Origin of the sequence: Lysinibacillus sp. CNPSo 3705, assembly GCF_028674935.1 — a bacterium.
Taxonomy (GTDB): Bacteria; Bacillota; Bacilli; order Bacillales_A; family Planococcaceae; genus Lysinibacillus.
Window position 1 is genome coordinate 1 of the sequence record NZ_JAQZSD010000020.1, and the last position, 57,671, is coordinate 57,671.

Genomic DNA, 57,671 nt, shown 5'->3' on the forward strand with positions numbered 1-57,671 from the left:
ATATTATAGAACCTTATTAAAAAATAAAGATACTATTCTTAATATGTAAAAAAATTTGTAATTATATAATTCATTATTTTATAATTTTATGTCCTCAAGAATGAAGGCCCCTATAATTCACTATGATTGAAGAAATTATAGAACCAACAAAAAAGAGCTTTGTGGTTTCCCACAAAACTCTTTTTATTTTAACTAAAAATTAGTTATTATTTAATAGGTTCAACTTTAATGCTAGCAGAAGGATTTACTTCTTTGTCAGTAAGTTTAGATTTTATAGAAGAACCATTATTTAACTTGATACCAGTAATTGTAGTACCGGCCACAATTTCATTTTCAAGTTCTACTACAACTGATGTATTAGATACGCTTACTACTTTAACTGTAGCAGTCGAACCTGTAGTAACTTGTAAAAGATCACCAGATTTTACGTTAACTGCTGCTGAGAATGTAAACGTAATTTGTTGTTTTACTGCATCAGCATCTTTTTTACCATTAGCAGTTCTTTCAGGTGCGTTACCTACTTTATAAGTAAAGCTATCAGTATCTTTACCTGTTAATGTAATTTCTTTGTTAGCTAGATCTTTAACAGAAGCTTTTACACCTTTAACAGCAGTATCTTCATTAATTTTAGCTACTAAATCTTCTACTGATTTATATAAATCTTTATCTGTTCCGAATGCATTAGCACTATACTTGTAAGTTTTACCATTGATTGTAACATCTTCGCGATCAACGATAACGGAAGCAGTTGCAGCTGTTGTAGTAACTGAACCTTCTGCTTTTTTAGTGATTTGAGCATCAGTTAATTTTAATGCAGATGTAGTGTTTACTTCACCTGATGCACTTGATTCTTTATAGATTCGGATAGATTTCTTACCATCTTTATCTTCAGTGTATGTTACTTGTACACCAGTATTATAAGCTTTGATAATATCTACAAATGTAGATACACCATGAATTTCAGTGCCGTATAAATTGAAGAATTTAACATCCTTTAATTCAATTGGGTCTTTACCTTTAATTACGATATATTTATCGTTGATTTCAACTACATCACCAGTACTTTGATTACCAACATCTGATAATGAAGTGAATGTTGCAGTTGCTTCTTTTGAAGTGAATGCATAGTCTTTGTTATCAGTGTTAAGTGCAATACCGTTTGCAGTAACTTTTACTGACGTAGATTTTCCATCAACTGCTACTACTTTTAATTCAGGATTTGTGCCTTCATAAGTTACAGTAAGGTTACGGTTTGGTGAAACAATTTCATTTCCAACTTTCACATCATTAGCACCTGTGTTAAAGATTGTGTAAGTAACTTTTTTGATGCTAGTATTAGGCATTTTCTTGTTACTTTGGTTCACTAATTCAGCACGGAATGTAGCGATTTCGTTACCTTTGAACTCTTTTACAGCTTTATCATTAGCATTGTATGCTTTAATTGATGCACCATCAAGGTATGCATTTTGGAAGTAAGAGATTGGAGCAGTGGCTGTTGGCTCACCTTCATCTAGTCTACCTTGTTTAGCATTTGAAGTATTAATATCAATCCAAGCTACTGGAGTTGCATAATCGTTTTCTTTGTCAGAACCAATAACAAATTTTGCTTCACCTTTATCATTTGTTTTAACAGAGATTTGCTTCGCATTATTTTTACCATCAGCAGCTGTGTTTGGATAGTAAGTTTGTTTATCATCTTCATCAACTTCGATGAATTTAGCATCAGTATTTGTGCTAATTACACGGTCTAAATCTTCGTTGAACGCTACGTTCACGATTTCGTTTTTAGCTAATTTACCGTCTTTATCTTTAACAATGACTTTGTATTCACGGCCATTTTCTTTATAACGAGCTGCTACTTCGCCACCTTCACGAGTCATTTCGATAGTGTATTTAGCTTGTAGTGCACCGAAAGTTACTTTAGAAGCTGTTGTTTGTAAAGCAGATGCTTTGTAAACTTCAGCTTTTTCACCAGTTGCAGTATTAGGAGCAAATACTACTGGAGTTACAGCTGTGTTTGCACCTGAAACCGTGAATGTAGCTTCACCTTTAGAGTCAGTTGTGATTTTAGCAGCAGCTAAACCTGTATTGTTGCTTAATTGTAATGCAGCAACACCGTTAACAGTTGCGTTCTTTACTTTATCAGATGTAACATTCATGTTTTCAAGGAAACCTACATTGAATGTTTTGTTTGATTCTGGTAGACCAGTTTTAGGGTTTTTGTAAGTAACTTTGTAAGTTTTGTCAGCACCGTTGTTGATTGTATCACCAGTAGTTACTTCTTGAACTGATAGGATAGTGTCAACACCCCAGAATACATAACCAAGTGCGAATTTAGAACGGTCACCAGTTGCATAAGCAGTTACTTCATCAGTACCGTCTTTGTAACGAGTGTAAGAGTAAGATGCTACACCGTTTTCATCAGTTACTGCTTCACCAGTTAATGTTGGTGTAACGCCGTCGTTGTTGTTACCTGGTACGTAGAAAGTTACAGGGATACCAGCTTTAGATTGACCTTCAGCTACAGTAACTTGTGCTTTTACAGTTACTTGTTGGCCAAGCTTACCTTGGAATGCAGGAGCTACTAACTCAACTTTAGTTGGGTTTACAGCTGAGATACCTTTGAATTTACCGATTTCATCGCCAGCAAGAGATACTGTGTACTCTTTGTCAGCTGTTTGTGGTGCAGTAGTTAAAACAACAACTTTTTTGTTAGTTTGTTTTACAGCTGCATTTTTAACTTCTAGATCTTTGATTTCGAAGTTTAGAGCTTGTACGTTTTCAACTTCTTGGTCAAATGTGATTTCAACAGTTGTGCTGTTGATTGCTTTTACAGCAGCTTTTGCAGGAGCTGTAACTTCAAGTTTCATTGTACGATCTAAGAATGAAGCGAATTGAGCACGAGTAATTGTGTCATTTGGTTTGAATGCTTTACCTGGTAGTGTAGCTGCTTTTGTTAACTCAGCATACTCTAAAGCAGTGATTGCTTCACGTTGTTCAGTATTAAGACCGCCTAAGTCAGAGATTTCGCTAGTGAATTTAGCATCTTTGTACTCTTTAACTAGATCTACTTCTTTGATTTCTTTGATAGCACGAACTAAAACGATTGCCATTTGTTGACGTGCCATGTTTTGTGAGTAGTTTAAGTTGCCGTTTGCACCATTAAATGCGCCTGCTTCTTTAGCAAGTGCAGCATATTGCACTAATTCTTTATCGGCATTTGTTACTGGTAGATCGTTGAAGCGTTGTTTTGTATTCCAATCAGTTGGAATTTCATAACCTTCAGTTTCTAACCAGCGACCTAATAATTTAACCACTTGACCACGAGAAACAAATTGGTCTGGTTTGAATGTGCCATCTGGATATCCTTTGATGATACCAGCATCTACAAGATTGCTGATTGCATCTTTGTGCGAGTTAGTGTCTGTTACATCTGTGAAACTTGCTGCAGAAGCCACTGGTACGATAGCTGATGCTACTAATGTAGCTGTAGCAGCTGTTGCTACGAATTTTTTGTATTTCTTTGGTTGGTTAGCCATAGAAAAATTTCCTCCTCTAAGTTCATAAAATATGTCTCTACTACAAATACATAGAAATGCAGTAAATAAACAACTACACATAAAAGTATAGTTGCATACCTAAAAGTTGTCAATCATATTTTGGGAAAGTTTCTAATTCATTTCCGGAAAAACATGGTCATACAACTCTCTTTTACCATTGTCATCTATTTAAGCTGATTTTTCAAGTATTATTACACATCTTTTCCAACAATAATTTGGTACACAAACCTTATATGTTCAATGTTTTTACATTAATAAACAATTTTAGGTACGCAACCCATTTTAGTTATTATTAAAATTGGTAATTCTTTTTGCTTCTATGGAAAATGTAAGAGAGCAAAAAAGAAGACGCTTCGATATTGTTCTGTGGGATTTTCGGATAATGCATCTATGTTTTAAGTGCAGAATTATATTTCTAGACACGAAAAAAGCTCAAGCATATAAATGCTTGAGCTTTTTTCGCTTGGGCTACCAACCGTTGTTTCCTTGCAGGGAATTCTATTTATTTCATAGAGGAAATTCCTATACAAATACAGTCTAACACTTTCAATTTAAAACGACAATACCAATTTTTAAAAATTATTACCGTTTCTGCCTTGCCACTTCCAATAAAAATAATGGCAGTGCAATTTGACGCTTGATACGCTTAGGTTCTTTCATTAATCGATAAAACCATTCAAGGCCAAATTTTTGGAAAATCTCTGGTGCACGTTTAACTGTACCCGCCAGCACATCGAATGATCCACCTACGCCTTGATAAATAGTTGGATGTAATTGATCGCGATTTGCATTAATCCAGTTTTCTTGCTTTGGACTGCCCATCGCTACAAAGAGTAGATCGGGCTGCGCTTCATTAATGCGATCAAGTACCTTCTGTTCGTCCTTTTCATAGCCGTCCTGTGTGCCGACTATTTTAATAGAAGGAAATAATGATTCTAGTTTTGCTTTGGCCGCATCTGCAACACCTGGTTTTCCTCCGTAAAGGAAAATAGGCTTGCCACGCTTTGCCGCTTCCTCGCAAAGCTTCATCATCATATCGACGCCTGTAACACGTTCACGAATTTGCCCTTTTTGAATTTTGGAAGCAAGAATAACACCGATGCCATCTGGAATTTGAAATTCCGCTTCGTTAAGCAGCTTCTTTAGAGCAGGGTCTTCTTTTGCCTTGATAATCTTTTCTGGATTGATGGCAACAACGAGCGCTTTTTGTTTTGTTTCAATACGCTCGAATGCCATCTCCATTAATTCATCGTAGCCTTCCGTATTGACATTGATGCCAAGTACTGTTTCTTTCATCGGTTTTTCGCATCTCCTAAAAGGTGGAACTGGAAGCCTGCTTCTTCCCATTTATCGCGTTTTAAGCAGTTTTTTGTATCAAAGACGATTTTTGATTTCGCTGTAATTTCTGCAGCGTCTAATGCTTTGAATTCATTATGATCCGTTAGGACAACGATGATATCTGCATCTTTTGTCGCTTCTTCTAAGCTTTGTGTTTGTGTAGCATGTTTGTTTTCTTTAATGTGTGGATCATATGAAATAACGTCTAATCCAAGATTTTGTAACTCGTCAATAACGATTGTAGATGGACTTTCACGCATGTCATCTACGTTACCTTTGAAGGCTAGTCCAAGAACAGCTACTTTGCCACCAGCAATTTTGTTTTGATTTAAGATTGCTTGTGTTTTTTGTGCTGTAAAGCTTGGCATACTATCATTTGTATTACGAGATAGGTGAATAATTTGGGCTGTCTCGCCACCTAGCTCAACTAGGAACCAAGGGTCAACCGCGATACAGTGACCACCTACACCAGGACCTGGGAAGTGAACATTTACACGTGGGTGATAGTTCGCAAATTTAATCGCTTCCCAAATGTTTACGTCTAACTTCTCCGCTAATTTTGCAAGCTCATTGGCGAACGCAATGTTTACATCACGATAAGTATTTTCCATTACTTTTACTAACTCAGCTGTAGTGGCATCTGTAAGGTGGATTGTACCATTCACAAATGTTTGATAAAGCTCTTTTGTCATTTGTGCAGACTTGTCATCAATCCCACCAACGATACGATCGTTGTTCACTAATTCTTCAAAAATACGACCAGGAATAACACGCTCTGGTGAATGTGCTACAAATAAATCTACACCAAATTCAAGATTTGCTTTGATTAACTCTGGTAGCATAATATGCTCTACAGTTTTCGGTGGTACTGTCGATTCAAGAATGACAAGGTCACCTTTTTTCAAAAATGGCACGATCGAAGCCGTAGCTTGACGCACATATTCTAAATTTGCTGTATTATCAGGATTAATTGGCGACGGAACAGCAACGATGAATACGTCCGCTTCCTGTGGTGTCGTTGACGCCGTTAAGAAACCTTCATCTACTGCTTTGTTCAAGCGCTCCTGTAATCCATTTTCTTCAATATGAAGTTTTTTCTCTTGAATACTTTTTACTGCTGCCGGGTTTACATCCACCCCATGTACTTTTATGCCGTGGTTGGCAAACATTACAGCCGTTGGTAAACCGATGTAGCCAAGTCCAACGACACAAATTGATTTAGTCATTCTCTATTCTTCCTTCCGTTTCAAAAACGAGTAGTCATTGTTATATGTTCTATAAATGCGTGATGCATTTTGTTCTGCATTATAGTATACATCTTTCCACTGAAAGTGTGAATCAATTTGTTACTTTGAAGCTGTTTTCTGTGTCCGATTAGCAAAAGTTTTGTCGGTTTGTGGCGCTTTTGGCACGTTTATCAGCGATTTTTTGAGTTTTATCAGCGATTATATTAGTTTTATCAGCGATGTTCAGGGGTTTATCAGCGATTATGCTGGTCTTATCAGCGATTTTCAGGAGTTTATCAGCGATTCATCTATAAACCAGACAATTTGTAACTCGAGTATTTATTAGATCCGCTTCGTGGTAATTGTAATTTTTGTAATAGACGTTTTGCTATATGCTCGCTTCCAATCATCAAAAAATCACGACATTCACGATTCGTTATCGTTTCGCCAATAAGCATATAATAGTCTTTTAGTGCCTGAATATGAGCATCGCGACACCGATGTTGACACATCTGGCAATGCCAACCTATTTTCAATTTCTCCATCCCAAACTCCTCACAGTTTTCACAATAAACACCACGCCGCAAAGCAGAGGCATCAATTTGATAGTATTGGCAAAGCGGAAATGGTGTCCTGTTCCGCAAATGTGACAAGATAAGGGTTTTGATTGCTATCATTGTTGCTGTCTCTTTGTTTTTCCCTAAATGTTGATGCAGAAATATTGGTAGCTCTTTTGCCATTAAAATCGGCAATCTTCCATCCTCTCGATGAATATTTACATTATTAAATGGGAAGACAACAGCCCCATAAATGGGTATAGAAATATGTTGGGTGTCTAAGAAATGTTTCATACCTTGAATATATTGTTCAAGTTGAATTTCAGGATGCGTAAAAACATGAACCTCACCCGATTCCGATGTACGAATGAGCTGGCGTGGGTCACTTTTAAAATGTACAGTTCCTCGAATATTTTTAATTTCTAATAGAATAATAGCGTTGGGGACAATGAGTAAAATATCAATTTGCATGGGAAAAACAGAGGGAAGTATAACATTGTGGAAAATGTGGCAATCGTTGAGCAGTGCTATTTGCTGTAGTTCCTTCATAACATATTGCTCACCAAAATCGCCTGCTTCTTTAATTTTAAGTTCCTGCTGAAGACTTTGATATTGTGGATGCGTGGGCTGCAACCGAGTCACAAGGGCTTGGAGTCCTTTTGTCAATGGAGATGGTGCAAAGGGTTTTACTAGCAATCTATTCTCTCCTTTTCTATTTGAATTTTAATTGGTTTATCAGCTAGTTTAGGATTCTTTCAGCGATTATAGCATGTCTATCAGCTGTTTTCACTTTTTATCAGCGATGTTCTCTTCTTTATCAGCGATTGTTTCATTCTTATCAGCGATATTCCCTTCTTTATCAGCGATTGTTTCATTCTTATCAGCGATGCTCTATTCTTTATCGATTACTTCGCTTTTATCGGCCATGCTCTTATCAGCGGTCCTCGCTTTTTTATCATCGATTTCTCACTTTTATCAACGGCTCCCACTTCTCTTTCAGCGATGGTCACCTTCTTATCATCGATCCTCTCTTTTTTATCAGCGATGATCCCTTTTCTATCATCGATCCTCTCTTCTTTATCAGCTTCCACTAAAAAAGGAATCTCCTTTAGTATCGGGGATTCCTTGTTGTTCCGCTTTCGAGTAGCTTTAGAATCGATTGTGCTTGTTGCATGTGCATTGCTAGTACATATTGGCTTGCTTGCATTAGGATTTGTGCTTTTACCATGTTCATCATTTCTTTTGCGATATCGGCATCGCGGATGCGGGATTCGGCATCTTGTAGGTTTTCTGCTGTGTTTACGTTTGCGTTATAGGCGTGCTCTAGGCGATTTTGGTAGGCGCCTAGTCTTGAGCGCTCGCTTGATACACGTTTTAAGGCCTCGTCCATTGTGGAAATCGTTTTGTTGGCGTCGTCTCGAGTTGCGATGGATGTCTTATCGTCCAAGCCAAGTGCTCCAGCACCCATATTGCCAATAAACAGCTCGATACTTTGGCCTGCGTTGGCACCTGCTTGAATTTTAATACCGTTTGTAGCATAATCCCCATTTAGTAATGTCTTTGTGTTAAATTCAGTGTCTTTCGAGATGCGTTGAATTTCTTTTTTTAGCTCCTGAAATTCCATATCAAGGTTCTCCCGATCACTATCTGTTAAAGTATCATTGCTCGCCTGAACTGCGAGCTCACGCATGCGTTGAATCATATCATGTACTTCATTTAGTGCACCCTCAGCTGTTTGGACGAGTGATATACCATCCTGAATATTTTTCGCTGCCATGTTCAAGCCACGTATTTGCGCACGCATTTTTTCGGAAATCGCAAGTCCCGCTGGATCATCCGCAGCACTATTAATGCGGTAGCCTGAAGAAATTCGAAGCATTGCCTTGTTCATTGCACCGTAGTGTTTATTCATATTATTTAAAATTGACAACCCCGTTGCTGACCATTTTCCAAGCATTATTTCACCACCCCTATTGTTGTTTATATCGGTCTATGTGAGATTCTTTTAAGTTTATTTTGGTAATGTATACTAATTTAATAGGTTCTATACATCAATAACTTTTAGTTCATTTTCATATTTTAGACTTTAGACCCAGCAATATATAAAAGCACCCGCTTTTCACATATGAAAAGTAGGTGCTTAATTGAAATACCGTGTATTCAATTTTCGAAACCTCCGAGTTGATGGTTCTTTTGTTGTAGAAGTTCAAAAAAGAGATCTTTATTATGATCTAGTAAAGCCTGATCTATTAAATTATCAATGTTTTGCTGCTCCAATTCTGTAATGAGCTGATCTACTTCGCCAACAGTCAATGAAGATACAAGTGGTAACTGAGGCTTTGGAGTAGCACTTTCAAGAATCGGTGCTAGATGCTCATGAACATTTGTAATTAATAATAATTGATATAATGGCAGCCGGATAAAACGATTCCCTTTCTGGAAAACAAATACCTCGGATATATTTTCAATTTGTTGTGTATTCAAGTTAATAATCATCTCTTTACCTTCAATAGGAATGAAATGGAAAATCTCATTCTCTTTTAAAATAGAGAAATATTGATAAGCAAACACTAGACGTAGTTTATCTCCAGTGATTTTTGTATAAAATGGCTTCATATATTGAACTTGCATCATCCTTATCCCTCCCTATTTATCTGATTATTCAGATTTTAACACAAATAAATTATCTTGTTAACTATCTTCTCCTCGATTTTTTTATTTCAAATCATTCAGCTTATCATGTACGCATTTTAATCGTATAATGGAAGGACAGTCTTTTTTTCTTATATTTACACATGCCCACTAGCTATACATTTTGAAAGGAGTGAGGTTATGGCATTGTCTATTGCCCAATTAGCTAAGGAACACCAAGAATTTATCCTTACCAAATTACAGGAAGCTGAACAGGCGTTACATCCTTCCTCTACTGAAGACGAAGAGCTAGTGCGTCGTGCTGTTTTTTCAGTGCGAAATAAATCAGTTGTCTTTGAACGTTTTAATGGAGCAAGTTCTACATTATATGCAAGCGTACAGGATGTCAGACCTGCTACTGTAGAAATTGATTTCGCTAAAGAGGAGCTGCACTGTAACTGTCCTCAGCTGAAATGGTGTAGACATCAGGTTGGCTCATTGCTTGCTCTTTATCAGTATTTTGATTCGGTGCAAAATTGGTCAAGTGCATGGCGCGCTCAAAAATCAGTGCAATTAAAATCATTAGCAGATGAACGAAGTCCAGAAAGCTGGAGATTGATGGTCGATGAAGTCATGAAACGTTTATTGCCACCTGGGCGAATTTTAGAAGGGTATGGCCTTTCAGCTATACGAACAGATGCATTGGAGCGACTTCAACGGCATATGCCTTTCGAGCGTGAGTGGCAGCCACTTTATAAGCTTTTTATGGAGCTATCGATCTTTAATACAATATGGCGTCATTTAAATGAAACAAAAGGACATTCTTTGGATTCTCCTTATATGAAATATTTTATTGATCAAAGTGTCCAATCATTCGAAAGTACATTGACGGAGCTAACGGGACGATCACGACTTTTTGCCACTGATCCATTTTATGATGCGATTCAGGAGTTAGTTCGGGAATTTTTATTGGAACGACAAGGATTATTTGCTGATCGACTACAAATATATATGCTACTTTGGGCAGTGCTTTTTTATGAAAAGCCTCGTCGTGAACAGGAATTAGCACTTATAAATAATCTTGGAAATCCTTCGCCTGAGATATCCTTGCAGTCATTGAAACTGCTATTTTATGTGCTGCTACAAAAAGAAAGTTTATTACAGGAAAGTATTGCACATATTGATGGACAACATATGCAAGACCTATTTGAGCTGGCTACTTTTGCAAAACGTGCTGGCGAATCACATGCACAGTCCATTATTTTACGTGCGATGCTACCATTTACCGAAGTCTTTTTACAGCAAACAGTGCCAGTTGTAAAACGTGCTCAATATGTAAGGCAATTTCAGCTTTTATACGAAGACATTCAGCTTACGGAAGAACAGGAAGTTACATTATATAGTGCATTTGGTGTTTATGGGCTTCAACCGTTTTCGTTCCTTCTTATTAAAAAAGAACGTTATCGTGAATGGGCAGCCCTCCATCAGTTAAATCTCTCCTCCCTTTCTTATTTAGAAATGTGTGGATTAAAAGATGTACTTCAGGTTGCGCCTGCAACAGTATTGCCCTTATATCATCTATATGCCATGGCTGAAATTACACAAAAATCACGTATGAACTATAAGCAGGCTGTACGAATCTGGAAAAGTATGCGCAGTGCCGCAAAGCGTGCTGGTAAAACTGCTTATTTTGAGACCTATATGCAAACAATTCGCGCAGAGTATAAACGACTTCGTGCATTACAAGAAGAAATTGAGAAAGGAAACTTAGTATGATGACTATAAATGCTCCTTCCCCGTTTTCAAAAAAGCAACAGCTTCGTATTCATGCAGCACAGGAAGGATATTTTACGTTACAGGGATATACTGCTGACGGTGTAGCAATAGAAGCAGACTCACTCATTTCTTCATTATTTTTTAACTATGAAGCGAATGTCTATGGTTTATTAACCAATCGCTCAGAACGTACGATTGAAGTTTCAACCTCTGAGCTCCTTGATATTTTTTCACGGCGCTATCTGCATCCTTTTATTGACTGGCAAGGTACGGATACAGCAAGTCAGGTATGGCTAGAAAAAGTGTCTGCTTTACAAACGTATTGGCAAGAGCCCTCGCTCTGGTCACACGCAGTGATTGCAGATGATTTTTCTACACTAACATTCCCTATAGAAGGTGAAGATACAGCTTTATTAGAAACGGCAGTGCAGCAAAAACTAGCTCAAGCAGGTCTAATACTGTCTGATTTACCAAAGCTAATGCCATTTTTCTTGCGTGGTGGTTGGCCACTAGAGCAGGAACGACAGGCAGGTGCAGTTACTGTCTCCCTACGCTTAGGTGAGCCTGAGGAAGATTCAGATGTTTGGCTTTTAGAAACCGTACTAAGTACGCCTACAGCCAAAAACTACTGGACGCCAGCTATGCGAAAGCAGTCACTACCAATTGCTGATGCTCTACCGACGAAATGGCAAATGTATGCTGATGCTATTGAACAGCAACAAGGACAAATTGTAGATCTTCTTTCTATTGAAGATTTACGTAGCGATATTTTCATCCGTATTATGCTTGACGATTTACAAGTTCGAACATTTTTACGTGAAGATTTAGCAAGATTACAAGCACTCGGCTTTGATGTTGTACTACCGGCTTGGCTAAAGGATTTAAAACAGTCAAAAATGCGTGTTCGCGTAAGTACTGGCAATGTAGCGACAAAGAAGGTTGCTGGACTAGATGATATTTTAACGTTCAAATGGCAGTTTTCTATGAATGGACAGTCCATTTCACCTGAGCAATTTAAAAAGCTTGTAGATGAGAAACGCGAATTCATTCGTATTGGTACAGAATGGTTCCGAGTCAATGCGAACTGGATGCAAGAAATGCGTGCATTGATGGAGCAAGCAGAAGATGAAAGCTGGACCGTTCGTGAATTGCTATTCCGCGAGCTACCAGAGGATTTATCCTTACCTCTTGAAGAAGAGGATGCCGATGATGCAATGAGAGATGACCCGATTTTTGCATTTGAATTGCAAAAATCACTTAAATCCTATATGGAGCAGCTTCAGGAGAAAAAAGGACTCCCTACTGTCCAGGTTCCTACATCTTTGCAGGCAGAATTACGTCCTTATCAGCATGAGGGCTTTGAATGGCTTGTCTTTATGCGAGAACAAGGCTTTGGTGCATGCCTAGCTGATGATATGGGTCTTGGTAAAACGGTTCAGCTTATTTCGTATTTACTTCATCTTTATGAAACAACTGAGGATACAAAACCGTCCATCATTATTTGCCCTACGTCTGTGCTAGGCAACTGGCAAAAGGAACTTGCTCGTTTTGCTCCTTCCTTGAGTGTGCATACGCATTATCAGGCGAATCGAGCAAAGGAGGCCGCTTTTAAAGAGCTAGTAGGAAGAGAAAAACCACATGTGATTTTATCTACCTATGGCACGGTATCACAGGATGCTGAGTTTTTACAGGAAGTAGAATGGGCAACCGTTGTGCTAGACGAGGCTCAAAATATTAAAAATATGCAAACGCTACAATCAAGGGCTATTCGTAAATTACAAGGGACGCATCATATTGCTTTAACGGGTACGCCAGTAGAAAATCGTTTGTCGGAGCTATGGGCAATTTTTGACTTTATCCATAAGGGCTATTTAGGTAGCTTCGGTCGCTTTAATGAAGAATTTATTTTACCGATAGAACGAGATGAGTCGGAGTCACATAAACAGAAGTTACGTGCAAAAATTCAAGCATTTTTACTTCGTCGTACAAAGCGTGACCCACACTTACAGCTTAACTTACCAGATAAACAAGAGTCTCATGAATACTGCCCATTAACAACTGAGCAAGCATCTCTATACGAAGGATATATATTAGAGACGCTCGATCAGCTGGAGCAATTAACAGGCTTTCAAAAGAAGGGACGCGTCTTAAAGATGCTCAGTAAGTTAAAGCAATTATGTAATCATCCTGCCTTGTATTTAAAAGAACCTTTCGAGGATGCCGAATCAATGCTTAATCGTTCTACAAAATTAGAACGTATCGTGCAAATGGCTACAGAAATCGTGGACAATGGCGAGCAGTGCCTCATTTTCACACAATATATTGGAATGGGGCAATTACTACAGCATTGTTTTAGTGAACTATATAATATTGATGCACCTTTCTTAACAGGTGCAATGCCTAAGCAGCAGCGTGACCGCTTAGTAGAAACTTTCCAGGCAGGAGATTTTCCCATATTTATCCTTTCCTTAAAAGCGGGTGGAACAGGGCTTAATTTAACAGCTGCAAATCATGTATTACATGCAGATCGCTGGTGGAATCCTGCCGTTGAAAATCAAGCGACAGACCGTGCATATCGAATTGGTCAAACACAATTTGTACAAGTGCATAAGTTTGTTACTATTGGTACTATCGAAGAGAAAATTGATAAAATGCTAGCCCAAAAATCTGCACTATCAGAAGAACTAATTCAATCAAGCCAGTGGTTAACTGAATTAGCAGATGACGAACTTCGGGATTTAATGAAACTCGATTTTTAAAGATGTGAGATGCGCCAAGAGCACAACGTTCTTGGCGCTCTTTTATTTCAGTGGATCTTCTGTTACTTCTTCCCCTACTTACTTCATATATATATTTAGTTGTGTGTAATATGCTCATTGCTGTGCGGTCTTCAGCAATGAACTTCGTTATGAAATGTAGACATCATCATCCTTTCTAAATTGATTACGGCGCAAGAATAGAAGGAGAATGGCGGATCAGACAATTGTCCCTTGCCCCGTATGTAACAATTAAAGCTCTATATTGCTGGCAATTGTACTTCTGCCTCAGGTAGCACAAAATCCTTTAAGCCTTCCTGCTCATCTGGTGGCTTTGGAGGCACAATTGCCCCGTCGCTATCCCTTGGCTTAAGCCGATAAAATCGGACATCTTCTACGACTACTTCTGTTATAAAAACCTTTGTGCTTTCTTCATTTAAAAATGATCTTGATTGAATTCGACCATTCACTCCAATTAATGAGCCTTTTCCGCAATATTTGACGATATGCTCTGCAAGCCTTCCCCATACTGTACAGAGAATAAAGTCAGCATCCACTTCCCCACGACTGTTTTTGTAATTGCGATTAATGGCTACAGTAAAATGTGCTTGCACTCGATTTCCAGATAAGTGTCGTAACACTGGATCCTTTGTTAACCTTCCGACCAGTCCGACTTGGTTCATTGATTCACCTCCTTTGCTTTTGATTGCTCTCATCTTACAAAAATTCATCCAACATTGGCAAAAGTCGATTTTTATCATTTCCCTTAGTTTTTAATCATAAATTGGATATATTGAGCTTTTTACTTTTCATGTAATGCAAGATTTTTTGGGCAGAATGCTTTTCGCTCTAAAAGCAAATGCTAATTGTTGAAATATGCAATTTCGCTGTTTTTGCAGAATGTATCATCAGTGATGCCTCGGCATAATCGCAGTAAACATTTGCGGCTGTCGCTTCGATTTCGTATAGATATACAATGTGTTCGGAATCGGCTGTGTGCTTTGGCGTGACGAAAACGCAGAGTTAACGTCGGCCATTTCGGTAATGCCACGTGAGCTCCTCTATTTCAGCGGATGTTGAAAAGTAACTTAATACCGCTTCACCTCATCCCTTATAGAGATGGGATACATCTGTACCTGTCCGGAATGAAGTAAAACAGAGCTAATTGAATATGTTATACTAAAAAGGATGACCGACTTAGGAGGATTTTACATAATGAAAACATTTAAGATGCTTTCCTTTGACCTTGTCACAAAAGACGGCATGCAACCTTTCCCTTTAGTCGATGGTATTATTATTAACCAGGAGAATAGCCATCAATCTTGGATTCTCGAGCTGTTTATGGACCGGCAATATCGTGCTATTTTCGATGAACTTTTAGCTAATGCTACTGTCTTTAATGTACGTGCTGTTATTTCATTTCCAGATAATGAGCCTGCTCCTTTCCAGGTTGTCGTACATACAGTTCAAGAAATCGGCGAGCACATCTCTGTCCTTTTAAAAGGGACACTAAAGACAAAACGCTCGAAATATGCTGAGCAATTACTAGCCGAATTACTAGTTGAGGGAGTTACGTTAGATAAGCTATTGGACCGCTTCTCACACGGTATGAAAGAACGACCAAAACTCAAAAATGATTGATCTCGATTTAACGATGCATTATTTGCATCGTTATTTTTTTATTGGACAGTTAGAGATTTTAAGGTACAATACGATGTAAAATTTATAGGAGGTAACTACACTTGACTATTGCTGTTAGGGAAAAGCCATTAAAATTATCGTGGCTTGAGGCTTTAAAGAGGCGGTTATTCGAAGAGGACCCTGATTTTAGCTATTATAATGAGCAATTTCGAAGATTCGATGCTGGCTTTGCTGGTGAAAGGAGGGTTGACCGTGAATGGCTTGAATTAGTATGTCCCTATACTTTTTTAGTGTTACATAATTTAATTCTGATGAATTCTGCTCAGCATTCACATCAACTCGATACGCTTTTCATTTGCAGTAATTTTGTGCTAGTTGTTGAAATAAAAAATATTACCGGACGTCTTGATTTTGACGACATTACACATCAATGTATTCGAACGAAGCCAGATGGAACTGTCGAAGGATTTCCCAATGCAATTACTCAGATCCAGCGACATATGCAATTTCTTAAAGTTATTTCCAAAAACTATTCTCTCCCCATTGAGGGTGCGGTTATCATCGCCAACCCCACTGCGATTATTGCCAGTCATCCAAATACAATTCCGATTTTCCATGTTTCAGGACTTCAAAAACATCTTCATTCCCTTTTTAAAAAATATACACAACCCATTTTAAGCGATGAACAGTTAACTCAAATAGCTCAACAACTCCTTTGCAGACATCAGCCACCGAAAATTACGGCTTTTATTGATTCCTCAAGATATCGCCAAGGTGTACTTTGTCCGCAATGCCAATACAAATCTCAAATGCACTATGCTCGCGGGATTTGGAAATGTTCGTACTGTCAATTTGCAAGCGAAGAAATTTTTGCTGAAGCATTACAAGATTATCGATACTTAGTTGGATCAACAATCACCAATAAACAGTTACGTGAATTTTTCAGTATTCATTCCAGTGATGCTGCAAATCGTTTACTTAGAAAATTTCAATTTCCCTATACAGGTTCTTATAAAAATCGTGTTTACCAATTACCCGAAAATTTAGTGGAATATATGAAGCCATTTTTCCGCTCTTCCTGAGGATATTTAATGGGTTGGTTCGTTACCTTCGCGAGGGGGATTCACTCACTTCGCGGGTATTTACCTCTCTTCCGCGAGTATTTACTTCTCTTCCGCGGGTATTTACCTCTCTTCCGCGGGTATTCACTCTCTCTTCGCGGTGTTCACTTCTCTTCCGCGGGTATTCACTTCTCTTCGCAAGTATTCACTTCTCCCCCGCAAATATTGTGGATATTGCCCTCTTCCATTCGTGTATTTTCTCCCACACAAAATGAAAAAAAGAGTGTTCCATTGGATGGAAACACTCTTTTTTATATTATCGCGTTACTTTTTCTTCAACGACCTTTTCTTTAACAACACCGTTTGCATTTGGTACATTGTTATAGCCATTTGTACTATTTAAATCAGCATTTGTACCTGGTGTTGTTGTACCTGGTACTGTTGTTGTACCTGGTGTTGTTGTACCTGGAGTTGTAGTTCTTGGACCAGTAGTACCTGGTGTTGTAGCTTCAGGTAGAACAGTGTTACGGTGAACACCATTAACGTCACGATTGTAAACGTCATTTCTTTCTTCTACTTTCTCAACACCTCGGCGAACGTCGTGTTTAACATTCTCCACTGGTCTTGTTTCAACAGCTCTGTTTCCCCAGTTACAACCTCCAAGGAATAAAGCAGCAAGAATAATTGCCAAAAATGACATTCTCCACATAGAAAAATCCTCCTTTCTCGATGCTATGTCAACAAATACAATGTGTGTGTATTTGTGATCCTACATAGATTGCCCGGGAAAGGAGGGAACTATCCGATTTTTTTACAAACTATTTTTGTTTTTCTTTTAACAGTTGTTCAACGTATGCTGCTTCTGCTTTACAGTTGTAGCTATAATTTGTACCTAGCTCTTTTTGCATGGCATCGATTGTTTCAATTTGCTTCGCTGTTGGTTCTTCATTTAAAATTTTTGCAATTACTTCATCAATTTTTTGCGCCATCTCTTCATGGAATTCAGTACTCATCAAAACATCTGCTGGGATTTTTTCGATCCATGCGGCATTTTCTTGAAAATAAGTTTGCCAGCTAGCAATAAAGTCTTCCATAGAAAAACGCTCTTCTTTCCAATCAATACTTGCTAAGTATGATTCAAAAGATGTTGAAATCGAACGCGTAATGCTAATTTTAACACCTGAAGACAATTCCTTATACATCAATATAATCCTCCTACGTTTTAAAAACAAAACTAAAATTACATGTATTTCAATTTACAATCACATATACGCCATTGCATTTTTATAAAACATTTCAATAATCGTGATATTTTTATCTGCATTCACGTCACTAAAAGTACTGAATGTCATAAACTATTAAAAAGATTAACAATAAAGACATTATTCGACATCATTATTTTATATCTTTTAGCCTATAATTGCAAATTAAGCCTGTTTTGGCTGTTCTGGCCCAATAGCAAATAAAATATCCGCTTCACATACTAGTTCCCCATCGACTGTAGCCACACCATGACCTTTGCCCATTGCTCCACGTAGTTTCACGAACTCTACTTCTAATCGTAGTTGATCTCCCGGTACTACTTGACGCTTGAAACGACAATTATCAATACCTGTCAAGAAAGCTAGACGACCTTTGAATTCATCTGCATTTAATAATGCTACACCACCAACTTGTGCTAGCGCCTCTACAATTAAAACCCCAGGCATTACTGGATAGCCAGGGAAATGCCCATTAAAAAAGTCTTCGTTCATAGAGACATTTTTTAAACCAACTGCACGCTTGCCTTCTTCTAATTCAACGATACGATCAACGAATAAAAAAGGATAACGATGCGGTAAAATTGCTTGAATTTGTTCTGCAGTTAACATTTTCTTTTCCCCCTTAATAATAATTTCACCTTGGCGCAATGCGTTGAATAGAATCCGTGACATCCGCCGGAGGCTACATCTTTATTCATTAGGTGTTGGACATCTAATGTATGAAGATATTTTATGTAAACACAAAGTATGGTAAAGAATAATTTTATTCTTTACCATTCATAATATCAAATATATGCTGCCATGTTTCTGGTTTAAAAACGTCCATGGCTTTACCTTGTCCAATTACACTATAGCCAAACATTGCACCTACAACTGCGGCAATAACAACTAAGATGATAATAAGTACAACGCGAAGCCAAATCGGAATCAGCCGTATTTGCACCCAGCGAACCTCTCGTTGCTCTCCATTTGAGCGGTGTTCCTTCTCTTCTGGTGGCGTATCGGTTTCTTTTGTTTGCATAGAACCTCGACTTGAATCGTTTGTCATAGATTGTACTCCTCTTCATTACTTACTAAACAGTAATAACGGATTTACTATCGAATACCATTAATGAGCCCAAGCATTTGGTCAGCTAAAGTTACCGCTCTCGCATTAAATTGATAAGAACGCTGTGTCTGAATTAAATCCGTCATTTCTTTTGAAAGATTTACATTCGACATTTCCAGCGAACCGTTCTGCATGCCAATTTGCTGACGATTTGCTCCTCGTAATTCAGTGACAACTTCAGCTTGTGTATATCCAAGCTGAGCTAGGTTATTCGGCAATCCAACATAGGCGCCAGAAACCTTCTCCATTAGCTGTGGCTTTTGGAACTCTGTCACTGCTACATCAGTACGAATAACATCTCCATTAGGATATGATGCCTCTAATACGCCCCCATCACGAATCGCAAAACTTTTTACATTATCCGGTAATGTAATAGCTTGTCCTGTTGAGTTTGCCAATGGATATCCATCTGCAGTTACAACCATTACTGTTCCATTATTTAATGGTGATAAATAAAAGTCACCTTGACGAGTATACACTGTTTTTGTGCCATTTTCACCATCTGGCATTAAAATATTGAAATATTGCTTTGGTTTTGTAAAGGCTAAATCAAGGTCACGATTTGTTGTTTGTAGAGAGCCTTGCTTTTGATTTGATTGAATTTGTCCAAGCATAGCACCTGATCCATAACGGATGCCAACAGGTGATTGTCGGTCAGCTCGGTCTAGCTTGTCATTATTATATTGCTGATAAAGCAATTCATTAAATGTAGCTTCCTGTGATTTATAGCCGAGAGTGCTGCTATTGGCAATGTTATTACTTATAGTATCTAGTCTATTTTGTAATTGCCCCATTGTATTTGTTGCAGTCATCATTGTACGTAACATGTTCAAACGCCTCCAGTTTGCCTATTATACTTTCCCGATTTCATTTGCAGCCTTTTCCATACTCCGATCGTAAGCCTGTAACACTTTTTGGTTAGCTTCGAAAGCGCGATATGCTGTCATTAAATCAGTCATTGTACGACTAGAGTCTACGTTTGAGCCCTCTAGATAATTTTGACGCAGTGTAAAGGCTACACCATTGGCACCGTAAGCTGTCGGTAAGTTTTCACCATTTTCTGTTCGAATTAAACCATTATCCTGCTTACGTAGCATGTTCGGATTCGCTGAAAATGATACTCCAACACGAGCTACTTGCTGATTATTAACATAAATTGCCCCGTTCTCATCTAGACGAAAATCATCATTCGGTAGCTGGATGCGTTGACCTCTATCTGATAGCACATACAGTCCCTGTGGATTTACTAAATAGCCTTGGCCATCTAATGTAAAATTCCCGTTGCGTGTATATGCTTCGCCCCCATCTGGATGTGCTAAACGGAAGAATATAGATCCAGAAGTGCCGTCTTCATTTTGCGGTAAGTTTCCATCGATCAAAGCCATATCTGTCGTGAAATCAGTGCTATAGATTTGGCCTTGTATGTAATTTGGTAATGTTTCTTGCATATAAATTCCTGTATTTAATGCGCCAACTTGGCTCATATATTGAGAGCCTGCTTGCTGGTTAGCAGGTGCATTCGTTTTTCCTACACTTGACATGAGCATGTCAGGAAATGAGCGGATTGTTGATTGGTCTGCTTTAAATCCAGGTGTATTTGCATTTGATAAATTGTTGGTAAGTAATTCTGTTCGTCTTTGTTGTGCAATCATACCAGTTGCAACTGTATAAAACCCTTTAAACAAAGGAATCACCTCATTAAATTTTTATAAGGATGCGGGTACTCGATCAATGTTTTCAAGCATAATGCCTGTACCAATTGCTACACAATCCATAGGTTGATCTGCAATGAACACAGGTACTTTTAGCTCTTCGATTAATAGCTGGTCCATACCATGTAATAATGCACCACCGCCAGTAATAATAACCCCACGATCAATTATATCTGCTGATAGCTCTGGTGGTGTTTTTTCTAATACATTTTTTGCAGATTGAACAATCATCGCAACCGATTCATGTAATGCACGTTCAATCTCCTCTGAGTGAATCGTTATTGTACGTGGTAGACCTGTCACCATATCTCGACCACGAATGTCCATCGAATCATTTCGGCTACCTTTAAAGACTGTACCAATTGTAATTTTTATAGCTTCTGCAGTACGTTCACCTATTAGCAATTTATATTCTTTTTTAATATATTGTAAAATATCATTATCAAAAATATCTCCTGCCACTTTAATGGATTCACTCGTTACAATATCACCCATTGATAGGACTGCAATATCAGTAGTCCCGCCGCCAATATCAACTACCATATTGCCGCTAGGTTGGAATATGTCCATACCTGCTCCAATAGCTGCAACTTTTGGTTCTTCTTCTAGGTATACTTTTTTGCCACCTGATTTTTCTGCAGCTTCACGAATCGCTTTTTGTTCAACACTAGTAATGTTTGTTGGACAGCAAATTAAAATACGTGGCTTAGCTAAAAATCCTTTGACGTTTAATTTGTTGATGAAATGTTTTAGCATCGCTTCTGTAACATCAAAATCTGCAATGACACCATCTCGTAGTGGACGAATTGCCGTAATATTACCCGGTGTACGCCCTACCATTTGGCGAGCCTCTTCTCCCACCGCTAACACTTTATTTGTTTTTTTATCAATCGCCACAACTGATGGTTCATTTAAGACGATTCCTTTGCCTTTAACGTGAATTAATACGTTCGCAGTTCCTAAGTCAATGCCTATATCTTTCGAAAACATTTTATAATTTCTCCTTCCCGCCATTTCCAACTACATAACGTTCATTTTTATCTGTTTATCTAGAATATTTTATCATATCCGACTGGTAATTACACCTAATTTTAGTTAACCGAACTGCATTCTTTCAATTATATGAACACTTCTTGAAAAGAAGAAATCGTTTCAGCACTTTTTTGACTCATCGCCAATCATGCAATTGTTTTCCGTTCCGACTGGGCGCTTTGTTGTTGCTGACGCTTCGTTACACTACGCTTTCGCACAGTTAAAACATTTGTTGCTGTCGCTTCGTTACACTACGCTTTCGCACAGTTAAAACATTTGTTACTGTCGCTTCGTTACACTCGCTTTCGCACAGTTAAAACATTTGTTGCTGTCGCTTCGTTACACTCGCTTTCGCACAGTTAAAACATTTGTTGCTGTCGCTTCGTTACACTCGCTTTCGCACAGTTAAAACATTTTTGTTGCTGCCGCTTCGTTACACTGCGCTTTCCACAATATTTATCCCAATTTGCTAAGTCGATTTTGTAAGGAAGCTTGTCCTTTGCATCAAAAAAAGAACGAATCAATCTTGACTCGTTCTTTCCTTCCACTTGTTTTTCGTTGCCTCTCCTCCACGAATATGACGTACGGCCTTATGGTAGGCGAGTATTTCCTTTACTTGCTCAGCTAATCCTTCATGAATTGTTGGCAGTCGCTCTGTTAAATCTTTGTGCACCGTACTTTTTGAATAACCTGTCATTTTCGCGAGGACACGCACAGTTTCACGCGTCTCAATCAATAATTCACCGAGGCGTATGCAGCGCTTCCGAATGTGCTCGTGCACGTTCTTCGTCCTTTCCACACAATTTCACAAATGGCATCAGATGCACGTCTGCGCATTTCTTCACCTTATGTGAGGACAAAGCTATTCAGAACACGTTTTACATTTTCACGATAAAATACCGATTTTTTATGCATTTTTTAGTATTCATTTCTTTCAATGTAAAATTATCATTTACTATAGTTAAAATCTACGAATTCTCCTATCATCAATTATGCTACTGCTGAAAAATGACTTAAACTAGCAGAAGCCTCCCACCTATAAAGGTGAGAGACTTCAATTAAAAGGCTAGTAATTTTTTCGGATTCACATATTTTCCGTTTTCTAGTACTTCAAAATGCAAGTTAACGCCAGCTGTTTGGTTCCACTCATTGTCAGTCGCTTTTCCAAGTAATTGACCTTGTGTTACCTCATCGCCTTCCTTGACAGCAATGTCTTTTACAGAGCTATAATGTGTTTCCTTACCATCTGCATGCTCAATAACAATTTTATTGCCTGTAAATGCATCAAGTTTTACTTGTTTTACTTTACCACTTAGAGCAGCAAGTACTTCAAATTCTTCACCATTCATAGCAAGAGTAATACCGGAAGATGTCGTAAATGTTTGATTAAATACCATTAGTGCTTTTTCACGCGACTCTGCATTAGCTTCTACTTCATAAAACTCTTGTGAAACTTGCATCTTACTAAGATTCGCTTCTTTGAACGGGTACTTCATTGTTTCTGTTTTTGCATTTGTTTCAACTACAGGACCTGAATCTACTTCAGCTACGTTTGGTGACGGAGCTTCTTCTACTTTGGATACAAGACTATTGTAACCAAGTAGCAAACCTGCTAGCATTAGAGCACCACCAGCGTAAACTGCTGGCCAAAACCATGGTTTCTTCTGTAATTGAACTTTTTCATCTTGATTTTGAGAAGTTTTACTATTTTTATCCTCTCTCATTTTCATCACCTCTAGTGGCAGTGTGAACAACTAGAAGTTATTTTAAACATGCATCTATCTTTTTTATTTCAATATCTTGATAATAATAGTGTAAAATTTCGTCAGCAGTTTTCCCATCGCTTGCCATAGCCTCTGCTCCATATTGACTCATTCCTACCCCATGCCCGTATCCTTTCGTGCTTACTTGCACTTTTCCAGCTGCAGAATTATAGGCAATTTTAAAATCCGTTGATGGTATTTCTAAAAGTGTTCGCACTTCTCGTCCTGACCACACATTCTTACCTAACTGCATGCGCTCAACACGTCCTGACTCATTTACAAATAACTGTACACGGTTGAAGTCACTTACCTGCCATTTCACAGGCCACAGTGCATTCCATTCAGCTAATGTCCATTCTTTCATCGCTGAAAACTTTGGGGATGATAAATCAGATTTACTCTTAACACTTTGTAAATAAGGGACATCATTACCACTAAAATCGTAGGCGCTTTCTGTTTTTCCATTGCTCGTAGAATGAAACATTGCCGTAATTAATTCATTATTATATAGAAGAACCTGTCCTTTCGTTTCATTAATAGCCTCGACAATTTTCTTTTCATTCCCCGGGAAATTGCTAGTCCAATTCTCTTTTCTTTGCTCCTTATTGTAAAAAACTTGTCTAGCAACAGTAGGAGCGATAGCTATTTTACCGTAATTTGTCGATTTCAACGCGTAAGTCCGTGCTGCAATAGCTTGTGCCTTTAAAGCTTCTTTTTTAAATGAAACAGGCATTTCTGCAGCTACCACACCAGTTACGTAAGTTTCTAAAGGGATTTTCTCCTGTTGTCCCTCCACTTCTATGAATATTTCACAAGCTTGCTCTGTTGTTGCAGGCGAATCCTTAACCTTAAGTCTCTCACCAAATGCCACAGGAAGCATATATAATGCTCCAATCAAACAAATTATGCCTATACTCATTATCCATTTTTTCATAAGGAATAATATGCTAGAATTCTTCAAAATATGTGACCGTTGGTGAAGGGAACTTCAATATAGGATGGTAAACAGACTGAGGGCCGTATGTATAAAGGATGCTGAAAAGAACGTATTTCCATTATATAAGACGATGTATTAAAACGTATGCCATGCTATTAGTTGATTGGAGTGGAGGCTGAGCGGCTCCTTTGGAATTAGCAATAGAGGAACGAAGGCTAAAAGCATTACATCCTGTGATAACGCCTTCGTGACCAACATTGTGTTGGCCCGAGACTCTGCAGCGCAGCGGATGTTTTCTGTATCGAAAGCGTAGTGTTAACGTAGCTACAGCACCAAAAGCAGCTCATCGGACGCCCCTAGGAAGCTCTGCTCTGTGCAAAAGCGAAGCGACAGCAACAAATGTTTTTACTGTGCGAAAGCGCAGTGTAACGAAGCGTCAGCAACAAATGTATTACCTGTGCGAAAGCGTAGTGAAACGAAGCGACAGCAACAACAAAGCGCCCAGCCGGAACGGAAATCAACCTCACGTTATGAGGATAACCAATTATAAAACTCTCCCCAGCTTGGATTAAACTAAAAAGAAAAAACCCTCTGCGCGTAAGCAAAGGGTTTATAAATTGATTTATTTTGTTGGTAATTCAACTGTTGCTTTCTCTTTAACGATAACTTCCTCAACTGGTACACGTTCAATTTGTGCGCCAAGTGTAGCCAGCTTGCCATGGAAATCGACATAACCGCGATCTAAATGATGAAGCTTTGTCACTCTAGTCACACCTTCAGATACAAGACCTGCTAAAATTAGTGCAGCCGCAGCTCGTAAATCAGTAGCCATTACTTCAGCACCCTGAAGATTTACAGGCCCTTCAATAAACACAGAACGTCCTTCTATTTTAGCACCGGCATTCATGCGACGGAACTCCTCAACATGCATAAAACGATTTTCAAATACCGTTTCCGTAATAATACTCGTACCTTCAGCAGTTAACATTAAGGCCATCATTTGAGATTGCATATCTGTCGGGAAGCCTGGATGTGGCATAGTTTTAATATCAACAGCTTTTAATGTTTTAGGAGCACGTACACGTATTCCTTCATCAAGCTCAGTTATTTCTACACCCATTTCACGCATCTTTGCAATTAATGCTGTCATATGTTCAGGAACAGCATTTTCAATCGTTACATCACCTTTTGTAATTGCTGCTGCAACCATAAATGTGCCAGCTTCAATACGGTCAGGAATAATATGATGTTCTGTTCCATATAATGTATCGACTCCTTCGATACGAATCGTATTCGTACCTGCACCGATGACACGACCACCCATACTATTAATGAAGTTTGCAAGATCAACAATTTCAGGTTCTTTTGCAGCATTTTCAATTACAGTTGTTCCTTGAGCTAAGGCTGCAGCTGTCATAATATTTTCAGTTGCCCCAACGCTAGGGAAGTCCAAATACACATTTGCGCCTTTTAAACGGCCATCCGCCTTCGCCTCTACATATCCATGACCAAATGAAATTTTTGCTCCCATAGCCTCAAAGCCCTTTAAATGTAACTCAATTGGACGTGAACCGATTGCACAGCCCCCTGGTAAAGCTACACGAGCATAGCCGTTTCGAGCAAGTAAGGAACCCATCACTAAAATTGATGCACGCATTTTACTGACAAATTCAAATTGGGCTTCACTAGAAAGTTCTTTTGTTGTATCTATATATACTGTATTATCCTCAGGTATATATGTAACTGCCGCATTTAGACTTTTAAGTACTTCATTTATAGTAAAGACATCTGCTAAGTTAGGGACTTCTTTAATTACATTTTCTCCTTTAGAAGCAAGTAAAGCCGCTGCTAGGATTGGTAACACCGCATTTTTTGCGCCCTCTACGCGCACTTTTCCCTGTAGCTTTTGGCCGCCAGTCACTATTATTTTTTCCACCCTATGTCCCTCCGAATTCAATCTATTAATCTATCAAAATTTTCTTTTATAAAGAAGTATAATGTCATAATCAGTAAACAAACAACTCTATAGTACAACTTTTCTTAAGCTCGTTCAAGCTTCCAAATCACTATTTTACGTCATTTATTGATATTTTGCTATTTATTTATTGTACGCATGATTTTTTTTTTTGTGAATGACCAATAACACGGAAGAAAAGCGTTAATTTCTAATATCTACCCAAGTATTTGTGAACAAAAACCAAATCTAATGGATTTATATCAATAATTTCGAAGAATAATTGCGTCCGAATTCATCTCCTCACCTTAAGTGATGGGAGACTTCTTTACCTGTCGCTACGTTTTCGGTACATAAAACATTTGTAGCCGTTGTTTCACTTTCGCTACGAAAACATTCGCTGAAAAAAATCAACTAATTTTTACATATTTCAAAGGACCACATAAATTATATTATAAAGCCCTGTGAAACATGTAGATTTAATTACTAACGTATAGATAGTAATAAGGGACTATTAAAATAAATATGGCAGCTTCCCTGACCAGTTTGAAATTTGCAGAAAGAAATTAGAAACGGCTGATCCTATCGCAATACTCAATAAAATATAAATTAATTGGATTTGAAAAACTTTATTCTTCTTAAAGATTTTTTCTAGCATAAACGCTTGTAGCGCATAAAAAGTTATAGCGATAAAAAATATATGCGATAAAATCCCTATTAAAGCTTCCTGTCCTATTGCCTCATATATTTCCATGTTGGTTCCTCCAAATTAATTCCTTTAGCATTACTCTCAACCGGTAACAAAATGTTAAAAAACGGACAGATGTTGAATCTGCCCGTTAAAATTTGAATTAGATATTACCCTCATGAACGTTGATACGATTCAACGCACGTTTTAATGCTAGGTCAGCACGTTTGAAATCAATGTTATCTTGTTTACTTTGAAGACGACCTTCAGCACGTTTAACGGCTTCTTTAGCACGTTTAACATCAATGCTTTCAGCAATTTCAGCAGACGGCGCTAAAATTGAGATTTTTTCAGGGCGAACTTCAATGAAACCACCGCTTACAGCAACAAGTTCAGTTGAACCGTCTTCTTTTTTAAGCTTCACTGCACCAATTGCAAGTGGAGCAACCATAGGAATATGGCCTGCAAGAACACCGATTTCACCTGAAGTTGTTTTAGCGATTACCATTGATACTTCAGAATCGTATACTGGGCCGTCGGGAGTGACAATATTGACTAGAACTGTCTTCATATTTTTTCCTCCTCGTCCCTAGTATTAAACCTCTACGCCCATGCTTTTCGCTTTTTCAACTACTTCATCAATAGATCCAACTAGACGGAAAGCATCTTCTGGCAGGTGATCCCATTTGCCATCAAGGATTTCCTTGAATGAGCGAACAGTTTCTTTAACAGGTACATAAGAACCTTTTTGACCAGTAAATTGTTCCGCAACGTGGAAGTTTTGAGATAAGAAGAATTGAATACGACGAGCACGTTCTACTGTTTGTTTATCTTCGTCAGATAATTCATCCATACCCAAGATAGCAATGATATCTTGTAATTCACGGTAACGTTGGATTGTACGTTGTACACCAGTAGCGATTTCGTAGTGCTCAGCGCCTACGATTTCTGGCGATAAAGCACGAGAAGTCGAAGCTAATGGGTCAACCGCAGGGTAGATACCCATTTCTGATAATTTACGCTCAAGGTTAGTAGTTGCATCTAAGTGGGCGAAAGTTGTAGCTGGAGCCGGGTCAGTATAGTCATCGGCTGGTACATAGATCGCTTGAATAGAAGTTACAGAACCTTTGTTAGTAGATGTGATACGTTCTTGTAATTTACCCATTTCAGTTGCAAGAGTTGGTTGGTAACCTACCGCAGAAGGCATACGACCTAATAGGGCAGAAACCTCAGAACCTGCTTGTGTGAAACGGAAGATATTGTCGATGAATAAAAGTACGTCTTGACCTTGTTCATCACGGAAGTATTCCGCCATTGTAAGACCAGTTAATGCTACACGCATACGTGCACCAGGTGGCTCGTTCATTTGACCGAATACCATCGCTGTTTGCTTGATAACGCCTGAATCGCTCATCTCGAAGAATAAGTCGTTCCCTTCACGAGTACGCTCACCTACACCAGCGAATACAGAGATACCTGAGTGTTCTTGTGCGATGTTGTTGATTAATTCTTGGATTAATACAGTTTTACCTACACCGGCACCACCGAATAGACCGATTTTACCACCTTTAATATATGGTGCTAGTAAGTCTACTACTTTGATACCTGTTTCAAGAATTTCAACTGTCGTTGAAAGGTGCTCGAAAGATGGTGCTTCACGGTGAATTGAATCACGACGTGCGTCTGCCGGAATCTCTTCACCTAAATCGATTACTTCTCCAAGTACGTTGAATACACGACCTAGCGTAACTTCACCAACTGGTACTGAGATAGCTTTTCCTGAGTCTGTTACTTCTGCTCCACGTTGTAAGCCATCAGTAGATGACATTGCAATTGTACGAACAGAATCATCACCTAAATGAAGAGCAACTTCTAATGCAAGAATTGTTGGTTCTTCATTAGGACGTTCAATCTTAACTGTTAATGAGTTATAGATTGCTGGTAATTGGCCATTGTCAAATTTTACGTCAACAACTGGACCCATTACTTGAATAACATGTCCTTTATTCATTACTGTGTACCCTCCTATCGTATTCTTATACGACATTGGGAAGCTGGCCTATTCTAAGGCTGCAGCTCCACCAACGATTTCTGTAATTTCTTGTGTAATCGCCGCTTGACGCGCACGGTTATATTGCAATGAAAGGTCTGAAATAAGATCAGAAGCGTTATCAGTTGCATTTTTCATAGCCGTCATACGAGAAGCATGTTCACTTGCTTTTCCATCTAATAATGCGCCGTAAACTAAGCTTTCCGCGTATTGTGGAAGTAACACTTCAAGAATTGCTTCACCAGATGGCTCGAATTCGTAAGAAGCATTACTGCTAGCAGGTGCAAGATCCGTTAATGGAAGAAGTTTTTTCTCTGTCACTTCGCTAGCGATTGCGCTGACAAAGTGATTGTAGTACATATAAAGTTCATCATACGTACCATCAGTGAACATACCAACAGCTTTACGAGCGATTTCTTTAATATCAGCAAATGATGGTTGGTCCGGAAGACCGACAACATCGCTGATGACATTATGATCACGTTTCACAAAGTAGTCACGAACAACACGACCTACCGCTAAAATAACGTATTCGTCTTTTGATTTATGACGCTCGTCAATTGTACGTTGTACTTGACGTAGGATACTTGAGTTGTAAGCACCTGCAAGACCACGGTCAGAACCAATGACTAAGTAAGCTGTTTTCTTAACAGGACGAGCAGTTAACATTGGATGTCCGCTGTCTTTTGTTCCTGAAGCGATCGCGCCTACTACGTCCTGGATTTTTTCCATGTAAGGAACGTACGCTTTAGCGTTTTGCTCTGCACGACGTAACTTTGAAGAAGAAACCATCTGCATCGCTTTCGTAATTTGTTTCGTACTCTTTGTAGAAGTAATACGACCTTTAATTTCGCGTAAGTTTACCACTGGTATTTCACCACCTTTTGTTTTTTAATCAAGTGACTAGCTCGAACTTATTCTGATTTAGCGAAAGTTTTTTTGAACTCAGTTAAAGCAGCTACGTAATCCGCATCAGGAGCAAGCTCTTTTGTAGTACGAACATGATCTAAAACGTTTGTGTGGTTTGTATCTAACCAGCTTAAGAATTCACGTTCGAAGCGAACGATATCTTGTACTGGAATATCATCTAAGTGACCTTTAGTTAATGCATAAAGGATAGCAACTTGTTTTTCAACTTTTAGTGGTTTGTTAAGGTCTTGTTTAAGAACTTCAACCGTACGTTTACCACGTTCAAGTTTTGCAAGAGTTACTTTATCTAAATCTGAACCGAATTGAGCGAATGATTCAAGCTCACGGAATGCAGCTAAGTCAAGACGTAGTGTACCTGCAACTTTTTTCATCGCTTTAATTTGAGCAGATCCACCTACACGTGATACAGAAAGACCGGCGTTAATCGCTGGACGTACACCAGAGTTGAATAAGTCAGATTGTAAGAAAATTTGTCCATCAGTGATTGAGATTACGTTAGTTGGGATGTATGCAGAGATATCCCCAGCTTGTGTCTCTACGAATGGAAGAGCTGTAATAGAACCATTTTGGTATGTTTCGTTTAACTTCGCAGCGCGTTCTAGTAAGCGGCTGTGTAAGTAGAAAACGTCACCAGGGTAAGCTTCACGACCTGGAGGACGGCGAAGAAGAAGTGAAAGTTCACGGTAAGCTGATGCTTGTTTAGTAAGATCATCATACACGATTAAAACGTGTTTACCTTGTAACATGAATTCCTCTGCCATAGATACACCAGCAAATGGTGCTAAGAATAATAATGGAGCTGGTTGAGAAGCAGAAGCTGTCACAACGATTGTGTAATCTAAAGCGCCATTTTTACGAAGAGTTTCTACTACACCACGTACAGTAGACTCTTTTTGACCAATTGCAACATAGATACAGATCATGTTTTGGTCATTTTGGTTAAGAATTGCATCGATTGCTACTGATGTTTTACCAGTTTGACGGTCACCGATGATTAACTCACGTTGACCACGACCGATTGGTACTAAAGCGTCAATCGCTTTGATACCAGTTTGTAGTGGTTCGTGTACTGATTTACGAGCCATTACACCGAAAGCTGGACTTTCGATTGGACGAGTTTTTGTTGTGTTGATTGGACCTTGTCCATCCACTGGTTGACCAAGTGGATTTACAACACGGCCAATTAGTTCTTCACCAACTGGTACTTCCATGATACGACCTGTACGACGAACTTCATCGCCTTCTTTGATGTCAGCGTATGGACCTAAGATTACGATACCAACGTTACCTTCTTCTAGGTTTTGAGCCATACCCATAACACCATTAGAGAACTCTAGAAGTTCTCCAGCCATGGCGTTGTCGAGGCCATGAGCAAGAGCGATACCGTCACCAATACGGATAACTGTACCAACTTCGCTTACTTTAAGTTCAGATTCATAATTCTCAATCTGTTGTTTAATCAGACTGCTGATTTCTTCAGCCTTGATGCCCATGTATGTCACCTCTCACATTTCTAAATTATTAACCGATTAATTCACGTTTTAGGCGCTCTAGCTTATTCGCTACTGAGCTATCATAAATATGATTACCGATTTGAACACGAATACCACCAAGAAGTGATGGATCAATTTCGTTTGTAATGTTTAATGATTGTTTCCCTACAAGTTTCGCAAATGCTGTTGAAATATTAGTACTTTCTTCAGCCGAAAGCTCACGAGTAGAGAATACTGTTGCATCTGCAGTACCTTGTGCCTGTGCAGCAAGCTCAGCATATGCGTTAGCAATAAGCTTCAGTTCGTTTACACGTTTTTTCTCAACAAGTAGTTGAACTGTGTGTACAACCTCTGTTGTTGCACCTGCAAAGATTTCTGCTACCATTTGTTTCTTACGTTCGATAGAGAACTTAGGAGCATTTAAAAGTGTTAAAAAATCAGGAGATTCTTTGACTACCTTTGTTAGCTCATTTAAGTCTGCTCCAACTTCAGTAAGAATGTTTTTTTGTTGCGCTAATTCAAAAAGCGCTTGAGCGTAACGTTTTGCTACAGTTGAATTACTCATCGAGCTTCCCCTGCCTTCGCAATCGTCTCTTCAATTAGAGCACGGTTGTCTGCCTCAGAAATCTCTTTGCTAAGGACTTTAGATGCTGCAAGTACAGATAAAGAAACGACTTCATCACGTACAGCTGCAATAGCTTTTTCTTTTTCAGACTCAATTTCACGTAAAGCCGATTCTTTTAAGCGGTTTGCTTCATTGCGAGCTGCAGTAAGAATTTCTTCTTTTTGCATTTCGCCTTGCTTCTTAGCGCCTTCAACAATCGATTGTGCTTCCGTACGAGCTTCTTTAAGAAGGCTCTTTTGTTCTTCTAAATATTGATGCGAATCTTTGCGCGCTTTTTCAGCTGCTTCGATTTCACTAGCTACTAATTCTTCACGTTGTTGCATGATGCCCATAAGTGGACCCCAAGCGAACTTTTTAAGTAATAGCATTAGTAATAAGAAGATAACTAATGTTGCGGCGATATCACCACTATTAAAACCAGGACTAGCATTGCCTAGTACAAGATTATCTAAAAACACGATTGTTTCACTCCCTTCAAGAGCTTTAACTTCAACATAATAATTTAATTACTAGAAAAACTACCTATTTTAAAAAGCTATATTTACACATAGCTTTTATCAGTTCCAAAATGAAGGGCGAAGTTTCATCTGGAGATTCCTGCTTCGCCACTAGAATTCAGTGTACAACTGAATTATTTGTTCATTACGATGAATGCGATTACTACTGCGATGATTGGTAGGGCTTCAACTAATGCAACCCCGATGAACATTGTAGTTTGAAGAACGCCACGAGCTTCTGGTTGACGAGCGATACCTTCTACTGTTTTTGAAACGATAAGACCGTTACCGATACCTGCACCAAGTGCACCTAAACCGATTGCGATTGCTGCTGCTAATAAACCTAATGAACCTGTCATTTGAAAATTTCCTCCTTGGAATTGTTTGTTTTTTTTTGGGTTCAAGCATAGGGTGTATGCTTTATATTAATGGTCATCGCTCACTTTATGAGCCATGTAAACCATTGTTAACATTGTGAAGATAAAGGCTTGGATAAAGCCGATGAAAATAGAGAAACCTTGCCATGCCATCATTGGAACAATTGCTCCGATGAATCCCATTGGACCCGCAACAGCTAAACTTGCGATTAAGCCAAGTAAAATTTCACCTGCATAAATGTTACCGTAAAGACGAAGACCTAATGTTAAAGTGTTCGCAAACTCTTCAACGATTTTTAGCGGGAACATGAATGACATTGGTTTGAAGAATGTACCAACATAATGGCCTGTCCCCTTCATTTTAATACCATAGAAATGTGTTAAGGCTAAAATCATTGCTGCAAGCGTCATTGTAACAGTTGGGTCAGCTGTAGGAGATTTCCACCAAAGTTCGCCGTTATAAGCGATAGAGAACGGAAGACCTAATAAGTTAGATACGGCGATAAACATAATTAGTGTAATACCTAATACGTGGAATCGCCCACCAGTTTTCCAGTCCATGTTGCTTTTGATGATGTTTTTTACGAAATCCATAATCCATTCCATAAAGTTTTGCATACCTGTAGGTTTTAACTTTAGGCTTCTAGTTGAAATAAAAGCGATTAAGAAAACGATTACGGCCGCAACTAGTAACATCATTACAGTTGAAAGGTTGAACGTTAGTTTGAACAAACCAAAATCAACTACTTTTAATGGAGCTTCATGATTCATTGTTATTTTTCACCTCTCTTTCTAATTTAAAGCACATTAGCGGTTCCTTACATGTGACACTATTCTCTCGACAAAGAGAAAAACGTACGGAATCATTAGCCCTATGACCGTGCTAATTAAGTGAAAATAGTTTGGCAACGAAATGGCTAAAGCGACTGCCGCTACACCTGATGCAAAGCGAAGCGCTGTACCAAGTGAGCCTACTTTCTTCCCTTCACTAATGGATTGATCAAACTTCTCCATACGGCGAACTAAAATCCAAAAATTATACGTACCAAAGAATGCACCGATTGCGATGCCCGCAAAAACCGTCTGATAGGGTGTAAATCCCCAGCCTAATGCACAGAGTGCGAGCAAAAAAAATAACGCTCTCTTCTGCACAGCAAAAATGTGATGCAAATCTAGCATTGGTTTATAATCTCCTGAATCAATTTTTCGAGTAAAGAAAACGTTTGCTGACCACTATGTGAAATCAGAAAAGAGCAGTGAAAAACACTACTCACAGCGGAATAGTAACGGGAGAGCGTCATTTTGAAATTACAGGTGTAAATCCCAAAAAATATCTTACACCCCGAAACGCACAAAACGTTGCAAATCGACAGTTTTTGGTTTGAACTGTCAATTTAGTAGAAACTTGATGTAACAAGTGTTTCAACCTCTATTTGCGATTTGAAACCCTTATCATTATTACCCTTTGTAAGCATACAATAGGAGATATTTGAAGTCAATTAGTAAAGGAGAAAAACTTCACAGCCACTATACTCTTGTCAAATTGTTGACAAATTTGTGTATGAAAATTCATAGCTTCAAAATCAATGTTCACGTTTGTGCAAAAAAAAGCTAATCTACGACATAATTATGCTCGCAAATTAGCTCACCTATCACAATTAGTACATTTGGCTCATTTTTCGATTTCGAAAAGGGATATTACTTGCTTTTTTGTAAAAATTCTAGAAGCGCCTTCACAATACGTTCAGAAGCATGTCCATCACCATAAGGATTAGAAGCTTTTGCCATTGCTTCGTAGGCATTTTTATCTTCTATTAATTGCTTAGCTAGAGAGTAGATTGTTTCTTCTTCCGTGCCTGCTAGCTTTAGAGTTCCTGCAGCAATACCTTCTGGGCGCTCTGTTGTATCTCTTAGTACTAAAACTGGTTTACCTAATGAAGGAGCTTCTTCTTGAACGCCACCAGAATCAGTTAAAATCATATAAGAATTAGCCGCAAAGTTATGGAAATCGAAGACTTCAAGCGGTTCAATTAAATGCACACGCTGATGATCTCCTAAAATTTCATTCGCTATTTCTCTCACAGCTGGGTTCATATGAACTGGGTAAACAACTTGTACATCCTCATGCTCTGCTAAAATTCTAGTAATCGCTCTAAACATATGACGCATAGGCTCTCCTAGATTTTCACGACGATGTGCTGTTAATAGAATCATACGATCTGACCCTATTTTTTCTAACACAGGGTGTGTGTAATGTTCATTTACTGTTGTCGCTAATGCGTCGATAGCAGTGTTACCAGTAACAAAAATAGTTTCTGGGTTTTTATTTTCATCTAAAAGGTTTTTCTTAGATACTTCCGTTGGCGCGAAATGAAGGTCAGCCATAACACCTGTTAACTGGCGGTTCATTTCCTCTGGGTATGGTGAATACTTATTCCAAGTTCGAAGACCTGCTTCCACATGGCCGATTGCAATTTGGTTATAAAATGCAGCTAAACTTGCAATGAAAGTTGTTGCTGTATCACCATGCACTAAAACGATATCCGGTTTTGCTTCTTTCATGACTTTATCTAAGCCCTGTAATGCATTAGTCGTCACGTCAATTAATGTTTGACGATCCTTCATAATATTTAAATCATAGTCTGGTGTAATTTTAAATGTTTCTAAAACTTGATCGAGCATTTGGCGATGTTGTGCTGTTACTGTCACAATCGATTCTATTTGCTCAGGATACTTTTGTAATTCCAATACAAGTGGAGCCATTTTAATAGCCTCTGGTCTCGTACCGAAAATCGTCATTACTTTCCATTTTTTCGTCAACGATTTGCACCGTCCTTTGTTTTATTTGTATGAAAAGTGCTTACCCCCATTGATCGTCATCATATGAAGCAAGTGTCGGACTTCAAGAGAAGTAATGCGCCTAACATACTATGAAACGTCCTTCAATATTGAAGGACGCTCCCAAAAGTTATAAGTTTCCTAAAAATTACATACTAAATCTATTTTTCATCGGTTTTTATCATAACGTGAGGTGAACCTTGTTATGACCGTTGAAAACTGTTCAATATTATTTCGTACCGAATAAGCGGTCGCCTGCATCACCTAAACCAGGGACAATGTAGCCATGGTCATTTAGTTTTTCATCAAGTGCAGCAATATAAATATCTACATCTGGATGATGTTCTTGAATTTCTTTTACACCCTCTGGCGCAGCGATTAAGCACATAAATTTAATGCTCTTCGCACCACGTTTTTTCAGTGAGTTGATCGCTTCCACTGCTGATCCACCCGTTGCAAGCATTGGGTCTACAATGATGAAATCACGTTCTTCTACATCTGCTGGAAGTTTTGCATAGTATTCTACAGGTTTTAACGTTTCTGGATCACGATAAAGACCGATATGACCAACTTTAGCCGCTGGAATTAAATTTAATACACCATCTACCATGCCAATACCTGCACGTAAAATCGGTACAATCGCAATTTTCTTACCAGAAAGTACTTTTGTTTTGGCCACTGTTACAGGTGTCTCAATTTCAATTTCCTCTACTGGCATATCACGTGTAATTTCGAATGCCATTAATGTTGCAACTTCGTCTACAAGCTCACGAAATTCTTTTGTTCCTGTATTCTTATCACGAATATAAGTTAACTTATGTTGGATTAGTGGATGATCAAATACGTATACTTTGCTCAAAGGGATTCTCTCCTAACAGTTCGGATTCATTTTTATCTCACCTAGTATAACAGAAAAAATGAGTCGTCTCAAAAATAAATTTGGGACAACTCCTTTTCAAGAATGTTTGCTACATATAATAGCGATTATTTATCGAGTATTGCATTTAACTGTTCTATCGTCATCGGCTTATAATAGAAATAACCTTGTCCTACTGTACAGCCGAGTGCACGTAAAATCTCAACCTGCTCTTTATTTTCAATGCCTTCTGCGACGGAAGTCATTCCTAAGTTTAATGCTAATTGAATAATGGAGCGGACAATAGCAAGTGTCGCAGCATCTTTAATATCATTAATAAAGCTTCGATCTATTTTTAATTCAGTAAACGGCAGTCTTTGTAAATAACTTAGTGATGAAAAGCCTGTTCCAAAATCGTCCACCGAAGTTTTAAAGCCATACTCCTTTAAATCCTGGATAATAGAAAAAGCAGTCTGAAAATCAACTAATCCAATATTTTCTGTTACTTCTAAAATGATATATCTCGGTTCAATATCGTATTTCCGAACGAGCTCCAGTGTATCCTGTACAAAATTTTCATAATAAAAATGATTAGGCGATATATTTACTGCTACCTTCACTAATTTTTTCCCTAATCGTTTGCGCTCAGCTAGCCAAGAAAGTGCTATCTCTAATATTTGAATATCGATTTCGCGTACCTTTCCTGCACTTTCAGCCACTGGAATAAAAATTGCGGGAGACACAAAACCAAGTTTTGGAGAAATCCAGCGGGCAAGCGCTTCAATACTTTGAATTTCACCTGTCTGTAAATCAACCTTTGGCTGTAAATTCACCGAGATTTCTTTATTTTTTATTGCTTGTGCCAAATGGTTTAAGACAGTCATTTGCTGCTCAAGCACATCATTTCTTTCTTGTGTGAAAATTTCCATATGAGTACCTGGTTTATTGGCCGCAAAAGATACAGCATTATCTGCAAAGCGAATCGCATCAGCAATTTTTATGTCATGGTTATAAAAAGCAATGCCAGTCTTCAGTGTAATATAAATTTGCTTTCCACCCACAATAAAAGGCTGACGAATAATCTCTTTTATTCGCCTTTTATAATAGAAAAAGTCTTCATCCGATGTCGCATTTGTAATGATTAAACTAGAGCTTGTAAATCTAGCAATATATTCGTTTAGATCATGCTTCTCTTCATTTAGACGTTTAGCAATTTGTCTTAAAAGCTCATCTCCCGCTTCACGACCATATAACTCGACAATTTGATGGAATTCGCTTGGCTTTAAGATTTTGATATTACCATTTTGACTGTATTCTTTTTCTACCTTATTTAAAAACCCATGTCGATTAGGCAGCCCTGTTGTGATATCGATATAGGCTAAGTCCCATATCTTTTTTTGTGTTTTTGCATATGCGTATGCCAATGCAACAAGAGCACCGATTTTTCGGAGCATGCTTTCAAAAGTCTTTTGATCAGTACTAGCATGTTGCCTTAAAAATATTGCGAACAATCCGATTGCTTGATGTTGTTGATTGTATATTGGCATAAACAAAGCTAATGGCATGTCAGATGAATTAGCAAACATTTTATGCTCTATTGGAATATCAATTTCATCCAAGCTCTTAACTAGAATAGCTGTCTCCTCTTGCATAACTCTCTTAAAAAATTGTTTGTTATCACAACGCTCTGGCAAATCTTTTATTTTGTCGTTCCCTTTAAAAATTCGTAATTGATCTGCCTCTTTAACAAGTATCATACTTGATATTTTCGGCATAAAAAATTGATCTAGACTACTGCAAATAATGCTCATCTTTTTATCGAAGGAATAATCCTTTTCAATCGCTTCGTACATCGTTTTCTCTAGGCGCATTAAAAATTCTTCGGTCTGATAGTAAGTAACTTCTTTCACAACTACTAGCACAAATAATGTTTCATTTTTATTATTTTGAAATGGGAGTGCTTGTATCTCTGCCCAAAAAGGAGATTTATCGAAGCAACTATGTTGCAACTTTTCTTGTACTATGGCTCCGCTATGTATTTTATTTTTAATCATTTCAATAGTTGTCTGTTCTTCGTTTGACATCAATGAAAAATAATCGATATTTATTATTTGCGAACGAGTAGTATTTGTAAGTGTACAAAAAGAATCATTACATTCTAATATGCAATTGTTATTTGTTGCATCAAAAATAACGTAACTTTCTTGTGAGTTATCACCTAACTTACGAATTGTATTTAATAGCATTTCATGTTCTATGATCATTGTATTAGTAACCATTCAGCCCCTCCTCCCTTTTTCTCCATCAATATACGTCAACATAATCGCTGAAAGAAGTTACATCTCTCTTACATTGTATATAAACATTCAATAAATTGTCACTTTTATGAACATGGTTCAGGACATTATTTGTCTATCTCTATTATATAATATATCCTTTCCTACTAAGTTTATGTAAATAAATTCAAAAATTAGAGTATTTTATTTCCAAATTAACGAAAAATAGCGTTTTGTCGATTCCATTCCTCTTTAGATAACAGATGTCTGTGCGAAAGCGAAGCGACAGCAACAAGCGGTTTTGTCTGTGCGAAAGCGAAGCGACAGCAACAAGCGGTTTTATCTATGCGAAAGCGAAACGACAGCAACAAGCGGTTTTGTCTGTGCGAAAGCGAAGCGACAGCAACAAGCGGTTTTGTCTGTGCGAAAGCGAAGCGACAGCAACAAGCGGTTTTGTCTGTGCGAAAGTGAAGCGACAGCAACAAGCGGTTTTGTCTGTGCGAAAGCGAAGCGACAGCAACAATAAGAAGTGGACACGAGGAACTCTCATATCACCCCCACTCTATGGCACTTCCGTGACGCTATCCTTAAGAAATCGCCCTACCTTCTCTATAGATAATTGCAAAAAAAGCTGTGGTTAAAGTGCATTTATCACACTTTAACCACAGCTTTATCTAATCAATTATGCCTCGGCACAACTACGTCCGGTGCCTTTAAATTAAACGTATAATGGATGTTTGTCAGTTAATGCTTTTACGCGAGCTTTTGCTTCAGCTTTCACTGCTTCATCTTCCGGATTTTTAAGAACCGTAGCAATAATAGCCCCTACTTCTTTCATGTCTTCTTCATTGAAGCCACGAGATGTTACTGCCGGTGTACCAATACGGATACCAGAAGTTACGAATGGAGATTCTGTATCGTAAGGAATTGTATTTTTATTTGTTGTAATGCCTACTTCGTCAAGTGCGTGCTCTGCTACTTTTCCTGTGAGACCAAGAGATTTCACATTAAGAAGTAATAAGTGGTTATCTGTACCACCAGATACAATTTCAACACCTTCTGCCATTAATACTTCTGCTAAAGCTTTTGCATTCGCTTTAATTTGTTTTGCATACTCTTTGAAGTCTGGTTGTAATGCTTCACCGAATGCTACAGCTTTTGCTGCGATTACGTGCATTAATGGTCCACCTTGGATACCTGGGAATACAGATTTGTTAAGCTTTTGTTCCCATTCTTTCGAAGCAAGGATTAAACCACCACGTGGGCCACGTAATGTTTTATGTGTTGTAGATGTTACAAAATCAGCGTACGGCACTGGTGATTGGTGCTCACCAGCAGCTACAAGACCAGCGATATGCGCCATATCCACCATGAAATATGCTCCTACTTCATCAGCGATTTCACGGAATTTAGCAAAATCAATTTCTCGTGGGTATGCAGATGCACCTGCAACAATTAGTTTTGGCTTATGTTCTAACGCTTTTTGGCGTACATCTTCATAATCGATTACTTGAGTATCTTTTGTTACGCCATATTCAACGAAGTTATATAGAATACCTGAGAAGTTTACAGGAGATCCATGTGTTAAGTGACCGCCATGAGAAAGATTCATCCCAAGTACAGTATCACCCGGTTCTAAAATCGTGTGGTATACAGCCATGTTTGCTTGAGCACCAGAGTGTGGTTGTACGTTTGCATACTCTGCACCAAAGATTTCTTTCACACGATCACGTGCAATATCTTCCACAACATCTACGTGTTCACAGCCGCCATAGTAGCGTTTACCTGGATAACCTTCAGCATATTTATTTGTTAGAACAGAACCTTGTGCTTCCATTACTGCTTCAGATACAAAGTTTTCTGATGCGATTAACTCAATATTTGCTTGTTGACGTTTTTTTTCCGCAAGAATTCCGTCTAATACTGCTTTGTCTTGTACTGCTAATTTTTCGTATGCCATGTTTGAAAAAGCCTCCTAAGTATAATCGTTCTTTGTATACCACTGATTTCAGAGGTAGTTTTATTTATATACTGCACGCTCTCCGCCAATTAGCTTTGGACGTGTTGTTGCAATTGTCACAACCGCTTCTCCTACCATTCGCACAGAAGTACGAACTGGAACAGCTACTGCCTTTAAATGCATACCTATGAGTGTTTGACCAATGTCAATACCTGCACTTGCTTGCACAGCTTCCACAACAACGGGATTTGTAAATTGCGTAAACGCATATGCAGACATCGAGCCACCTGCTGTACGAACTGGTACAACTGTTACTGGTTCATACCCAAATTGTTCTGCTGTTGTTGCTTCCATTGTAATAGCACGATTAATATGCTCACATCCTTGGAACGCTAGATGTAGTTGATGTTTCTTTGCAAATGCCTGCAACGGCTCAAAAATTGCCTCTCCAATTTCAAGCGCGCCTGCTGTGCCAATTTTCTGACCAATCACTTCAGATGTCGAGCAGCCTACGACAAAAATAGTATTTGGTCGTAGGGTTACCTGCTCTTCAAATTCACTGAGTAACTGAGTCAAATGTGTTCGTATTTGTTGAACAACCACTATGCTCAGCCCCTTATTTCTAAATTATTTATGTCACATAGCTAAATTTCTTTGATGACACGTTTTAGCTTAGGACGGATGTTAACAAACTTAATTGCTTTTCTTACTGCTCAAGCTCAGCGATTTTTTCAATGCGGCGCGTATGACGGCCACCTTCAAAATCTGTTTCAAGCCATACTTTAGCGATTTCACGTGCAAGGCCTGGCCCAATAACACGCTCACCCATTGCTAAAATGTTGGAATCATTGTGGCAACGCGTTGCTTTTGCGCTAAATAAATCATGCACTAAAGCACAACGAATCCCCTTAATTTTATTTGCAGCAATGGACATACCAATGCCTGTACCACAAATTAAAATACCTTTATCAAATTCCCCGCTAGCAACACCTTCAGTAACTGGTTTTGCATAATCAGGATAGTCTACTGAATCCGCAGATTGTGGACCAAAATCTTCGTAGCTAATATGTAGCTCATCTAACAGCTGCATAATCTCACGACGTAAGTTATTGCCTCCGTGATCAGAAGAAATTGCTATTCTCACTGGGTTCCCTCATTTCGAAATTATAGTCAACACTAGTGTACCACTTCTATCTCAAGAATAACATGATTTTTCTTGCATTTTTATGCTGATTTCTCCTAAAAGACGAACGTTTCTTGTAATCGAACATTAAAACATTCACTTTTAAACTCATTTCCCTGTGGATATTGTGAATATCATGTTGATAAATTCGGATAACGGTCTTTTGTTGTAATATTCCATCTTCTAAAGTTTTTTTACCTTTACAATTGCAGTGGACATGCTATAGCAATGTTTTTTCTATGTATTGCCAGTAGTTAACACTATAGAGGGATTCTATACAAAATGCGAGCATGGCGTAATAGCTATGAAACTTTTTTAGTTTGATGCACCATCCGTCACTTTACGGGCTATCCTTCACTTTGCCTCTTCTATCTGCCACTATCATCTATGCGGGCAGCAAATCCAAACCTTACAACATAAAAAAAACTGTAGCAAACTCTAACTTCACTCGAGTTTATCTACAGTCTAAATTCTTCACCTTTATGCTTGTCTATCAAATTGTTGAATCATTTTATGCAGCTCTTCTGATTGTTTCTTTAAACCTTCTGCTAGTTTTTCGACTTGCTCAATTGCGTATGCTTGTTCTTCTGCCGCACTGCGAACTTCTTGTGCACCCGCTGACGTTTCTTGAGCAATAGCTGCAACTTCTTGAGATTGACGAGCAGTTGTTTCAATATTATGCATTTGCTGCTCAATAAGTGTAGAAATTTCTACAATCGCTGTCGCCATTTCGTGTACACTTGAAGACATCCCTTCTACTGCTGTCGTTGTTTCTGATACACGTGCAGCTTCTTTTGTCGCAAATGTCACCTGTTGATTCATTTGTTTTACAACAATTTCAACGTTTTGTTGCATAGATTGAATAAGGGAAGTAATGCCCTGTACCGCTTTCGCACTTTCATCCGCTAAACTACGAACTTCTTCAGCTACAACGGCAAAACCTTTCCCATGTTCTCCAGCACGCGCTGCTTCAATCGAAGCGTTTAAAGCTAGTAAATTTGTTTGTGCTGCAATATCGCCAACTAAGCTAATAATGCGCTCTACCTGCCCAGCATTTTCCTCTAATAGACGAATGCTTTCTAATGCCTCCGTATTGCCAGCCGCAATTTGCTGAATACTATTCACTAATGTTTCGATCGCTTTTGTTGTTGTCGTTAAATTATGTAAAATCTCTTTCGATTGCGTTGCCGATGCCTCTGCTCTACTATTAACTTCTGTCGCGAGAGCTCGTACATCTTCAATAGCTTCAGCTGTATCTTGAACTGCCGTTGCAGATGTCTCTGCACCAGTCGAAATATGCTTTACTGTAGAAGCAATATTCTCTGCTTTTTTTGTTGCAACAGCTGCTTCATCAGATAGTTGGATAATGGATTGATTGGTTTGCTGGAAATTATTATCTATACTTTCTACCATTCCTCTTAAATTCAACACCATTTGTTGGAATGCCTCTGCAACAGAACGAATCTCATCACTTGTTTTCGGCATTTCTACATCTTGGCCAATTTTCCCTTCTGCTACACGGGAAGCTGAATTTTCTAGTTTCTGTAAAGGTTTAATTAAAATTACACTGAAAATTCCAGCCAAAATGCATGACCATGCAATCCCCGACACATAAGTAAAAATTTCAAACAGTTTACGATCAATTTCTGGGAAGAAGGTAGGTTGTAAATATTCGATAAATATAAAACTAATACTGTACGTGATCAGTGCAAGAATACCGACAAATAATACTAGTTTAAGTCGTAAGCCAAACTGTTTTTTCATAGAGACCCTCAATTCTCTTCAATTTTTTTTACTAATCGTTCTACCAATTCCGTTAATTCTACAAATGTTTCTTTATATATTTCTTTACTACCACCGTAAGGATCGACAACATTTCCTTCACTGCCTTCGCCTATATACTCTTTTAACGTAAAAACTTTTTGTTCTGCATTTGGATAATTAGCAATAATTGTAGCTTTGTGAGCTGTTGTCATTGTTAAAATTAAATCAGCCCACTCCATTTCAGTTATCGATAATTGCGTTGCTAAATGCTGATGTGTCATATTTGCTTCATATAATACTTGTTGTGCATGCGCAGACATTTCCGCATTTGGCATGGCATAAATGCCCGCTGAACGGACCTCCACATTGTCAGTTTGTTTATGCTTTAAAATAACTTCTGCCATGGGACTGCGACAAGTATTTCCAGTGCAAACAAATAATATTTTCATACTTATCACCCTCCATCGTTTTCTCTATTGCCGAATGGCTAGTACACTCATAATGATAAAAAAAATCCCTGTAATGATTTGAAATTTATCGCCAAGTAACACCTGACTTCTTCGTGCAATGACTAATGACCCATAAGAGCAAATAAGTGCACTTACACCTGCACTTATAATAAATACTGATTTCTCTAAGTGTAGCATACCAAAAGAAATACTTACTGAAAAGGTATCTAGGCTTGCAGTCACAGCTAACAGTATTGGTGCAATAGTAACCTTTTCATCTTTTCGCGTAAATAATAGTACATGTAAGCCCATGCAAAATAATAAAATACTTGAAATCCATTGTCCCCACTCTAAGAAGAAATGCACTAAAAAGTGTCCTAATTCGAAACCTAATAACGGGAATAGCATATGCAAAGCAGCTGTCCAAACTGATAAAAAAAATCGATATCTAACATGTGGTATTAATACATATAAACCAATCACATCTATAGACGTTAATATACCTGCAAGAATCCCCTGCAAGAAAGCACTCCTTCACTCTCTAATATTTTATCATTTTATGCTCGAAAATACAGTATTATCATAATACATTTTCCTTACTGCTAAGTGTTAAAAGTCACTCCATCAATGAACAATACCTTCATTTATAGTAAAAACTTGCTACGTTTTCAACAGCTATAGATCAAGTATAAAAGTCTAAGCAGATTTTTATCCCGCATTAACGGGCAATAATTGATCTGTACTAAAAAGCGAAGCGTCAGTACTGCCTATAAAAGCCCGATTGGTGAACACTAATAATTTACGTTATCATACAAAAATAGCATGCCAGAAGTTACTTCTAGCATACTATTTTTTATAGGTATTTTATGAACGGGTATACCATTTTCCTCCGGCTGCTTTCTCAAGACGATTCATAATTGCAGCCCCTACCCCTTCAGTCGATGTAGTAGTCGCCAGAATAATTGTAGCTGTTGTTTTATCGCAAGCTCTTAGCGCATGATACAATGTCGCACCCATTTCTTCTTTACTACCGGCCTCTCCTACTGAGAAATAAAAATCAGCCTTACTGTCAGCAAAGCTAGCTGGTGCAAGTAACGCTACTTTATGCCCTTGGTTTTGTAATTGATAGACAGCCTCATGGACTTTCTCTAAATCACAGTCAATTAATAGCACAGGAGCATTAGGTGCATAGTGTGTATATTTCATACCAGGGGCTTTTGGAGTAGCCTCTAATTTTTGCTCTATTTTTGAAGGTTGCAGTACTTGTCCAACTTTAGCCTCTAACATTTCCTTCGTAATTCCGCCTGGACGCAAAATTACTGGAGGTTCGTGTGTCACATCTAACACTGTGGATTCTAGTCCAATCCCAGTAGAGCCTCCATCTAAAATATAAGGTATGTACCCTCCCAAATCATCCTGAACATGTATTGCTTCTGTAGGACTTGGCTTTCCACTACGATTAGCACTCGGCGCAGCAAGTGGCTTTTTTAATTGTTGAAGTAAGGCAAGTGCAACTGGATGATCCGGCATACGAATGCCTACAGTCGATAGACCAGCTGTCACACTGTCCGCCAGCACATTTGGCTTAACGGGCATTACAAGTGTCAGTGGACCTGGCCAAAATAAATCCATACATTTTTTAGCTACTTCAGAAATATGCTCAATATAAAGTCCAACTTCCTCTTGCGTGCCAATGTGGACAATTAGCGGATTGTCAGAAGGACGACCTTTTGCTTCAAATATCTTTTTTACTGCCGTGTCATTTGTTGCAACAGCTCCTAGGCCATAAACCGTTTCTGTTGGAAATGCCACGACCTCACCTGCATTTAAGATATCCACAGCTTGTGTATAATTTGTCTGACTATTCACATTACTGTCCACAATCTTGCAAACGGTTTCCATCATTAAAACCTTCCTTCAATTATTCGTTTTTACTGAATTATCCACATAATGTTTATAACTTATTAAAAATTGTGCATAAGTTATCTGAATTTGTGAACAATTCATTCAAAAAAACCTTTAATCCATTCCCATATAAAAAATGTAACGTGTTCCTTCTCTTCTTCTACCTCTTCTTTTGCTTCTTCTTTCGCAGGCTCACAAATTGATGGGAATACACTACACCACCAGTTATCACCACGTGCATCACCGATTTTCACGACAATCGAATGATACAAATTTTGTGGATAAAGTACAGCGTCCTTTCTCTTTGGTGGAAATAAGTTATCCCCAAGCACAACTTGTGTATCCAGCTGTGGATAATTTTCTTTTATTTGTGCTTCAATTTCTTGTTTTAATAAAAGTATTTGCTCGTTATCCACAGTTTTAGCTTTAGCACTAGCTACTACTTGTGTAAAATAGGGCTTTAAATTTTTGACAAGTTGCTCTTTTTCAAACTGATCCTGATTCGTATTGCTATTGGCAATAACGCGTATACGAAAATCATTTTCTTGCTCATGATTGATAGACGCTTTCGCAAAACCTACTAATGTCGGAATATATAAAACACATAATTGTAAAGCAATCGCAATAAATACTAATCTTGCAAAAGCTAGAATGATATTTCGTTTAGGTAATCTAATAATCTTGTATTCGTTTAACATAAAAATCCCTCCTTGCTCAACATTGTTGGCAAGAAGTAGATACTTTATACATGAATTTCACAAAAAATCATTCGAGGTTTACCATTTATATCTTTTTCTATCGTAATTGTAGCCTGTGGAAAACTATTTTTAAAGAATTGAGCTACCTGTTCCCCTTGTGTATAACCGATTTCAAGACCAATGAGCGCAGGTTTATTCATAAGGGGCGGAAGCTGCTCAGCCAACTTTCTATATAAAATAAGTCCGTCTTCTTCTGCAAAAAGAGCACTATGCGGTTCATGCTCTAGCACGGTACTCGACATCTCTTTCGCCTCATCAAAAGCAATATACGGCGGATTCGATAACACGATATCAAATTTCTCACCTGCCAGAGGTTTCGTTAAATCCCCTAATCGAAAATCAATTTCCGCTGCTAATCTTTGTGCATTTCTTTGTGCTGTTGTTAAAGCCGCTGCGGATAAATCAGTGGCAACGACTGTTAGCTCTGGACATTCTAGCTTCATAGAAATAGCAATTGCACCACTACCAGTTCCGATGTCTGCAAGCTTCACTGCTTGATCATTAAACATTTTGTTCATACGATTAATTGTTCCAAGCACTAATTCCTCGGTTTCTGGTCTAGGAATAAGTACTGACTCATCGACAATAAATGAACGGCCATAAAATTCTTCACTACCGAGGCAATACTGTACAGGTCGTCCACTCGCATGCTCTTTAATGAGTTCTTTAAATTTATCTTTTTGTTCAACTGTTAATTCATCTTGAAGATGTAACATTACCTCTGAATAGCTTGTGCCAAGTATATGCTGCATGACAATACGTGCTGCCGTTTCCTCACGATCATTATCCACTAAAAAAGAAGAAGCCCATTGAAGGGCCTCCATTACACTATTATAGGTCATCATTTAATCGCTCTAACTTTGATGCTTGCTCCTCTAAAATGAGCGCATCAATAATTTCGCCTAGTCTACCTTCGACGATTTGATCTAGTTTTTGAATCGTTAAACCAATACGGTGGTCTGTTACACGGTTTTGTGGATAATTGTATGTGCGAATACGCTCAGAGCGATCGCCTGAACCTACAGCTGATTTACGTGTGGCATCGATTTCCTTTTGTGCTTCTTGCAAATACATATCAGCAACACGAGCACGCAAAATTTTCATTGCCTTTTCACGGTTTTTAATTTGTGATCGTTCATCCTGCATCGAAACAACAACACCTGTCGGTAAGTGAGTCATACGAACAGCTGACATCGTAGTATTTACCGATTGACCACCGGCACCAGAAGATGCAAATGTATCCACTCGGATATCTTTTTCATGGATTTCAACATCCACTTCTTCTACCTCAGGTAAGCAAGCTACTGTCGCTGTCGATGTATGAATACGCCCTTGAGATTCTGTCGCAGGTACACGTTGTACACGGTGCGCACCATTTTCAAATTTAAATTTTGAATATGCACCTTGACCGTTAATCATAAAAATAACTTCTTTATAGCCGCCCATTGCGTTTGGCGTCGCTTCCATTATGTCAATTTTCCAGCCTTGTGTCTCTGCGTAACGAGAGTACATGCGGAACAAATCTCCAGCGAAAATATTCGCCTCGTCTCCACCAGCTGCTCCGCGAATCTCCATAATAACGTTTTTATTATCATTAGGATCTTTTGGAATTAATAAGATGCGTAAACGTTCTTCTAACTCTTCTTGCTGTTCTTTTAGTAGGTTGAATTCTTCTTTCACCATCTCGTGCATATCAGGATCTTTTTCATTATCTAGCATTTCACGTGTTTCAACTAATTGCTCTTTTACACTTTTATATTCACGATAAGCATCAACAGTTTCCTGGATATCTGATTGTTCTTTAGAATATTCACGTAATTTTTTACTATCATTCACAATATCGGGATCACTTAAAAGTTCCGTTAGCCTTTCATAACGATCCTCCACTGCTTGTAATCGATCGAACATGGATTTCACCTCTATTAAGTTTTTATGAAGTTTACTCTTTTATATTTGCAGAGAAACTTTAAATTTGAATTACGCTAAGCGCGTAAGAATATTTTTGAACATTTTTCATTTCCACTACTTAGTATAAGGAAATTTCCGCATGTATGCTACTTTTAATTAGTTCTATCAACTGAATCAGTTAGCATTATAGCGGCGGATGCACGTGACATTTTCGACAAACCGGATAGTAGGAATCATTTCCTCCAATTTGAATTTGATCACCTGTATAAACAGGCTTTCCACGTTCATCAACACGCAAATTCATTGTCGCCTTTTTATGACAGAACCAGCAAATCGTTTTCATTTCCTCAATTTTATCTGCATATGTAAGCATGTACTGACTGCCTTCAAATAGCTCATTTTGGAAATCATTTTTTAGACCGAAGCCCATGACTGGAATATCTAGCTCATCCACGATATTTGCCAACTGTAAAACATGCTCTTTTTTTAGAAATTGTACTTCATCAACAAGTACACAATATGGTTTTACAGTATTATTTTTTACTAGTTCAAAAATATTTGTATCATCATTAACAGGAATGGCTTGTTGACGTAAGCCTACTCGACTTGAGATAAAACCTACTTCATCTCGCGTATCAAGGCCTGATGTAAACATCATTACAGGTTTTTGTTGTTCTTCATAGTTATGCGCAACTTTTAAAATTTCTATAGATTTACCACTATTCATTGCACCATGTTTAAAATATAGCTGTGCCATTTTGTCTTCTCCCTTTCTTCATGTCGATCTAGATACTGAAAAGACTCGCATTAGGCTTTTAACTTCTTAACAGTCTCCCACCTCTATAGCTAGGGAGATGAATGCGGATTAGCTATTTTCAGCTGGTATCCACACACCTACTGAAAGAAGTTAAGCCTCCGGCGGATGTCACGGAATCGGAAAGTAGTTCTTAATAGGATGTTCTCCTAAAATCATCGGATAACGACTAACTGACCTGCATCGTGCCGCAGACGCTACGCTTTTGCATAAACATTTGCAGTCCTAAGCACAAAGCCGATTCCGGACGCAATTATACCGAGGCATAATTGTATTATACTGAAAAAAATACCTGCCAAGCACATGCTTGGCAGGTATTAAACTAACATTAGTTTTTAAGACCGTATTTTTTGTTGAAACGATCTACGCGACCATCAGTAGACGCGAATTTTTGACGGCCAGTATAGAATGGGTGACATTCGTTGCAGAACTCGACAACGATGTTTTCTTTTACTGAACCAGTTTTGAAAGAGTTACCGCAAGAGCAAGTTACTGTTGCTTCTTTGTAATCTGGATGAATTCCTTGTTTCATATTCGTTTTCTCCTCTCGCCCTGAACCATCTGGAACAGAGTATTATCGAACTGTACCTTACATAGCCCGAATATGTGTCAGCTACATATGTACACGTTGCATACTTAGCAATAGTACCATATAAAATATATATTTGACAATAGTTTTGAATGTATTAACGATTAGCTATTTAAAAAATTTAAACACTTCTCCGATTGCAGAGTCTATCATAAATGAGAAAACAATCGAAGATAAAATAACTGTTACTACTAAATAGAAAACAAAACCATAAAAACTATCAATGTTTTTAGATTTATTACTTAGCAATTTCATCATGACAAACATAGGGATAATACCAATAGCTAACGCAAATCCAATGTATATCATCGTTGTTGAATACGAGAATGATTTCAACAATCCTAATAAAATACTTAAAACCATAATAGCTATAGGTAGTGTATAATAGTTTCCTATTTTACTAATAACATTTGTAACACTTAGACTTTCCGAAAATAGTTTTGCCGTTAAAAATATAGCAAAGATACTTATTGCTATTAGTAAAGAAATAAATAACGATATGTAAAAAAATACTTGAATGAAGGATGGACCAATACTTTCAAAGAAACCAAATCCTCCGGAAAAGATTTGGTTTATTAATGTGAATACTGATAATGCTGTTAATACAACATAGATAATCATACTAATAATGCTATTTTTCCAAGTAGCTTCTACATTAAAATTCGCGGATGGCATTTTTAATTGTTCTACAAAATAATTAACGTATAATTTAGATTGCTTTTTAATTAATTCAAATTGCTCATTACTTTGCGTTGTTCTCTGAGCAGTCTGCGTATATTGTGAGTTTGGTTGTTCATCACACATGCTATGCGTTGTTGCTGCTCGTTCTTGTGCAGCATCTTCCATCGGAGCTCCACATTTCCCACAAAATCTTCCGTCATCCTGTGCATGACCACATGCTAAACAGTTTTTCATATGTACACCTCATTAACTTTCTGTCTTTTCGTTTGTAAGACGCAAAGACATCTTTCTTTTTTATGTTCATAACTAGTGTACTTCCTCACTATTTTGCTTCCCGCTATTTGTGAAAAATTCCACTAATAATACCCATTAACTATATATTATAACAAAATTATACAACCCTTAGAATGAATACTTGCAGATTTATCGGAATAAAATCTCATTTTATCGGAACAATCTTAACTTTTATCGGAATATTTTCTCGTATTATCGGAACAATCTTAGCGTTTATCGGAATAACTTCAGTTTTTAGACTAGAAAAGCGAATCCTATTTTTTTATTTTGTTCTTTGAATCGAATATTGTAGGAAGACACGTACGCCACTTTTGGTGCATCCGGCTCTAAATAAAGCTTTGCACTATTCAATGCTAGAATACCATCCGTAAAGGTACCTGCTATTGGGCATCGCCATGACCAAAAAGTGTTCGAACAACCTCCATTGGTGTTAGCTTTATAACCCCTGTATTCATACTAATGACAAATGTGATGACTATTAGTAATGCTAGCGTACCTAGAATTTTTCTACACTTAAACCTTGTACAATGAGCGGTATTTTAAGAACTGACATCTAATCCTTCCTTCCCTTTATTAATTTCGCCTTGGTGTCACTGCGCTGAGTGATAATAAAATGACAGATTACAACTTAGATTTGCAAGCCAAATTGCGCTGTATACAAACCATAATAAGCATTTTTTCTATCCATTAATTGCTCATGAGTACCTTCTTCTATAATTCCTTTTTTCGATACAACGACAATTCGATCAGCATCCTTTATCGTTGCTAAACGGTGTGCAATCACTAATGTTGTACGGCCAATTGCAAGCTCGTTTAAGGCTTGTTGAATGGCCTGCTCGGTTTCTGTATCCAAAGCAGATGTTGCTTCATCCAAAATCAACACTTTAGGATTTTTCAAGAATATACGTGCAATCGATAGCCTTTGCTTCTGTCCGCCTGATAATTTCACGCCACGTTCACCAATTAATGTATCCATACCATCTGGTAGAGCTTTAATGACATCTGTAAGCTGCGCTCGCTGTGCAGCAAACCAAATATCTTCCTCACTCGCATTTAAATCACCATAAGCAATGTTTTCTCGAATTGTGCCATCAAACAAAAAGACATCCTGTTGAACAATTCCTATATGTGAACGTAAAGATTGCAGCTTAAAATCTCGTATATCAATGCCATCAATTTTTATTGAACCTTCATTTACTTCATAAAAACGTGGTAATAAACTGCAGATGGTAGATTTCCCTGCACCAGATGGACCTACTAGCGCAACCGTTTCACCAGGATGTACCTGTAAATTAATATGACGTAAGGCATGATTATTTTCAGAGTAACCAAACGATACATTAGTAAATGTAATTTCTCCTCCAATTTCATCGATAGCTTTTGCCTCTGGACGATCTGCAATTTCAGGTGCTGTTTCTAGAAATTCAATGTATCTTCTAAACCCTGCCATTCCTTTCGGATAACTTTCAATAAACATATTTATTTTATTGATTGGGTTTAAAAGAATACCTGATAATAAAATAAATGCAATGAATTCACCATTTGTTAAATGGCCTTTTAAAACGAAATATGCACCTACAAATAGCGTGAATAAGGACAAAATTTTTGTGAGAATGCCTGAAATCGTTTCATTCCAAGCCATTACTTTATAGGAAAAAAGTTTTGTCATTCGAAATCTTTCATTGTTTACTTTAAAGCGTTTAATCTCATGCTCTTCATTCGTAAAGGCTTGTACAACACGAATACCACTTACATTGTTTTCAACACGTGCATTAAAATCTGCAATATCCCCAAACATTTGACGGAATGCTTTGGACATTAACTTCCCAAAAATAATCGTTAAAATTAAAATGATTGGAACAAGTAGGAAAATTAGTATTGTAAAAGTCGGATCAATGTAAAACATAACTCCGAATGTACCTACAATTGTCATTGCAGCAATAAACATATCCTCTGGTCCATGATGTGCAAGTTCACCAATGTCCATTAAATCATTCGTTAATCTTGAAACTAGGTGCCCGGTTTTATTGTTATCGAAATAACGAAAAGAAAGCTTTTGAACATGACTAAACGCTTCCCTTCTCATATTCGTCTCAATATTGATTCCTAACATATGTCCCCAATACGAAACGATAAAATGGAAAATAGAATTAAAAATATATAAAACGAATAATAATAAACTAGCCATAATAATCCACTTCAGTTCACCGTCTGGTAGAATATCATCAATCACTTTATTTAAAACGATCGGAAATGCTAATTCGATAAGGGCTACTAGTATGGCACAGGAAAAATCCAAAATAAATAATCCTTTATAGGGCTTGTAATACGAAAAAAAACGCTGTAATAACATTGAGGAAGCCTCCTATTATCAATTTCAATCATAGTGTTCTAGTAATAAGCTACCTAATCATACACAGGTAGCTCACATTTCTTTTCTACTATTTATTGCTTTTGTTGAGCCTTTGTAAACTCTACTATTTTGTCAGCCATATCTTCGGCTTGATGTAATCCAGAGAGTGGATCAGAAGCAAAATAATATTCTGGTGCTAATTCTATTGTTTTATTATTTTTGACAACATCGAGATTGTTCCAAGCGGAAGGGAATTTCTCTTCTTTATTAAAGAAATTAATAACAAAAACATAATCCCCAACATAGTCTCCTACCACTTCATAGGAAATTTCATAACGCCCACCTGTAGATTCTTTTGTATCGAAAAGCTCTTGTACCTTTTTCTGAGGCTTCATATTAAGTATTTGATAAAGTGCTCTACCACCTGACACACTTGAATTCCCTACAACCGTTGCATTTTTTTCGAATACGTCATAAATAGTAAAAGTAACTCCTTCTGGGATAACATTATTTATTTTTTCCTGTGCTCGCGCTATACGTTTCTCAAAATCTTGAACAAATGCGTTAGCTTCGTCCTGACGACCTAAATATTCTCCCATCGCTTTAATTTCATCGGTAACCGATTTATGCGCTGTTTCCGAAAATACAATAGTTGGTGCAATCTTTTCATATTTTTCTACATCTTCATTATTCCATGTAATAATTAAATCTGGCTTTAATTCTAAGATCTTTTCTAATGATGCACTCCCATCTGTACCAATATTGGAAATATCACCCTCCTTGTAATACGATTTTAAAATGCTGCAAAGTCTAAATTTGCTGTCTTTGCTCCTACTGGAATAACATCCAACGCTAAAATTTGTCCAAGATACCAGTCTGTCACTACCCGTTCTGCTTTTACGGGAATCTCTACTTGTCGTCCACTATCATCTGTCACTGTTCTAGTCTTTACTTCTTCTGACTTAGGCTCATTCTCTTTATGTTCAACAGATTGTTTTGTATCTTCTCCACATGCTGCAAGTAAAACGAACAAACTTAGCAAAAATGGTATCTTTACATGCCTACTTATTTTTTTCATCATTATGTTATTTTCCTCATTTTCAAATTGTTTTGCTTGCGCGAGCTGATTCTTATTGTATTGAAAATGATTCTCATTTGTAATGGTGATTTCAAACAAGTTTGATGTATATTTCAGCCTAAAATTACTTGGTGCCATATTTGTTGCCTTTTTAAAAACCCGACTAAAATAATATTCATCTTCAAATCCAAGCGATATAGCTATTTCTTTTATGCCATATTGATTATCTACCAAGTAATGCTTTGCCTTTTCTATTCTCAGCTGTTGTAAATAAATTTGTGGGCCTACTTCATAACGAGCTTTAAAAATACGTAATAAATGACGTGCACTAATGTTAAGCAAATCAGCAAGTGCCTGTATGGATAAAGATTCATGTATGTTTTGCTCTATATACAGACGTGCTGCTTCTGCCCTATCAATGTCGTGCGGTTCCCCCTGCCCCTCAGCCAGTTCTCGAAAAACACGATAGACGAACTCATAAAAAGAGGCTTTCACTGATAAATGCTCTTGAATAGAGCCTGACTGCCATTTGCTGTATATATCTTGCAAAATTGTATGTAAGGCTACTGGATTTGCAGGTATACAAGAGAAAGTCGTTTGGAATGGCTGATATTGTATCTGTAAATGTTGCATAAAAGCATCCTTGTAAATGACATCCCCTTTATAGGAAATAAGGAAGTAGCTAATGCTAGTTGGTGCCGTAATATGAAGGAATTTGGACTTTCCAATATGGAAAATACTAAAGCGCTGTACATGATAAGGTTGCTCATCAATGATAATTTCTGCATCTCCTGCTGTCATGATAAGGAATGCGCTATTTTTTAAAACCTTTGTCATTCGAACATCGGTATTACTAATATAGTCAATTTGCTTTAACTGGATATTTGCATTTTGCCATAGAAGCATATAAGCATCATAGTTCATTTCCGTCTCCTTTTAAAAATAGAATTATATGGAACTATTATATTGATAATGATTCTCAATTTCAATTAATTTTAACTAAATAAAAAACCACCATCGACTATTGCTAGTCAACGGTGATTCATGTTTTATAGTAAGCCCTTACCTTTAGTAGCTTTTTTCATATCTTCATTTAATTTTTCAAAGAATTCTTCATTTGATTTTGTTGTACGTAATTTTTTCATGAAGCGCTCCGCAAAATCAGGTGCGTCCGAGAATGTTTTACGAATTGCCCATAATTTTTCAAGTTGCTCAGGCTCAAGCAGAAGCTCTTCCTTACGTGTACCTGAACGGCGGATATCAAGCGCTGGGAAAATACGACGCTCTGCTAATTGGCGATCAAGGTGAAGCTCTAAATTACCTGTTCCTTTAAATTCTTCATAAATGACCTCATCCATACGAGATCCTGTATCCACTAAAGCTGTCGCTAAAATTGTTAAGCTACCGCCTTCTTCAATATTACGTGCAGAACCAAAGAATCGTTTTGGTCTATGGAATGCAGCAGGATCAATACCGCCTGAAAGCGTACGACCGCTCGGAGGAATAACTAAGTTATACGCTCGTGCTAAACGTGTAATAGAGTCCATTAAAATAATAACATCACGCTTATGCTCAACTAAGCGGCGTGCACGTTCTAATACAATTTCTGCAACTTTCACATGATTTTCTGGAACCTCATCGAAAGTCGAGCTCACTACATCTGCATTCACAGAACGTTCGATATCAGTTACTTCCTCAGGGCGTTCGTCAATAAGTAAGACAATTAACTCTGCATCCGGATAATTTGTTGTAATAGCATTCGCGATTTCTTTTAATAATGAAGTTTTCCCTGCCTTTGGTGGTGCAACGATCAATCCACGTTGCCCAAAGCCTACAGGTGCCACTAAATCCATAATACGCGTCGATAAATTACGTTGTGTTGTTTCAAGCTTAATTTGACGATCAGGATATAAAGGCGTTAATGCTGGAAAATGCACACGTTCCTTTGCTACTTCTGGGTCTTCGCCGTTAACAGCATCCACCTGTAGTAGTCCATAATAGCGTTCGTTTTCTTTAGGTGGACGTACTTTACCAGATACCTTGTCCCCATTTCGTAAGTCAAAGCGACGAATTTGAGACGCAGAAATATAAATATCCTCTTTACTTGGTGAATAGTTAATTGGTCGAAGGAAGCCAAAGCCCTCTTGCGAAACAATTTCTAGTACACCTTCCATAAAGAAATAACCCTCTTGCTCTGAACGTGTTTTCAAAATAGCAAATATTAATTCTTTTTTCGTTAGCTTGCTATAATATGAAATTTTGTATTGGCGTGCAAGGGCGTAAAGCTCTTTTAACGTCATGTTTTCTAATTGAGCGATTGTCAATGCAGACATATGCACAACTCCAGTCTTTTTCAAAATATAATTGCTGTTTTTGGGGTTAACAAAGAAGTTTTTTTACGATAGGCTCTGTAGTCTATTCGTACCTGTCAGCTTGAAGCAGAGCGATAGGTATTTGAATTAACTATGCAAAACAATGAAGCATAATATAGCCTTATAAAACTATGGGATGGTTGAAAATTTAGAAGAAGGTACCTAGCGCAAAAAGATGCACTAGGTATATTTTAGAAGAAATTTTTATTAATAGCTAGGTTTTTTATCAAGAGCGTGTCGACCTTCTACAAAACGCACAGTTCCAGATTTAGCTCGCATAACAACTGAATGTGTTAATGCATAAGCTCCTTTATACTGCACACCTTTTAAAAGCTCACAATCTGTTACAGCAGTCGCTGCAAAAATAGCGTCGTCACCTTTAACTAGATCATCTAAATAAAGAACTTTATCTACATCTACACCCATTTTTTTACAACGTTCTAATTGTTCTTCATCTTCTGGAACTAGCTTCGCTTGGAAGTCTCCACCTAGACATTTTAATGCAACAGCTGAAATTACACCCTCCGGTGCACCACCTGTACCAAACATAATATCAATGCCAGTTTCATCAAAAGCAGTATTGATAGCTGCTCCAACGTCGCCGTCTTGAATAAATTTA

The 57,671-nt window shown here is 37.9% G+C and carries 57 protein-coding genes and 1 pseudogene (1 of these 58 running past the window's edge); 6 read left to right on the plus strand and 52 right to left on the minus strand.

The genetic code is table 11. From position 1 onward, the window contains the following. Nucleotides 1-206: 206 nt before the first annotated feature. The 7 genes from PVA17_RS10770 to PVA17_RS10800 all read right to left on the minus strand — a co-directional run bounded on the left by PVA17_RS10770 (nucleotide 207) and on the right by PVA17_RS10800 (nucleotide 9,315). On the minus strand, nucleotides 207-3,539 hold the full coding sequence (locus PVA17_RS10770) for an S-layer homology domain-containing protein (RefSeq protein WP_274067687.1): 3,333 nt from the start codon (nucleotides 3,537-3,539) through the stop codon (nucleotides 207-209). 603 nt (nucleotides 3,540-4,142) lie between these two features. Next, on the minus strand, nucleotides 4,143-4,856 hold the full coding sequence (locus tag PVA17_RS10775; RefSeq protein WP_132360410.1) for a WecB/TagA/CpsF family glycosyltransferase: 714 nt from the start codon (nucleotides 4,854-4,856) through the stop codon (nucleotides 4,143-4,145). Beyond that, nucleotides 4,853-6,124 (minus strand): nucleotide sugar dehydrogenase, encoded by a 1,272-nt coding sequence (locus tag PVA17_RS10780; RefSeq protein ID WP_248717841.1) that lies wholly within the window; start codon nucleotides 6,122-6,124, stop codon nucleotides 4,853-4,855. Before PVA17_RS10780 ends, PVA17_RS10775 begins: the two co-directional genes overlap by 4 nt. A 308-nt stretch (nucleotides 6,125-6,432) precedes the next feature. Further along, nucleotides 6,433-7,377: a nuclease-related domain-containing protein gene (locus tag PVA17_RS10785; RefSeq protein WP_274067688.1), complete on the minus strand. Its 945-nt coding sequence runs from the start codon at nucleotides 7,375-7,377 to the stop codon at nucleotides 6,433-6,435. Nucleotides 7,378-7,586: 209 nt separating this feature from the next. Continuing rightward, entirely contained in the window at nucleotides 7,587-7,772 is a 186-nt protein-coding gene (locus PVA17_RS10790) for a hypothetical protein (RefSeq protein WP_274067689.1), read from the minus strand. 17 nt (nucleotides 7,773-7,789) lie between these two features. Beyond that, nucleotides 7,790-8,638 carry a flagellin N-terminal helical domain-containing protein gene (locus PVA17_RS10795; protein ID WP_132360404.1) on the minus strand — a complete coding sequence of 283 codons (849 nt, stop codon included), beginning with the start codon at nucleotides 8,636-8,638 and terminating at the stop codon, nucleotides 7,790-7,792. Between the two features lie 203 nt (nucleotides 8,639-8,841). Then, the gene (locus PVA17_RS10800) at nucleotides 8,842-9,315 is read right to left on the minus strand and encodes an IDEAL domain-containing protein (protein ID WP_132360402.1); all 474 of its coding nucleotides are present in this window, start codon (nucleotides 9,313-9,315) and stop codon (nucleotides 8,842-8,844) included. A 198-nt stretch (nucleotides 9,316-9,513) separates the two neighbouring features. Between PVA17_RS10800 and PVA17_RS10805 the strand changes: the two genes are divergently transcribed. Then, the gene (locus PVA17_RS10805) at nucleotides 9,514-11,088 is read left to right on the plus strand and encodes a hypothetical protein (RefSeq protein ID WP_274067690.1); all 1,575 of its coding nucleotides are present in this window, start codon (nucleotides 9,514-9,516) and stop codon (nucleotides 11,086-11,088) included. After that, nucleotides 11,085-13,847 carry a DEAD/DEAH box helicase gene (locus tag PVA17_RS10810; RefSeq protein ID WP_274067691.1) on the plus strand — a complete coding sequence of 921 codons (2,763 nt, stop codon included), beginning with the start codon at nucleotides 11,085-11,087 and terminating at the stop codon, nucleotides 13,845-13,847. Before PVA17_RS10805 ends, PVA17_RS10810 begins: the two co-directional genes overlap by 4 nt. A gap of 257 nt (nucleotides 13,848-14,104) precedes the next feature. Here the strand turns inward: PVA17_RS10810 and PVA17_RS10815 are convergent, their stop codons facing one another. Further along, nucleotides 14,105-14,527 (minus strand): single-stranded DNA-binding protein, encoded by a 423-nt coding sequence (locus PVA17_RS10815; protein WP_132360396.1) that lies wholly within the window; start codon nucleotides 14,525-14,527, stop codon nucleotides 14,105-14,107. A 532-nt stretch (nucleotides 14,528-15,059) separates the two neighbouring features. Here PVA17_RS10815 and PVA17_RS10820 point away from each other — a divergent pair. Both PVA17_RS10820 and PVA17_RS10825 read left to right on the plus strand, forming a co-directional pair. Beyond that, nucleotides 15,060-15,485 carry a YwpF family protein gene (locus PVA17_RS10820; protein ID WP_132360394.1) on the plus strand — a complete coding sequence of 142 codons (426 nt, stop codon included), beginning with the start codon at nucleotides 15,060-15,062 and terminating at the stop codon, nucleotides 15,483-15,485. A gap of 101 nt (nucleotides 15,486-15,586) precedes the next feature. Beyond that, nucleotides 15,587-16,567: a nuclease-related domain-containing protein gene (locus PVA17_RS10825; protein ID WP_274067692.1), complete on the plus strand. Its 981-nt coding sequence runs from the start codon at nucleotides 15,587-15,589 to the stop codon at nucleotides 16,565-16,567. 295 nt (nucleotides 16,568-16,862) lie between these two features. On the opposite strand, the gene PVA17_RS10830 is transcribed toward PVA17_RS10825, so the two are convergent. The 11 genes from PVA17_RS10830 to spoIID form a co-directional block, all read right to left on the minus strand. Continuing rightward, the gene (locus PVA17_RS10830; protein WP_248717835.1) at nucleotides 16,863-17,255 is read right to left on the minus strand and encodes a hypothetical protein; all 393 of its coding nucleotides are present in this window, start codon (nucleotides 17,253-17,255) and stop codon (nucleotides 16,863-16,865) included. Between the two features lie 109 nt (nucleotides 17,256-17,364). Beyond that, a complete protein-coding gene (locus PVA17_RS10835; RefSeq protein ID WP_132360392.1) occupies nucleotides 17,365-17,748 on the minus strand; it encodes a hypothetical protein in 384 nt (127 codons plus the stop codon). Between the two features lie 225 nt (nucleotides 17,749-17,973). Next, nucleotides 17,974-18,417 (minus strand): 3-hydroxyacyl-ACP dehydratase FabZ, encoded by a 444-nt coding sequence (gene fabZ / locus PVA17_RS10840; RefSeq protein ID WP_132360390.1) that lies wholly within the window; start codon nucleotides 18,415-18,417, stop codon nucleotides 17,974-17,976. Nucleotides 18,418-18,571: 154 nt separating this feature from the next. Further along, complete coding sequence (locus tag PVA17_RS10845) at nucleotides 18,572-18,856, minus strand: DNA-directed RNA polymerase subunit beta (protein WP_132360388.1); 285 nt, start codon at nucleotides 18,854-18,856, stop codon at nucleotides 18,572-18,574. 47 nt (nucleotides 18,857-18,903) lie between these two features. Continuing rightward, the gene (locus tag PVA17_RS10850; protein WP_248717833.1) at nucleotides 18,904-19,743 is read right to left on the minus strand and encodes a flagellar hook-basal body protein; all 840 of its coding nucleotides are present in this window, start codon (nucleotides 19,741-19,743) and stop codon (nucleotides 18,904-18,906) included. A gap of 24 nt (nucleotides 19,744-19,767) precedes the next feature. Continuing rightward, nucleotides 19,768-20,601: a flagellar hook-basal body protein gene (locus PVA17_RS10855; protein ID WP_132360384.1), complete on the minus strand. Its 834-nt coding sequence runs from the start codon at nucleotides 20,599-20,601 to the stop codon at nucleotides 19,768-19,770. 21 nt (nucleotides 20,602-20,622) lie between these two features. After that, nucleotides 20,623-21,618: a rod shape-determining protein gene (mreB, locus tag PVA17_RS10860; RefSeq protein WP_132360382.1), complete on the minus strand. Its 996-nt coding sequence runs from the start codon at nucleotides 21,616-21,618 to the stop codon at nucleotides 20,623-20,625. A 401-nt stretch (nucleotides 21,619-22,019) separates the two neighbouring features. After that, on the minus strand, nucleotides 22,020-22,184 hold the full coding sequence (locus PVA17_RS10865) for a hypothetical protein (protein WP_274067693.1): 165 nt from the start codon (nucleotides 22,182-22,184) through the stop codon (nucleotides 22,020-22,022). Next, complete coding sequence (locus PVA17_RS10870) at nucleotides 22,181-22,441, minus strand: sporulation transcriptional regulator SpoIIID (RefSeq protein ID WP_049668034.1); 261 nt, start codon at nucleotides 22,439-22,441, stop codon at nucleotides 22,181-22,183. Before PVA17_RS10870 ends, PVA17_RS10865 begins: the two co-directional genes overlap by 4 nt. A gap of 277 nt (nucleotides 22,442-22,718) precedes the next feature. Beyond that, nucleotides 22,719-23,384, minus strand: a complete 666-nt coding sequence (locus PVA17_RS10875) for a M23 family metallopeptidase (RefSeq protein ID WP_132360380.1) — start codon at nucleotides 23,382-23,384, stop codon at nucleotides 22,719-22,721. Between the two features lie 37 nt (nucleotides 23,385-23,421). Further along, nucleotides 23,422-24,357 (minus strand): stage II sporulation protein D, encoded by a 936-nt coding sequence (spoIID, locus tag PVA17_RS10880; protein ID WP_132360378.1) that lies wholly within the window; start codon nucleotides 24,355-24,357, stop codon nucleotides 23,422-23,424. A 376-nt stretch (nucleotides 24,358-24,733) separates the two neighbouring features. Here spoIID and PVA17_RS10885 point away from each other — a divergent pair, with 376 nt between their 5' ends. Beyond that, nucleotides 24,734-24,910, plus strand: a complete 177-nt coding sequence (locus PVA17_RS10885; protein ID WP_274067695.1) for a hypothetical protein — start codon at nucleotides 24,734-24,736, stop codon at nucleotides 24,908-24,910. A 72-nt stretch (nucleotides 24,911-24,982) separates the two neighbouring features. On the opposite strand, the gene murA is transcribed toward PVA17_RS10885, so the two are convergent. From murA to PVA17_RS10955, 14 genes are all read right to left on the minus strand, one after another. Next, on the minus strand, nucleotides 24,983-26,296 hold the full coding sequence (gene murA / locus PVA17_RS10890; RefSeq protein WP_132360376.1) for a UDP-N-acetylglucosamine 1-carboxyvinyltransferase: 1,314 nt from the start codon (nucleotides 26,294-26,296) through the stop codon (nucleotides 24,983-24,985). A 532-nt stretch (nucleotides 26,297-26,828) separates the two neighbouring features. Then, nucleotides 26,829-27,068 carry a DUF1146 family protein gene (locus PVA17_RS10895; RefSeq protein ID WP_132360374.1) on the minus strand — a complete coding sequence of 80 codons (240 nt, stop codon included), beginning with the start codon at nucleotides 27,066-27,068 and terminating at the stop codon, nucleotides 26,829-26,831. Between the two features lie 97 nt (nucleotides 27,069-27,165). Next, on the minus strand, nucleotides 27,166-27,573 hold the full coding sequence (locus PVA17_RS10900) for a F0F1 ATP synthase subunit epsilon (protein ID WP_132360372.1): 408 nt from the start codon (nucleotides 27,571-27,573) through the stop codon (nucleotides 27,166-27,168). A 24-nt stretch (nucleotides 27,574-27,597) separates the two neighbouring features. Further along, nucleotides 27,598-29,013, minus strand: a complete 1,416-nt coding sequence (atpD, locus tag PVA17_RS10905; RefSeq protein ID WP_132360370.1) for a F0F1 ATP synthase subunit beta — start codon at nucleotides 29,011-29,013, stop codon at nucleotides 27,598-27,600. Nucleotides 29,014-29,061: 48 nt separating this feature from the next. Next, nucleotides 29,062-29,919, minus strand: a complete 858-nt coding sequence (gene atpG / locus PVA17_RS10910) for an ATP synthase F1 subunit gamma (protein WP_068986226.1) — start codon at nucleotides 29,917-29,919, stop codon at nucleotides 29,062-29,064. A 47-nt stretch (nucleotides 29,920-29,966) separates the two neighbouring features. Continuing rightward, a complete protein-coding gene (gene atpA, locus PVA17_RS10915; protein ID WP_248717828.1) occupies nucleotides 29,967-31,475 on the minus strand; it encodes a F0F1 ATP synthase subunit alpha in 1,509 nt (502 codons plus the stop codon). Nucleotides 31,476-31,503: 28 nt separating this feature from the next. Next, a complete protein-coding gene (locus PVA17_RS10920) occupies nucleotides 31,504-32,040 on the minus strand; it encodes a F0F1 ATP synthase subunit delta (protein ID WP_248717827.1) in 537 nt (178 codons plus the stop codon). After that, on the minus strand, nucleotides 32,037-32,558 hold the full coding sequence (gene atpF / locus PVA17_RS10925) for a F0F1 ATP synthase subunit B (RefSeq protein ID WP_132360364.1): 522 nt from the start codon (nucleotides 32,556-32,558) through the stop codon (nucleotides 32,037-32,039). Before atpF ends, PVA17_RS10920 begins: the two co-directional genes overlap by 4 nt. Nucleotides 32,559-32,731: 173 nt before the next feature. Continuing rightward, nucleotides 32,732-32,956, minus strand: a complete 225-nt coding sequence (atpE, locus tag PVA17_RS10930; RefSeq protein WP_132360362.1) for a F0F1 ATP synthase subunit C — start codon at nucleotides 32,954-32,956, stop codon at nucleotides 32,732-32,734. Between the two features lie 66 nt (nucleotides 32,957-33,022). Continuing rightward, nucleotides 33,023-33,745, minus strand: coding sequence for a F0F1 ATP synthase subunit A (atpB, locus tag PVA17_RS10935; RefSeq protein ID WP_274067696.1), 723 nt, complete (start codon nucleotides 33,743-33,745; stop codon nucleotides 33,023-33,025). Nucleotides 33,746-33,781: 36 nt separating this feature from the next. Next, entirely contained in the window at nucleotides 33,782-34,153 is a 372-nt protein-coding gene (locus PVA17_RS10940; RefSeq protein WP_132360358.1) for an ATP synthase subunit I, read from the minus strand. Nucleotides 34,154-34,672: 519 nt separating this feature from the next. Beyond that, nucleotides 34,673-35,794, minus strand: coding sequence for a non-hydrolyzing UDP-N-acetylglucosamine 2-epimerase (gene wecB, locus PVA17_RS10945; protein WP_274067697.1), 1,122 nt, complete (start codon nucleotides 35,792-35,794; stop codon nucleotides 34,673-34,675). Between the two features lie 247 nt (nucleotides 35,795-36,041). Beyond that, nucleotides 36,042-36,671 (minus strand): uracil phosphoribosyltransferase, encoded by a 630-nt coding sequence (gene upp, locus PVA17_RS10950; RefSeq protein ID WP_132360354.1) that lies wholly within the window; start codon nucleotides 36,669-36,671, stop codon nucleotides 36,042-36,044. Nucleotides 36,672-36,796: 125 nt separating this feature from the next. Then, nucleotides 36,797-38,947: an EAL domain-containing protein gene (locus tag PVA17_RS10955; RefSeq protein WP_132360352.1), complete on the minus strand. Its 2,151-nt coding sequence runs from the start codon at nucleotides 38,945-38,947 to the stop codon at nucleotides 36,797-36,799. 304 nt (nucleotides 38,948-39,251) lie between these two features. Here PVA17_RS10955 and PVA17_RS10960 point away from each other — a divergent pair, with 304 nt between their 5' ends. Further along, the gene (locus PVA17_RS10960) at nucleotides 39,252-39,470 is read left to right on the plus strand and encodes a hypothetical protein (RefSeq protein WP_274067698.1); all 219 of its coding nucleotides are present in this window, start codon (nucleotides 39,252-39,254) and stop codon (nucleotides 39,468-39,470) included. A 192-nt stretch (nucleotides 39,471-39,662) separates the two neighbouring features. Here PVA17_RS10960 and glyA read toward each other — a convergent pair whose 3' ends face one another. The 19 genes and pseudogenes from glyA to glpX form a co-directional block, all read right to left on the minus strand. Beyond that, nucleotides 39,663-40,904: a serine hydroxymethyltransferase gene (gene glyA / locus PVA17_RS10965; protein ID WP_132360350.1), complete on the minus strand. Its 1,242-nt coding sequence runs from the start codon at nucleotides 40,902-40,904 to the stop codon at nucleotides 39,663-39,665. A gap of 60 nt (nucleotides 40,905-40,964) precedes the next feature. Continuing rightward, nucleotides 40,965-41,507, minus strand: coding sequence for a TIGR01440 family protein (locus PVA17_RS10970; protein ID WP_132360348.1), 543 nt, complete (start codon nucleotides 41,505-41,507; stop codon nucleotides 40,965-40,967). Nucleotides 41,508-41,610: 103 nt separating this feature from the next. Next, nucleotides 41,611-42,048: a ribose 5-phosphate isomerase B gene (gene rpiB / locus PVA17_RS10975; protein WP_132360346.1), complete on the minus strand. Its 438-nt coding sequence runs from the start codon at nucleotides 42,046-42,048 to the stop codon at nucleotides 41,611-41,613. Nucleotides 42,049-42,567: 519 nt separating this feature from the next. Continuing rightward, nucleotides 42,568-43,851 (minus strand): methyl-accepting chemotaxis protein, encoded by a 1,284-nt coding sequence (locus PVA17_RS10980; RefSeq protein WP_132360344.1) that lies wholly within the window; start codon nucleotides 43,849-43,851, stop codon nucleotides 42,568-42,570. A gap of 8 nt (nucleotides 43,852-43,859) precedes the next feature. Further along, nucleotides 43,860-44,300, minus strand: coding sequence for a low molecular weight protein arginine phosphatase (locus tag PVA17_RS10985; protein WP_132360342.1), 441 nt, complete (start codon nucleotides 44,298-44,300; stop codon nucleotides 43,860-43,862). A gap of 24 nt (nucleotides 44,301-44,324) precedes the next feature. Next, nucleotides 44,325-44,822: a manganese efflux pump MntP gene (locus tag PVA17_RS10990; protein WP_132360340.1), complete on the minus strand. Its 498-nt coding sequence runs from the start codon at nucleotides 44,820-44,822 to the stop codon at nucleotides 44,325-44,327. A 342-nt stretch (nucleotides 44,823-45,164) separates the two neighbouring features. Next, nucleotides 45,165-46,202: an L-threonylcarbamoyladenylate synthase gene (locus tag PVA17_RS10995; RefSeq protein WP_274067704.1), complete on the minus strand. Its 1,038-nt coding sequence runs from the start codon at nucleotides 46,200-46,202 to the stop codon at nucleotides 45,165-45,167. A gap of 101 nt (nucleotides 46,203-46,303) precedes the next feature. Then, entirely contained in the window at nucleotides 46,304-46,903 is a 600-nt protein-coding gene (locus tag PVA17_RS11000; RefSeq protein ID WP_274067699.1) for a stage II sporulation protein R, read from the minus strand. 44 nt (nucleotides 46,904-46,947) lie between these two features. Next, nucleotides 46,948-47,808, minus strand: coding sequence for a peptide chain release factor N(5)-glutamine methyltransferase (gene prmC / locus PVA17_RS11005; RefSeq protein ID WP_132360336.1), 861 nt, complete (start codon nucleotides 47,806-47,808; stop codon nucleotides 46,948-46,950). Next, on the minus strand, nucleotides 47,795-48,871 hold the full coding sequence (gene prfA, locus PVA17_RS11010; RefSeq protein ID WP_132360334.1) for a peptide chain release factor 1: 1,077 nt from the start codon (nucleotides 48,869-48,871) through the stop codon (nucleotides 47,795-47,797). Before prfA ends, prmC begins: the two co-directional genes overlap by 14 nt. Before the next feature lie 184 nt (nucleotides 48,872-49,055). Beyond that, nucleotides 49,056-49,628 carry a thymidine kinase gene (locus tag PVA17_RS11015; RefSeq protein WP_132360332.1) on the minus strand — a complete coding sequence of 191 codons (573 nt, stop codon included), beginning with the start codon at nucleotides 49,626-49,628 and terminating at the stop codon, nucleotides 49,056-49,058. Nucleotides 49,629-50,013: 385 nt separating this feature from the next. Further along, complete coding sequence (gene rpmE / locus PVA17_RS11020) at nucleotides 50,014-50,217, minus strand: 50S ribosomal protein L31 (protein WP_053484459.1); 204 nt, start codon at nucleotides 50,215-50,217, stop codon at nucleotides 50,014-50,016. A 165-nt stretch (nucleotides 50,218-50,382) separates the two neighbouring features. Beyond that, nucleotides 50,383-51,189: a DUF6574 domain-containing protein gene (locus tag PVA17_RS11025; RefSeq protein WP_274067700.1), complete on the minus strand. Its 807-nt coding sequence runs from the start codon at nucleotides 51,187-51,189 to the stop codon at nucleotides 50,383-50,385. Between the two features lie 443 nt (nucleotides 51,190-51,632). Next, nucleotides 51,633-51,752: pseudogene (locus tag PVA17_RS25550) on the minus strand (iron ABC transporter permease); the annotation flags it as partial. 125 nt (nucleotides 51,753-51,877) lie between these two features. Continuing rightward, nucleotides 51,878-53,602, minus strand: a complete 1,725-nt coding sequence (locus tag PVA17_RS11030; RefSeq protein WP_274067701.1) for an ABC transporter ATP-binding protein — start codon at nucleotides 53,600-53,602, stop codon at nucleotides 51,878-51,880. A 92-nt stretch (nucleotides 53,603-53,694) separates the two neighbouring features. Continuing rightward, nucleotides 53,695-54,477: an ABC transporter substrate-binding protein gene (locus tag PVA17_RS11035; protein WP_337993610.1), complete on the minus strand. Its 783-nt coding sequence runs from the start codon at nucleotides 54,475-54,477 to the stop codon at nucleotides 53,695-53,697. After that, nucleotides 54,396-55,604 carry a helix-turn-helix domain-containing protein gene (locus PVA17_RS11040; protein WP_274067702.1) on the minus strand — a complete coding sequence of 403 codons (1,209 nt, stop codon included), beginning with the start codon at nucleotides 55,602-55,604 and terminating at the stop codon, nucleotides 54,396-54,398. The genes PVA17_RS11035 and PVA17_RS11040 overlap by 82 nt, the downstream gene beginning before the upstream one ends. Nucleotides 55,605-55,729: 125 nt before the next feature. After that, entirely contained in the window at nucleotides 55,730-57,013 is a 1,284-nt protein-coding gene (gene rho, locus PVA17_RS11045) for a transcription termination factor Rho (RefSeq protein WP_053484460.1), read from the minus strand. Between the two features lie 246 nt (nucleotides 57,014-57,259). Then, on the minus strand, nucleotides 57,260-57,671 hold the end of the coding sequence (glpX, locus tag PVA17_RS11050) for a class II fructose-bisphosphatase (RefSeq protein ID WP_100546229.1). Its footprint extends 545 nt past the window's final position; the window shows 412 of its 957 coding nt (coding positions 546-957); its start codon lies off the right edge, out of view; the stop codon is at nucleotides 57,260-57,262.

What these genes read in the sequence shown, in the direction of transcription:
- PVA17_RS10800 (WP_132360402.1), bottom strand. Translation starts at nt 9,315, where the DNA reads ATGATGCAAGTTCAATATATGAAGCCATTTTATACAAAAATCACTGGA.
- PVA17_RS10980 (WP_132360344.1), bottom strand. Translation starts at nt 43,851, where the DNA reads ATGAAAAAACAGTTTGGCTTACGACTTAAACTAGTATTATTTGTCGGT.
- PVA17_RS10830 (WP_248717835.1), bottom strand. Translation starts at nt 17,255, where the DNA reads ATGTGGAGAATGTCATTTTTGGCAATTATTCTTGCTGCTTTATTCCTT.
- PVA17_RS10845 (WP_132360388.1), bottom strand. Translation starts at nt 18,856, where the DNA reads ATGACAAACGATTCAAGTCGAGGTTCTATGCAAACAAAAGAAACCGAT.
- PVA17_RS11040 (WP_274067702.1), bottom strand. Translation starts at nt 55,604, where the DNA reads ATGAACTATGATGCTTATATGCTTCTATGGCAAAATGCAAATATCCAG.
- prmC (WP_132360336.1), bottom strand. Translation starts at nt 47,808, where the DNA reads ATGATGACCTATAATAGTGTAATGGAGGCCCTTCAATGGGCTTCTTCT.
- rpmE (WP_053484459.1), bottom strand. Translation starts at nt 50,217, where the DNA reads ATGAAACAAGGAATTCATCCAGATTACAAAGAAGCAACAGTAACTTGC.
- atpB (WP_274067696.1), bottom strand. Translation starts at nt 33,745, where the DNA reads ATGAATCATGAAGCTCCATTAAAAGTAGTTGATTTTGGTTTGTTCAAA.
- PVA17_RS10805 (WP_274067690.1), top strand. Translation starts at nt 9,514, where the DNA reads ATGGCATTGTCTATTGCCCAATTAGCTAAGGAACACCAAGAATTTATC.
- PVA17_RS10995 (WP_274067704.1), bottom strand. Translation starts at nt 46,202, where the DNA reads ATGGAAACCGTTTGCAAGATTGTGGACAGTAATGTGAATAGTCAGACA.
- PVA17_RS10900 (WP_132360372.1), bottom strand. Translation starts at nt 27,573, where the DNA reads ATGAAGACAGTTCTAGTCAATATTGTCACTCCCGACGGCCCAGTATAC.
- PVA17_RS11015 (WP_132360332.1), bottom strand. Translation starts at nt 49,628, where the DNA reads ATGGCACAGCTATATTTTAAACATGGTGCAATGAATAGTGGTAAATCT.
- atpA (WP_248717828.1), bottom strand. Translation starts at nt 31,475, where the DNA reads ATGGGCATCAAGGCTGAAGAAATCAGCAGTCTGATTAAACAACAGATT.
- PVA17_RS10835 (WP_132360392.1), bottom strand. Translation starts at nt 17,748, where the DNA reads ATGTATAAGGAATTGTCTTCAGGTGTTAAAATTAGCATTACGCGTTCG.
- PVA17_RS10815 (WP_132360396.1), bottom strand. Translation starts at nt 14,527, where the DNA reads ATGAACCAAGTCGGACTGGTCGGAAGGTTAACAAAGGATCCAGTGTTA.
- PVA17_RS10955 (WP_132360352.1), bottom strand. Translation starts at nt 38,947, where the DNA reads ATGGTTACTAATACAATGATCATAGAACATGAAATGCTATTAAATACA.
- PVA17_RS10875 (WP_132360380.1), bottom strand. Translation starts at nt 23,384, where the DNA reads ATGAGAGAGGATAAAAATAGTAAAACTTCTCAAAATCAAGATGAAAAA.
- atpE (WP_132360362.1), bottom strand. Translation starts at nt 32,956, where the DNA reads ATGACAGGTTCATTAGGTTTATTAGCAGCAGCAATCGCAATCGGTTTA.
- mreB (WP_132360382.1), bottom strand. Translation starts at nt 21,618, where the DNA reads ATGTTTTCGAAAGATATAGGCATTGACTTAGGAACTGCGAACGTATTA.
- PVA17_RS11000 (WP_274067699.1), bottom strand. Translation starts at nt 46,903, where the DNA reads ATGTTAAACGAATACAAGATTATTAGATTACCTAAACGAAATATCATT.
- PVA17_RS10985 (WP_132360342.1), bottom strand. Translation starts at nt 44,300, where the DNA reads ATGAAAATATTATTTGTTTGCACTGGAAATACTTGTCGCAGTCCCATG.
- PVA17_RS10810 (WP_274067691.1), top strand. Translation starts at nt 11,085, where the DNA reads ATGATGACTATAAATGCTCCTTCCCCGTTTTCAAAAAAGCAACAGCTT.
- fabZ (WP_132360390.1), bottom strand. Translation starts at nt 18,417, where the DNA reads ATGTTAACTGCAGAACAAATTCAAGCAATTTTACCGCATCGTTATCCT.
- rho (WP_053484460.1), bottom strand. Translation starts at nt 57,013, where the DNA reads ATGTCTGCATTGACAATCGCTCAATTAGAAAACATGACGTTAAAAGAG.
- PVA17_RS10940 (WP_132360358.1), bottom strand. Translation starts at nt 34,153, where the DNA reads ATGCTAGATTTGCATCACATTTTTGCTGTGCAGAAGAGAGCGTTATTT.
- PVA17_RS10850 (WP_248717833.1), bottom strand. Translation starts at nt 19,743, where the DNA reads ATGTTACGTACAATGATGACTGCAACAAATACAATGGGGCAATTACAA.
- PVA17_RS11025 (WP_274067700.1), bottom strand. Translation starts at nt 51,189, where the DNA reads ATGAAAAACTGTTTAGCATGTGGTCATGCACAGGATGACGGAAGATTT.
- PVA17_RS10895 (WP_132360374.1), bottom strand. Translation starts at nt 27,068, where the DNA reads ATGGAAATATATGAGGCAATAGGACAGGAAGCTTTAATAGGGATTTTA.
- prfA (WP_132360334.1), bottom strand. Translation starts at nt 48,871, where the DNA reads ATGTTCGATCGATTACAAGCAGTGGAGGATCGTTATGAAAGGCTAACG.
- glyA (WP_132360350.1), bottom strand. Translation starts at nt 40,904, where the DNA reads ATGGCATACGAAAAATTAGCAGTACAAGACAAAGCAGTATTAGACGGA.
- PVA17_RS10770 (WP_274067687.1), bottom strand. Translation starts at nt 3,539, where the DNA reads ATGGCTAACCAACCAAAGAAATACAAAAAATTCGTAGCAACAGCTGCT.
- PVA17_RS10780 (WP_248717841.1), bottom strand. Translation starts at nt 6,124, where the DNA reads ATGACTAAATCAATTTGTGTCGTTGGACTTGGCTACATCGGTTTACCA.
- PVA17_RS10820 (WP_132360394.1), top strand. Translation starts at nt 15,060, where the DNA reads ATGAAAACATTTAAGATGCTTTCCTTTGACCTTGTCACAAAAGACGGC.
- PVA17_RS11030 (WP_274067701.1), bottom strand. Translation starts at nt 53,602, where the DNA reads ATGTTATTACAGCGTTTTTTTTCGTATTACAAGCCCTATAAAGGATTA.
- PVA17_RS10795 (WP_132360404.1), bottom strand. Translation starts at nt 8,638, where the DNA reads ATGCTTGGAAAATGGTCAGCAACGGGGTTGTCAATTTTAAATAATATG.
- PVA17_RS10920 (WP_248717827.1), bottom strand. Translation starts at nt 32,040, where the DNA reads ATGAGTAATTCAACTGTAGCAAAACGTTACGCTCAAGCGCTTTTTGAA.
- atpD (WP_132360370.1), bottom strand. Translation starts at nt 29,013, where the DNA reads ATGAATAAAGGACATGTTATTCAAGTAATGGGTCCAGTTGTTGACGTA.
- PVA17_RS10775 (WP_132360410.1), bottom strand. Translation starts at nt 4,856, where the DNA reads ATGAAAGAAACAGTACTTGGCATCAATGTCAATACGGAAGGCTACGAT.
- spoIID (WP_132360378.1), bottom strand. Translation starts at nt 24,357, where the DNA reads ATGAAAAAATGGATAATGAGTATAGGCATAATTTGTTTGATTGGAGCA.